We start from the raw sequence: 55,668 nt of genomic DNA, 5'->3' as shown, positions 1-55,668 counted from the left end.
CTCCGCCCCGTCGGCGGGCCCGTCGCCCGTCCCCGTACCCGCCCCCGCCGGCGCGCCGGCCTCCGGCCACCGCGGGCTCACCGGCCTGCGCGAACGGGTCCGGCTGATCGGCGGAACCCTGCACGCCGCGCCCCGCCGGGGCGGCTTCGAGGTGCTCGCCACCCTGCCGGACCAGGTGGCCCCCCGGCGGCCGGGAACCGCCGAAGAGCTCTTGGAGGAGACCGGTACCGGTTCGGAATCGGGGCGCCGCCTCGCCGCCGCCCGGCGCAGCACCCGGCGCCGGTTCGCCGTCGCCGTCGCGGCTCCGGCCGGACTCGGTCTGCTCCTCCTCGGCTCCGCCGCCTACCTGGCCCACCAGCTGACCGCCTGCGTGCTGCGCCCCGCGGACTTCGCGGCCCTCCGTACCGGCCAGGAGCGGACCGAGCTCGCGCCCCTCCTCCCGGACCGCGATTTCCGGTACGTACCGGACGCCGTGAAGGCGCTGCCCGCACCCCCCGGCACGGTGTGCGCGTACTACCGCTCGAGCGGCAGCCTCCTGGACCAGGCCGACGTCTACCGGCTCTGCTACTCGGGTTCCCGCCTGACGGCCAAGGACGTGCTCCCGAGCCGACCGCTCACCACCTCGGGCGATGAGGCATGATCGGGGGATGTCTGATCGCATCATTGCCGCCTGTGACGGAGCGGCGAAAGGTAATCCCGGGCCGGCCGGCTGGGGCTGGGTCATCGCCGACTCCCAGGGACGCCCCGAGCGTTGGGAGGCCGGGCCGCTGGGCCGGGCCACCAACAACATCGGCGAGCTGACCGCCCTCCAGCGGCTGCTCGAGGCGCTCGCCCCCGGGACGTCCGTCGAGGTGCGGATGGACTCCCAGTACGCGATGAAGGCCGTGACGCAGTGGCTGCCGGGCTGGAAGCGCAACGGCTGGAAGACCGCCTCGGGCCAGCCGGTCGCCAACCGCGGACTCGTCGAGCAGATCGACCTGCTGCTCGCCGATCGTGACGTGACGTTCGTCTACGTTCCGGCGCACCGCGAGGACGGCGACCTCCTGAACGCGATCGCCGACCAGGCCGCCAGCGACGCGGCCCGCACGCAGGAAGCCGCCGGCACCGCCCTCGGACACCCGGACCTGCCGGTACCGGCCCCGGCCGCGCCCGCGCGCCAGAAGGCGGGCACGGCGAGGAAGCGGACGGCCGAAGGAGCCGCGCCGGGCCGCACGCCCCGGGCCATCAAGGCGAAGTTCCCGGGCAGCTGCCCCTGCGGGAAGCCCTACGCCGTCGGCGACATGATCGCCAAGAACGGGAGCCGCTGGGGCCACGAGAGCTGCGCAGCCCCCGCCCCGGCCTCCGCCTCCTAGGGGCGGTGGACGCGCAGGTAGGCGACCTCGTACGACATCTCGGACACGTCCGCGTCGGGCGCCGGGTGGTAGCGCCCGGCGCAGACGGAGAGGTTGACGATGAGGTACGCCCTCCAGTTGCGCCCCACCCCCCGCCGGTCGGCGTACACCCGCGTGCCGTTGACCCACCACACGACCGAGCGCGCCCCGAACTCGACCTTCAGGTCCACCCAGCCGCCGGGGGCGACCGCGGCGTCCCGGTGGTAGCGCGATCCGCCCTTGACGTGGTTGGAGAGCTCCAGCAGGTCGGGGTTGTCCGGGTGGTACTCGAAGACGTCGACCTCGTTGCCGCCGTCCCGCCAGGTCCAGATCGCCGGCCAGGCGCCGGCCTCGACGGGCAGCCGGACCCGGGACTCCAGCACGTCCCCGGCCCGCACCATGAACCCCTCGTCACTGCCCTCGGTGGTCAGCAGGCCCGCGTTCCAGTCGCCGTCCGGGCGGCGGACGGCCCGGAAGGTACCGGTGCGGCTGTAGGACGGGTCCTCCACCAGGTGGTCGAGCTTGTTGTCCCCGGGATTGGTGGGTCCGCCGTCCGGATAGGCCCAGGAGCGGCCGGCGACCCACTGGGCGGCGGACCCGAAATCGGCGGTGAAGAGCGGGGCCGCGCCTCTCGCCGGGCCGGTGCCACGGGCCGTGGTGCCGGTGAAACGTTCCAGGAGCCGTCGGAGCCAAGCGAGGACGTGAGTGAGCACAGCGCTCCTTCCGTGGACGGACGCTCCGGGATCCTGCCCAGCTCGAGCCTCACCCATACCGGTCCACCGGTTTGTGTTCCACTCGCCCCCTGCATGTAATAATCACTATGGAATAGTGCCTATTACGAGCGGGAGTTGCAGCGGTATGTGGAGCTGTGAGCGAGTCGTCGGCGCGGACCTGGACGTCGAGGAGGTCATCGGCCTCTACCGGGCCTCCACCCTCGCCGAGCGCCGTCCCGTCGCCGATGTGGAGCGGTTCGCCCGGATGCTGGCCGGCGCCAACCTCGTCGTCGTCGCCCGCGCCGACGGCGGCGGCCTCATCGGCATCGCCCGCTCGATCACCGACGGCGCGTACGCGACCTACCTCAGCGACCTGGCCGTCGACGTCGCCTACCAGGGCAAGGGCGTCGGCCGCGACCTCATCCGCGTCACCCAGGAGGCGGCGCCCGAGGCGGAGGTTATCCTGCTCTCCGCCCCGGACGCGGTCGGCTACTACCCGCACATCGGTTTCACCCGCCACGAGTCCGCCTGGACCCTCGGCACCCGGCGCTGAGCCGGTCAGCAGAAGCACCCCCCAACACCGCTTTTCCATAGGCCAGTCGCGCGCGGCCACGGCGGGGTACGATCCGTGCCGTGGGGGGACCGGAGACACGCAGAAGGCGCTCCGCGCTGCACGCCTACGGGTGTGCGGCAGCGGGCTTGTTCCTGCTCGTCGGTTGTACGGCCGACGGCACGGCGAAGGACGGTGCGGCGACGAGTGACGCGGCGGGCCGCACCCCGGCCGCGTCGTCGCCCGCCACGGGCGGCCCGGCCCCGGGCGGCTCCGGCGCGAGCACGCCGGCCGCCTCGCCCAGCAGTTCCGGGTTCCCCCTCGTGCCTCCGCTGGACGAGTCGAAACAGCCGAGGACGGTCGCCGAGGCCCGCGACCTGCTCGGCCGGATCGTCATCACCGAGGCGGCCTTCGGCCCCGAAGTCGTGCGCAGCGCCCCGTTCGAGAGCCCTCCGGGCCGCTGGCCCGTCCTCGACCAGGACTGCGTCTGGCAGACCGCGGGCCTGCCGGACGACGTACTCGCCACGAGCACCCGCTACTTCCACATTCCGGCCAAGGACGGCCGCGGCCGCCTGCAGCTCAACGCCACGGTCACCATCCACCACAACCGCCAGGAATCCGGCTGGGAGACCGCCCGCGCCATGGAAGAGGTCCTGCGCTGCCCGGCCCAGAAGCTGCGGGAGGGCGAGGAGCTCAAGAACCTGTGGGGCGGCTCCCTCTACCTCGGTGAACAAATGAACGGCTGGACCGAGGACGCATTCAGCGAGGACGGCAAGTACGTCAGCACGGAGCACGGCGGGCCCCATCCGTACCGATGGCACCAGGCCCAGTTCGGACCGGTCACCGTGGCCGTTTCGGGCAAGGCCGCGGCGGGCTACACCGACGAGGACATGATCGCGCTCGTCGTCCAGGGCACCAGCCGGCTGATGATTCAGGCCAAGCAGGAGCTCGGAAAGGCGGAGGGCTGATGGAGCGGCTCCATCCCTCGGACCCCTCCCGGATCGCCGGGTACCGCCTCCTCGGCCGGCTCGGCGCCGGCGGCATGGGCGTGGTCTACCTCGGCCGCACCGACGACGGGGCGCTCGCCGCGGTCAAGGTGATCCGCGCGGAGTACGCCGACGAGGCGGACTTCCGGGCCCGCTTCCGCCGCGAAGCCGAGATCGCCGCGGAGGTCGACAGCCCGTGGGCCGTACGGATCACCGGCGCCGACCCGGACGCGCCCGAACCGTGGCTGGCCACCGCCTTCGTCGCCGGCCCCTCCCTGGCCGAGGCCGTCACGGCCCACGGCCCGCTCCCGCTCCGCGCCGTACGGATCCTCGGCAAGGCCTTGGCCAAGGCCCTCGGGGGGATGCACGCCCAGGGCCTCGTGCACCGGGACGTCAAGCCCGGCAACGTGCTGCTCGGCATGGACCGGCCCCGGCTCATCGACTTCGGGATCGCGCGCGGCGGCGAGCACACCGCCCTGACCTCCGCCGACGCGGTCCTCGGCACTCCCGGCTTCCTCCCGCCCGAGCAGGCCGAGGGCCGCCCCGCCGAACCGGCCGGCGACGTGTTCTCGCTCGGCTGCCTCCTCGCGTACGCCGCCACCGGCCGCCTGCCCTTCGGCACCGGATCCGCTGACGCGGTGCTCTACCGGACCGTCCACGACGAGCCCGAGTTCGGTCCGGAGGTCCTCGCCGACCCCGAACTCGCCGCGCTCCTGCGGACCTGCGTCGCCAAGCACCCCGACATCCGCCCCACCGCGGACGAGGTGGACGCTGCGCTGACCGAGGACACCCCGGGGGAGGGCACCGACTGGCTGCCCGACCCGGTCGTCGCCACCATCGCCGAGCGCGCCGCCGCGCTGCTCGCCCTGCCCGGCATCGACGAGACCGTCGCCGACCCGGACGCCGCCCCCGCGCCCGGCACGGCCGCCCCCTCCCGCAGGCGTTTCCTCGCCCTCGCCTCCGGTGGCGCCGTGCTCGCGGCCGGCGGCGGCCTGGCCGCCTGGCTGGCGCTGCGCGAGCGGGACAAGCCCGAGCCACCGGCCGCGGACGCTCCGCGGCCTTGGGTGATCGGTCTGCACGCCGACCTCTCCGGGCCGCAGAAGGCCGCCGGACAGGCCCAGGAACGCGGGGTGCGGCTGGCCGTCGACGCGTTCAACTCCCGCAAGGACAAGCCGTTCACGCTCGCCGTCGCCACCGCCGACGACGCCGGAAGGGCCGACCGCTCGGCGGCCGCCGCCAGCGGACTCATCGCCAACCGCGACCTGTTCGCGGTGATCGGCCCCACCGGCAACGACTCCGTGATCCCCTGTCTCGAACTCTACGGAGAGAGCTCCGTACCCCTGGTGACCGTGTCCGCCCTGGCGACCACCTTCAGCGTCACCGACCGGCGCAGCTTCTTCCAGAGCTGCCCGATCTCCTCGGGCCAAGCCGCAGCGGTCAACCTTCAACTGGCGGGAAAGCAGGGCGTCCGGAAGATGGGCATCCTCAGCGACCGCGACGGCGACATGGACACCTGGCAGGCGGCCCTGCTGGTGGGCCGCACCATCGCCTACCGCGCGCCCGAGGCCACCTTCTACGTACGCGTCGTCCCGCGCGGCACCCCGGACCTGGCCCCCGTGGTCACCGACATGCTCGCCCACGGCGTCGACGGCTTCTTCTACACGGGCACCCCGGCCGGTGGGGCCAAGGCGGCCGCACTGCTGGCGGCCGCCGGCTTCAAGGGGCCCCGCGCCGCCGACTACACCATCGCCGGCCCGGAGTTCCTCGCGGCCGCAGGGCAGGCGGCCGAGGGCTGGCAGTTCTGCACGCCGTACACCGGTCCCGAAGCCCCCGAGGTCGCGGAGGTGGCCCGCGCGCACCAGGCGGCGTACCGGTCGGCCCCCGCGATCTGGACCGCGGAGGCCTTCGACGCGACCCGCCTGGTCATCGAACGGCTCGTCACCGCCGCGGCGGGCGGCAGCCGTCCGAACCGCGCCGACCTGCTGACCGCGCTCGCCCAGGGCACCTTCCGCGGTCTGACCAAGGAGTTCACCTTCGACGATCGCCGGCAGGTCAAGGGCAACGTCTACTTCCTGCACAAGGTGGAGGGCGGCCGCATCCGCTACGTGGGCCCGGCCGTGGAGCCCGCGCCCACCGCGTCCCCGGCGGGATAGCGGCGGATGCGCCCCCTCATCCCGGCCGATCCGGCCGTGATCGGCGGCAACCGGCTGCTGGGACGCCTCGGGTCGGGCGGCATGGGCACGGTGTACCTCGCCCGCTCCGCCACGGGCACCCTGGTGGCGGTCAAGGTCATCCGCGCCGACCACACCTCCAACCCGGACTTCCGCCTCCGCTTCCGTCGCGAGGTGGAGGCCGCCGGACAGCTGACCGGGCGCTGGGTGGTCCCGGTGGTCGCCGCCGACGCGGAGGCGCGCGAGCCGTGGCTCGCCACCCCGTTCGTCCCCGGGCCCGCCCTGTCCGAGGCGGTGGGAGGGTACGGTCCGCTGCCCGTCCGGGCCGTACGGACCCTGGGCGCGCGGCTCGCCGAGGCGCTCGCCCAGGTGCACGCCGCCGGGCTGGTCCACCGCGACGTCAAACCGGGCAACATCCTCCTCGCCCCGGACGGGCCCCGCCTGATCGACTTCGGGATCGCGCGCGCCGAGGGGGCCGCCACGCTGACGGCCGTGGACGCCGTCATCGGCACGCCCGGGTACCTGGCCCCGGAACAGGCCCGCGCGGGCGGACCCACGGCGGGTGCCCCGAGCGACGTGTTCTCCCTCGGCTGCGTCCTGGCGTACGCCGCGACCGGACACGGCCCGTTCGGCGGCGGGCACGCGGCAGCCGTGGTCTACCGTACGGTCCACGACGAGCCCGAACTCACTGGTCTCCCACCGGAGTTGCTCGAACCAGTGCTGGCTTGCCTGGCGAAGGACCCGGCCGCCCGGCCGACCCCGGCCGAGCTCAGCGCCGTACTCGGCGACGACCCCTCCGGCGCGGACGCCGAGGAGTGGCTGCCGCCCCCGCTGTCCCGCCTCATAGCCGAACGCTCCACCAGGGCCCTGGACCTGCCCGCCCCGGAGCCCACCCGCATCGACGCGCCGCGTGCCTCCGGGGGCCTCACGCGCAGGCGGCTGCTCGCGGCCGGCGCGGGCCTGGCCGCCGTCGGCGCACCCACCGCCTGGTTCACCACCCGCGGGCGGGGCCGCGGCACGACGACGACGCCCGCCCGCGAACTCGCCACCCTCACCCTCGCTCTTCAGGCCGACCTGACCGGGCCCGGGAAGGAGACCGGCCAGGCCCACGAGCGCGGCATGAAACTGGCCGTGGAGCGGCACAACAGCCGCAAGGACGCCGCGTTCCGGCTGGCCCTGCGCGTCGCCGACGACGGAGGGGACGCAACGCGCGCCGCGCAAGTGGTCAAGGAGCTGGCCGCCGACCCCGCGGTGGTCGCACTCACCGGCCCCACCTGGGACGCGGCCGTGCCCGAGATGGTCACCGCCTGCGGCACGGCCGATCTCGCCCTGCTGCTGGTGTCGGTGGACAGCCCCGAGGCCGCCCTGTCCCGGCTGGAGTGGCGCACGGTGTGCGCCACCCGCCCGGCCGGGGACCAGTTCGCCCTCCCGGTGATCGACTACCTCAGCCGCGTACGGCCCGTCCGCCGCACGGGCCTGGTGGAGGACGTCGAAGGCGGCGAACCCACGTGGCCGCTCGTGCGTACCCTGCAGCAGTCCCCGCCCTCGACGGGCACGGTCAGCGTCCACCGGATTCCGGTGGGCAGCTCCGACTTCGCGGGCGCCGCACGCGCGCTGACCGAGGCGGGGGCCGAGGCCGTCGTCTTCGCCGGTATCTCACCGCAGCGCGCCGCCGGGATGGCCCGCGCCTTGGCCGACGCCGGGTTCCAGGGCCCGCGGATGGGCATCCAGCACATCATGGAACCCGCCTTCCTCGCGGCCGCCGGTCCGGCGGCCGAGGGCTGGCTGTTCGGCACCTTCTTCACCGACCCCCAGGCCGTGCCCGCCGCCGCCGAGTTCGTCGCCGCCCACCGCGCCGCGTACGGGCAGCCGCCCGCCCGATGGGCCACCGAGGCGTACGACGCCGTGGGCCTGCTGGCCGCGGCCCTGACCGGCCTGGGCGAGGAGGGGCGGGACCGTGCGGGCGTGACCCGCCGGATCTTCCGGACGACCCACGAGGGCCTGGCCAAGCAGCTGGCCTTCGACTCCAACACACACGTGCTGAACCGGGGCCGCGCCGCCCACCTCTACCAGGTCGAATCCGGCGCGTACCGGTACCTGGGCCTCCACGCGGACGTGCGCCCCTCCTCGTGAGCGCCCGGCCCCGGCAGGGCTACTCGAACCGTGCCGTGTCGCCGGCGCCCCGCCGCACGATCTCGGCCTCGCCGCTGGAGAAGTCGATGACCGTGGTCGGCTCGGTGCCGCAGTCGCCCGAGTCGAGCACGGCGTCCACCTCGTGGTCGAGCCGCTCCTTGATCTCCCAGCCCTGCGTCATCGGCTCGTCCTCGTCGGGCAGCAGCAGGGTGCTGGAGAGCAGCGGCTCGCCGAGCTCGTCGAGCAGGGCCTGCGTGACGACGTGGTCGGGAATCCGGACTCCGACCGTCTTCTTCTTCGGGTGCAGCAGCTGGCGCGGCACCTCCGACGTCGCGGGGAGGATGAAGGTGTAACTGCCGGGTGTCGCCGCCTTGATCGCGCGGAACACGTCGTTGTCGATCTGGACGAACCGGCCCATCTGTGCGAAATTCTGGCACACCAGGGTGAAGTGGTGACGGTCGTCGAGGTTCCGGATCGACCGGATCCGGCTGATGCCGTCACGGTTGCCGAGCTGGCAGCCCAGCGCGAAGCAGGAGTCTGTCGGGTACGCGACGAGCGCGCCGGAGCGGATGATGTCGGCCACGTTGCCGATCGTGCGACGCTGAGGATTCTCGGGGTGCACGTCGAAGTATTTCGCCATCCGCCGAGCCTACGTGGTCCCGGCGCCGGCGCCCCGGCCGCGGTGAATCGCAGATGCGCGCGCTGAGTGAACCGGTCCGGGCCGATGACCACCACCCGGCCGGGAGGGCGCTCCGGACGCTGCCGGGAGGGTTCCGGGGCACGATGAGAGGTAGCCGTGCGCCCCGGGCCGCCGCTGGGCGGGTGGGCGCCGGGCCGAGGGTGCCGGAAGGGAGCGTCCCCGATGGGTTCGATCGACGGGTTGGGGGCCGGTGGGGCCGGGCGGGCCGAGGTCGGGCTCGCCCCGCCCAGCGGGCTGCTCGACGTCCTGAACGTGGCGGCGGTCGTCCTCGACGCCGAAGGACGGGTCGCCCTGTGGAGCCCCCAGGCCGAGCAGCTGTTCGGCTGGTCGGCCGAGGAGGCGCTCGGCCGCCCCGCCGCCCAGCTGCTGGCCTCCAAGGAGCACGTCGGGCTGGTCACCGAGCTCTTCGCCCGCGTCATGGGCGGTGCGGGGGACTGGGCGGGTGCCTTCCCGGTGCACCACAAGGACGGCAGGACGCGCCTGGTGGAATTCCGCAACATGCGGTTGCTCGACGAGCACGGCGAGCTGTACGCCCTCGGCATCGCCACGGACCGTACACGGCTGCGGCAGCTGGAGCGGGACCTCGCCCTCTCCGCACGCCTGGTGGCCCAGTCCCCGATCGGGCTCGCGGTCCTGGACACGGAGCTGCGCTACGTCCTGGTCAACCCGACCCTGGAGCGGATCAACGGGCTGCCCGCCGCCCAGCACATCGGCCGGGGCGTCCGCGAGGCCCTGTCCTTCCTCGACGACGCGGAGGCCGCGGAGTCGGCCATGCGCCAGGTCCTGGCCACCGGTACCCCGCTGCTCGAACAGTTCACGGCCGGCGGGACCCACGGCGGGGAGCGCACCGAACACGCCTGGTCGGTGTCCTACTACCGGCTGGAGGACGCCACCGGACGGGTCCTCGGCCTGGCCACCTCCGTGGTGGACGTCACGCAGAGTCACCAGGCGGCCCTGGAGATCGCCCGCAGCCGCCGCCGCCTCGCCCTGATCGCGGACGCCACCGTCCGCATCGGCACCACCCTCGACCTGGACCAGACCGCCCGCGAGCTCGCCGACGTCGTCGTACCGGAGCTCGCCGACATCGCCGCCGTCGACATCCTCGACTCCGTCCTCGAAGGCCGGCCGACCCTGCGGTCGTCCTCCCACGAGTCCGCCGTGTTCCGTGCCCTGGCCGTCGCGTCCGCCTTCCCCAGCGAGGCCGTCCGCGCCGCGGACCCGCCGGGCGACATCGCCGCGTACGCCGCGGACCGGCTGGTCACCCAGTCCGTGACGACCGGCCACCCGGTACTGGTGGCCCACGTGCACGCCCACGACATCTCGCGCATCGCCCGCGACAGCACCGCCGCCACCCTCCTGACCCGCGCCGGCCTGCGCTCGTACCTGGCCGTGCCGCTCATCGCCCGCGGCGAGGTCCTCGGCGCCCTCGACCTCAAGCGCACCCGCAACCCGCTGCCCTTCAACGACGACGACATCGTGCTGGCCGGCGAACTGGCGGCCCGCGCCGCCGTGTGCATCGACAACGCCCGCTGGTACCGCAACGCACACCACACCGCGCTCGCCCTCCAGCACCACCTCCTCCCGCACCACCCGCCGCCCACCCCCGGCCTGGAAGTCGCCTCCCGCTACCGGCCCGCCGCGGCCAGCAGCGAGATCGGCGGCGACTGGTTCGACGCCATCGCCGGCCCGGACGACACCACCGTCCTCGTGATCGGCGACGTCATGGGCAGCGGCATCAACGCCGCGGCCAGCATGGGACAACTGCGCACCGCGACCCGCACCCTCGCCGAACTCGCCCTCGACCCGCCCCAGGTGCTCCAACAGCTCGACCGCACCACCGCCGCCCTCGAAGAGACCATCGCCACCTGCGTCTACGTCGTCTACGACCCGCACCGCGCCCAGTGCCGGGTGGCCGTCGCCGGACACCTGCCGCCCGTCCTCATCCGCGCCGGCCGCACCCCGGAACTCCTCGACCTGCCCACCGGCGCACCGCTCGGCGTGGGCGGCATCCCCTTCGAGGCCACCACCGTGGCCATGGAGCCCGGCGACCAACTCGTCCTCTACACCGACGGCCTGGTCGAAACCCGCGACCAGCCCATCGACGAACGCCTCGACCTGCTCCTGTCCCTGCTCGCCGACACCGGCCGCCCGCTGGAGGAGACCTGCGACCGCCTCCTGGACTCCCTGCGCCGGCCGGACGACCACGACGACGTCGCCCTGGTCATCGCCCGCGCGCGGCCCCTGCCGTAGAGGTCCCCGCGGTAGCGGACCGCTCGCCTCGCGGGCCGGCCAGCACGAGCCTAGGCTGATCGTGATCGCTGTGCCTTGACCCCGTACGGCAGGAGGCATGTGGTGACTCCGACGCACATACGGTTCCGCCGGGCCTGTGTGGCCGCCGCCGCAGCGGGTCTGCTCGTCGCCCCGGCCGTCGCGGGTTCCGCGTACGGCACGCCCGCTCCGGTGCGGTCCGTCCCCGCCGCCCCCACTCCGGACGGCGACGGCGACTTCCCGGTGCTCACGCCCGCCGTCGCGGCCCAACTCGACGCCGCCGTACGCAAGGTCATGGACGAGGCGCAGGTGCCGGGCGTGATCGTGGGGCTGTGGGCACCCGGCAAGGGCAGCTACGTGAAGGCCTTCGGCGTGGCCGACAAGGCGACCGGCGCACCCATGCGGACCGACTTCAACACCCGCATCGGCAGCCAGACCAAGACGTTCACGGTCACCGCCCTCCTCCAGCTGGTCGACCAGGGCAAGGTCGGGCTGGACGACCCGATCGGCGACTACATCGACGGCGTACCGAACGGGGACCGCATCACGCTGCGCGAGCTGGCCGGCATGCGCAGCGGGCTGTTCAACTACAGCGAGGACCCGGACTTCGACAAGGCGTTCACCACCGACCCCGATCGCCCCTTCTCGCCCCAGCAGTTGCTGGACTACTCCTTCAAGCACCCGGTCCAGTTCGAGCCGAACGCACAGTTCCAGTACTCCAACACCAACCTGATCCTGCTCGGTCTGCTGATCGAGAAGGTCACCGGCAGGCCGCTCGAGGAGGTCATCGACCGGGACGTCGTGGGACCGGCCGGACTGCGCCGCACGCTCTTCCCGACCGGCGCGGAGTTCCCCGAACCGCACGCGCAGGGCTACACGGACCAGACGGCCTCCGGCAAGATCGAGGACGCCGCCGACTGGAACCCGTCCTGGGCCTGGGCCGCGGGCGCGATGATCTCCGACCTCGAGGACCTGCGCAGCTGGGCACGGACCCTCGCCACGGGCACGCTGCTGACGCCCCCGACACAGGCCCAGCGCCTGAAGACCACCTCGGTCGGCATTCCCGGCGCCGGCTACGGGCTGGGCCTCTTCAACGTCCAGGGCTGGATCGGGCACAACGGCTCGCTCCCGGGCTACGAGAGCCTGGGCGTCTACCTGCCTCAGGAGCAGGCGACCCTGGTCGTCATCCTCAACACCGACGTCCTGCACGACGGCCAGGAGCCCAGCACCCTCTTCGGCGAGGCGATCACCAGCATCGTGACGCCGGACCACGTGTACCCCGGCCACAAGCCGTCGGAACCCAAGCCGTCGGCACCCGCATCGCCGGCATCGACACAGCCCGCACCCGAGTCCGGCTGAGGTCCGCCCCCGCCGGCACCGGACCGGGTCGGATGATCCGACTGTTATGGTCCGAGGTATGCCAGAGCTCATCAGCCCCACCCCGCGCCTGCACAGCTCCTGGCTCGCCGCGCAGCTGGAAGCGGGCCCCGACGCCCACATGGACGGCGCCGGGCTCGGCTCCGACGACGACGTGGACAGCCCGGAGGGCTTCGCTGCCTGGGTGGACCGGCTCCAGCGGTACGGGGACCGCACGCTGCCGGTCGAGCACGGCCGCGTGCACGCCACGTACTGGTGGATCGCCGAGGGCGACACCTATCTCGGCGCCATAGACCTGCGCCACTACCTGAACGGCTTCCTGCTCGACGCGGGCGGCCACATCGGCTACAGCGTCCGCCCCTCGGCCCGCCGCCGCGGACTGGCCACCTGGGCCCTCGCGGCCGTCCAGCACGAGGCCCGTCTGCTGGGGATGGACCGGGTACTGCTGACCTGCGACCCCGGCAACGAGGCGTCGATCCGCACGATCGAGGCCAACGGCGGTGTGCTGGAAGACGTCCGCGAAACCCTGATCGGCCCCAAACGGCGCTACTGGATCAACCTCTAGCGGTCGTGTCGTAACAGTGCCGCGCGGCCGTACTGGGTCGATAGTGGGGCTGTGAGCGACTGGTCGGAGGGACCCGGGCAGAGCGGCGCCGCAGAAGGCGCAGCCTGGTCCGGACGTGACGGCGCGCGGGCATTCGCGGCGGTGGAGGCGGCCACGGACTGGCTGCTCGGGTACCCGTTCGTCTTCCGGGCCCTGTCCGGCCGGATCGGCCCCGGCGCGGTCCTGGTGGACTACGGATGCGGACCGGGCCAGGTGTCCGACCGCGCGGCCCGGCAGCTGGGGGCGCGGGTCATCGGGGTGGACACCTCCCCGGAGATGCTGGCGCTCGCCCGCGCCTCGGCGACCGCGGTGGCGGAGTACCACCTCGTGGAGAACGGCCGGGTGACCGGCCTCGCGGACGGCTGCGCGGACGCGGTCATGTGCAACCACGTGCTCGCGTCGCTGCCGACCGAGGAGGCGGTGCTCGACGTGTTCACCGAGATCCGGCGCCTGCTGCGGCCGGACGCCCCCTTCGTGCTGCTGGCCACCGACCCCGCCTGCAACGGCACGGAGTACGCCTCGCTGCGGATCGGTGAACCCGGCGAGGTGTACGGGCCGGGCGACGAGCTGACGGTACGGCTACGGCGCACGGACGGATCCTGGCAGGAGATGCGCAACCACGCGTGGCCCGTCGCCTACTACCCGGGCCTGCTGGAGCGCGCCGGCTTCCGGGACGTCGTCCAGCACCGGCCCACCGTGGACGAGGCGCCCGCCGTCGCCGACCCGGACCTCGCAGCGAGCCGCGCGTGGCAGGCGGAGCGGGAGAGGCCGCCCCTGGTGATCACCAGGGCGCTGGCGGCCTGACCGGACGGACGGCCCGTGGACGAGTGGCGCCCCGGAAAGCGGAGCGATGTCCGCCGCCCGCACGGGTGTTACTGTCGCGCCATGTCCAAGGCCGAGATAGACATGGTGACCGCCGAGTTCTTCGGCGCCTTCGACAACCGCGGTGGCAAGGCCGCCGACGTGGGGCGGATCCGCCGGCTGATGCTGCCGGGCGGAGTGATCGTGAAGACCGGCCCGGACCTCACGTCCTACACCGTGGACGAGTTCATCGAGCCGCGCCGGCTGCTGCTCTCCGGCGGACGGCTGGCCGAGTTCTCCGAGTGGGAGACCTCGGAACGGACCGAGATCGCGGGCGACATCGCGTCGAGGTTCGGCGAGTACCGCAAGTCCGGGATCCTGGACGGCGAGCCGTTCGAGGGCGGCGGGACCAAGACCATCCAGTTCGTCCGGACCCCGGAGGGCTGGCGGATCGCCGCCTTCGCCTGGTTCGACCGGCCCTGACCGCGCGGCCGACGGCGTCGCATCGCGCCGACCTCAGTGGGTGTCCTCGGGGGCGGCGCAGCAGCCGTCCCGGAGCATCTGGTGCAGGACGGCGCGCCAGTCCCCGGGGGCCGCGTCCGGCGTAGCGCCGGACCGGGTGGAGGCGTGCTCCAGGGCGGGGAGTTCCCGCAGGACACCGCCCCGGACGGTCGCCCGTACACGGACCAGGTCCGCGAAGTCGGTGAAGGGATCGCCGTCGACGAGGGTGAGGTCGGCGATCCTGCCCGGCTCGACCGTGCCGAGCCGGTCCGCGACGCCGAAGACCCGGGCCGGGGTCCGGGTCACGGTGGTCAGGGCCTCCGCCGGCGACATCCCGTACCGGTGCAGCGCGCGCAGGGCGAGGTGCAGGTGGAGCCCGACAGGGGTGAGCGGCGCGTCGGTGCCCAGCACGAGCCGGCCGCCCCCCTCGACGACGCGCCGGTAGACGCCCACCTCCCGCTCCAGGGCGGCGCTCTGCTCCGCGCTCGGCGGACTCGCCGCCGCGGCCCGGACGGCCTCCACGTCCCAGGGCGGCATCAGGGCCGTCACCCGGGGATCGGCGGCGAGCGCCGGATCGGCGCCGAGCAGCGGCAGCGCGGTGAAGGGGGTGGCGATGAGGTCGAAACCGCCGCGCGCGTACACCTCCACGGTGTCCTGGTACGTGTGGCCCCGCGGGGTCGCCCCGTGGCCGTACTCCGCGCGCTCGGTCGCCACCAGGTGCGTGGTCAGGTCCTGGCCGGCCTGGATGCCGGGGGCGCACAGGTGGGAGCCGGCCAGGACGCCGAGCCGGTCGTGGGCGAAGCGGGCCGCGTCGGCCATCAGCTCGTAGGGGGCGCGTACGTAGGTCTTGACGAAGTCCCAGTCCAGCGCCTCGGCCCGGGCCAGCGAGCGGGCGAATCCCGCACGCGTGCGATGCGCGCGCCCCATGCTGTAGGCGACCCGCGAGCCGTCGAGGAGCTCCCCGCCGGCCAGCAGCCGCGGTGCGGCGAGCAGCCCGGCCCGGATGTCCTCGCGCAGCCGGGCCTGCTCGTAGGCCGAACCGCCCAGCGAGACCACGGTGGTGACGCCGTACGCGAGGTGCAGCGCACCCTGGCGCGCCCCGTACGTGTAGGGGTACGGATGGACGTGCGAGTCCCACAGGCCCGGCAGGACCGTGCCGCCGGAGGCGTCGACGGTGCGGGCGGCGCGGCGGCCCGGCCGGTGCGGCTCGACGGCGGTGATCCGGCCGCCGCTGACGAGGACGTCGACGTCGCTCCGGGGCGGGGAGCCGGTGGCGTCCCACAGCAGCCCCGCGTGCACGACGGTGTCGACGGGTGCGGGGCGCCGGTAGGTGAGGGAGACGGGCACGGTGCGGGCGGGCCCGGCGGGCGCGCCGGAGCCGTCCAGCGCGAGCAGCCGCAGCCGGGCGCAGGACTGGTAGAGCAGGGTGCGCGAATCCGCGGACCAGGAAGGGTGGTCGGCGGGCTCGTCGGTCAGGCGGCGGGCGGGGCCGTCGGGCGTGCCGTCGGGCCCGACGGGCAGCAGCCACAGGGCCGACTCGCTGACGCAGGCCAGGAAGCGGCCGTCGGGGGACCAGACGGGTCCGGAGGCGTAGCGGTCCGCGAGTGAGACGTGCGGGGCGAGCGCGTGCAGACGGGCGGCGCCGGTGGCGGTGTCGACGATGCGGATGAGGTTGTAGCCCTCGCGGAAGCGCAGGCTGAGCCGGTTGCGGTCGCACAGGGCGAGGTGACGGCCGTCGGGCGACCAGCTGGGCGGGCCGGGCAGCCCGCCGCCCCCCAGGGCCGGGACCAGCGGGGTCTCCGTCCCGGTCGCGAGATCGCGTACGAGGAGCCGCCCGGCCAGGTCCAGCGCGGCGAGCCGCTTCCCGTCCGGGGAGAGCGCCCCGTAGACCCGCCCGGCCGGCGCGAGCACGCTCTCCCGGCCGCCGTCGAGCTCCCGGCTGCGGACCGTGTTCAGCCCGTCGCGGTCATCGGTGTAGACCAGGGCCCGGCCGTCCGGGGTCCACACCGGCCCCTGGACGTAGGCCGTGGCCGGGGCCTGGACCACCTTGCGCGGCGCCCCGCCGGCGACGGGTGCGATCCACAGGGCGTTCAGCGCGGCGAACGCCACGCTGCGGCCGTCGGGGGACAGGGCGGGCAGGTGGATGCCCCGGACCGGGCGGCTCCGTTCGGCCTCCAGGACGTACTCCTTGATCCGGTAGCGGGGGCGCGTGACGTCGAGGGTGGCGTCGAGGGGAATCTCCTGGCCGTTGCCGCCGTCACGGTGCGGGCGGATCACCCGGAACCGTCCGTCGAGGGTGATCAGCAGCCGGTCGTCGCCGATCCAGCGCGGGGGAGCGGGCGCTAGGTCGCCGTCGAGGGGGACCTGACGGCCGTCGGCGAACAGGGTCAGGTTCTCGGCCTTGCGGGGGCCGGGGGTCGCGGACAGCCAGGCGGTGCGGCCGGCCGGGGAGAGCGCGGGGGCCATCAGCCGGCCGTCGGTGACGGTGTGTTCGATCCGTACGGTCCCGGGGCCGTCGCCGGGGTCGGCGGCGACGGAGGCGATGGTCCGGGCGGTCAGCGTGTCCCCGGCCGGCGTGCCGGCGGTCGAGGTGGCGCGGACGAACAGCACGCGGGAGCCGTCCGGCGACCAGACGGGGTCGAAGTCCTCCCACTCCCCGTCCTGGCCGGGACCGTCCTGCCCGGGCAGGCCCGTCAGCTTGCGCGGGCGGCCGCCGGTGACCGGGACGGCCCAGATCCGGTACGGGCTGCCGGTCACTGGATCGCCGCCGCGTTCGGAACAGCAGGCGAGGGTGCGGCCGTCGGGCGACCAGGCCGGTGCGCGGTGGTCGAAGGGACCGTCGGTGAGCCGGCGCAGACCGGAGCCGTCCGCGTTCATCACCCAGAGGTGGAAGGCGCCCCCGCGGTAGGCGCTCATCGCCACCTGCCGACCGTCGGGGGAGAACACGGGACGCCCGGGCTCCAGATCGGGCGGGGTGAGCGGCGTCGCGGGCCCGCCGTCCGGGGGCAGCGACCACAGGACGTTCTGCACCTCGGCGACGACCCGGTCCCCGCCGGCCGTGGCGGTCGCGGCCCCGTTGGTCGCACGGGTGAACCGCAGCGCGACCGGCGCCGCCCCGGCCGCGGAGTCCCGGGCAACGGTCGCGGCGTCCTGTGCACCGGCTGCGGCGTCCTGGGCGCCGGCCGCTGGGGAACGGCCGAGCAGCGCCGCCGCTGCTCCCGCCGAAGCCGCCTGCAGCACGGTCCTGCGCGCAACTCGCATTACGACCACTCGCCTCACGTGTCGACGTACCTGCCGATGACCGCCCCGGACATCCCGTCAGCAAACCGAACGATCAAGACCCCCTCCGGGCAACGGCGCCACCGTCCGGGATAAATCGTTTGATCCCGGCGGCCCCCGGCGGTCGGATGGCGGACGTGAGCACAGGACAGATGCATCCCGGTCAGCACGCCGTCGACGACGACCTCGTACGGCGGCTGGTCGCCGGGCGGTTCCCGCAGTGGGCGGGGATCCCGGTGGAGAGGTTTCCCTCCGGCGGCACGGTCAACGCCATGTACCGGCTGGGTGAGGACATGGTCGTACGGCTGCCGCTGCGCGAGGGGGGAGCCGAGGACGTCTCCACGGAACGGGAATGGCTGCCGCGCCTCGCACCCCGGCTGCCCACGGCCGTTCCCGAGGTGCTCGGGGCCGGGGAGCCCGCCGAGGGGTATCCGTGGCGGTGGTCGGTGTACCGGTGGCTGGCGGGGGAGAACCCGGAGGCGGGCGCGCTGGGCGAACCCGCGGCGCTGGCCCGGGACCTGGCCGGGTTCGTGACGGCGATGCGGGGCATCACCCTGCCGGGGGCGCCGCGGGCCTACCGCGGCGGGCCGGTCGCCTCGCTCGACGGGTCCACCCGGGCGGCGATCGAGGAACTGCGCGGGATCCCGCAGGAGGGCGTCGACTGCGATGCGGCGACCGCCGTATGGGAGGACGCGCTGCGGGCCCCGGACTGGAACGCGCCGCCGGTGTGGCTGCACGCCGATCTGATGCCGGGCAATCTGCTCGTGCACGGGGGCAGGCTGACCTCGGTGATCGACTTCGGGTGCATGGGGGTGGGAGATCCGGCGTGCGACCTGTTCCCGGCGTGGAACCTGCTGCCGTCCGATGCGCGGGAGCTCTTCCGCGAGGCGCTCGGCGTGGACGACGCGACCTGGAGGCGAGGCCGGGGCCGGACGCTCTCCCAGGCGCTGATCGCGCTGCCGTACTACCGGACGACCAACCGGGCGATGGCGCACAACGCCCGGCACGTGATCCGGGAGGTGCTGGCGGAAGGGCCGGGCGCGGGCTGAGGCCTTCGGCCGCCGCCCCCGCCCGGCCCGCCGTGCGCCGCTCAGGAGCTGGCCGCCGAGGTGCAGGCCGAGCTGCCCCCGCAGAAGGTGACGTCCCAGTGGTTGCTTTCCCGCGCGTAGACGTTGCCCGCGGCGGACCGGTAGCGGGCAGCGCCGTCGCCGCGGTTGGCGATGCGCGTGAAGCTGCCCGTGACGTAGTTGCTGACACAGCTGGTCGGGCTGAAGTCGATCTTGTAGCCGTTCCAGTGGCTGTAGGTGCCGGACGCGTGCCCCACCTCGGTGCCGCCGGTGATCGTGAGGGCGCATCCGCTCGCCTTGCGCAGGGTGATGACGTCGCTGATGCTCGCGGCGTTGACCTGCTCCAGGGAGGTGCAGGTGCCGTTGTTCCGGTTGCTGCAGCCGCCGCTCGAGGACAGGCCTATTCCGCCGGTCGCGTTCAGCTTGCTCACCGCCGACGCGTGGCTGAGCTTGGCCGGGGCGGCGTGGGCCGTGCCGGGCACGAGCAGGGCGATGAGGGCGGCGGTCGTGCCGACGAGGCTGGTGGCGGCGGTGCTGCGGACTCGGCTGCGCATGAGGCTCTTCCCCTTGTTCGAATCGGTGTCACGGTGTCCGGGGCCGCTCGCGGCGGTCCGCGGCACGGCCTGACGGTCGGTGACACCAGTTCAGCACCGGGGGCCGGACTTGCCCAGGCCAACAGGACGGTTGACCGGTGCAGGACGGCTGACCGGTACCGGACAGGGGAAGGGTGGCCCGGAACCGGCGGCGGGCCGGCTCCGGACCGTGGAGACGCTCAGGGGCCGGCGGGCAGCCAGCCGATCCTGATCGCGGCCAGCGCCAGGGTGAACCGGTTGCTCGCGCCGGACCGCTGGGCCAGGGCCTCCACCTGGCGGCGTACGGAGCGTTCGCTCAGGTTCAGCCGGCGGGCGATCGTCCCGTCCTTGGCCCCGCCGGCCATGAGCACCAGCACCTGGCGTTGGACGGTAGACAGCGGCGGCGGGCTGCCGCAGGGGGAGTGGGGGCCGGCCGCGGTCGACCGCGCACAGAGCAGGTCGATCTGTGCCAGCAGGGCGTTCTGCTCGGCCAGCAGACGGTGGTGGGCCTTCATCAGGCGTTCCCGGTCCGCCAGCAGCTCGTGGTACAGGCGCAGTGCCGGCGGCACCTGCCCACCGGTCGTCGTGGTCGTGGTCGGGGTCGTCGTGGTCATCGTGCTCCTCCGCGGCTCGGTCCCGGGCGGCGCCGCTCCGCTCCCAGGCGATCACTCCGTCGCAGTTGGCCCCGGTGAACTGCCGGGCCAGCGAGCCGTCACCGGCCCGGGCCCCGGCGGCGGCCTCCCGGGCGAAGCGCCGGCCGTCCGGGTTCTGGGGCCCGTAGGCGGGCAGGACCTCCTCCAGCACCTTGAGCGCCTCGCCGGCGGAAGCGGTGTCCGCCCGGCCCCGTGCGTCGGCCCAGGAGCGGTACCAGGCACATGAGTTGGCTATCTCCAAGATGACCGTCTCACTTCCGGCAAGGGCCCTGTCCGTGCCGGCCGGTGCGCTGTTCCTGACGAGCTGGTCGAGGTCGGGCCGGTAGTCGGCGGGCCAGCGGTAGGCCCGGGAGCCCTGCCGGAGCGCGGTGTCGAACGCCTGCCGGTCCAGCAGCACCAGCGCCGTACCGGGTGCCTCGGACCCGGCCCGGGGCGGGCTCGCACAGCCCGCCAGTACGGCGGAGAGGCCGGCGACCGCAACGCCTGCGGCGATGAGGGACCTCGCACGGGGGTTCACGGAAATCATCACGGTGCTGCCTTTCCCATCGGGCCCGCCGGACAATTGGTCGATGGTTCCAGCCGGTTCAGTCCCAGATCACGGGATCACCTCAATTCTGACGTCTGGAATTACCCGGGCTTCGGGGCATTTCCCTTTCGACTGCTCGCCGTGTTCCTGGTGAACAGCTTTCCGCCCGGCGGGGACCGGTGGAAGGGGCGACGCGTGAGAGCAAGTACTCCGGAGAGCTTGGTGTCACCGCTCGGAACCGGCCAATTGCCCTGCCCACCCGGCAATGTGCCGAGACCCGCCTGTGGGTTCCGCCCGGGCTGATGCATCCTGGTGGCCGTCCGGACCGTAGGCGCCCTATACGGGGGGGTAGGCATGGTCTTGATCGTTCGCGCCCCGGAGCCCGCTGCCGGAGGTGCCGAGAGCGTCAGGTCGCGACCTGCGGCGGCCCTGCGGGGGCAGATCATCGCGTACCACGGCTACCGGCTGCCGGAAGGCAGGGCCCGGACGCGGCTCGAAGTCCCCGACGGCGTGGTGACGGTGGTCATCGCCCTCGCGGGCGGCCTGAGCCTCACCGCCGGCGGACCCCCACAGGGCGCCTCGTCCTTCGTCTCCGGGCTGCGCACCACCGCGACGCGCGGCCCGTCCTCCTCCATGCGGCCGGGGCCATGACCGCGCTGTCGACGCTCTTCGAGCAGGTGTGGGCGGTGGCGCTGCCGCTCGGCGCGCAGCAGGCCAGGGACGAGGGCACCGGGCTCACCGCACAGGAACGGGAACTGCTCACCCTGCTGGCCAAGGGGCTCACCGACGAGTCGGCCGCCGGGCGGCTGGGCGTGTCCCTGAGCACCGTCCGCCGCAGCATGGCATCGATCATGGAACGGCTCGGTGCGCGCAGCCGTTTCGAGGCCGGGCTGAGGGCGGCGCAGGCCGGCTGGCTGTGAGCGGGAGCCACACGGCGCGGGGCACGGGGACGGTGCCTCACCCCGGCGAACAGCGTCGCCGCGGTGGGGCACCGTCGGTCGGTCCCGGCCTCAGGAGGAGACGTTCCAGCTGAGGGTGCCGGACCAGGAGATCTTGTGCGGGCTGACGACGTCCGCCGCCGCGCCCAGGCAGAAGACCGTACCGGCCTTGAAGCCGGAGCCGAGGCGCTGGCGGGTCCCCGAACCGACCTCCCGGTCCGCGCCGCGGGTGGTGCGGTCGCTGCACTTGTACCAGAAGGCCTTCATCGCGATCCCGCCGCTGTCGGCCGTTGGTCGTGTACTTCTTGCCCTGGCTGTTCTTGATCTCTATGCGGGAGCCGGACGGTGCGTTGATCTTGAACCGGCCCCAGGCGGCCCGGCAGGACGGGCTGTAGCGCAGCTCCATGGCGCCCATCGGGTCGCTGGACTCCGCGACCGTGCGGGCGTCGTTCTGGCAGGAGGTGCTCGCCGGGTTCCTGCCGTTGCACGCCGATCCGACGCAGGTCGGAGCGGCCGCGGCGGCCGACGCGGTGGGCGCGGTCAGCACGCCGGCGGCCAGGAGCGCTCCGGCGCCGAGCGAGACGGCGATGATTCGGGTCCTCATGACATGCCTTTCCGAGGGGGGTGGACGCAGGGAAGCATCCGCGCGGCAGGGGCGCCCGAGGAAGGTCCGGCGGCTGAGAGCAAGCGCTCCTGAACGCTTGCTCTCAGCCGCCGGACCGAGTTCGCACAGGTGGCCGACGCCCCGGCCCCGCCCGTGCGATGCTGGGTCCATGACCCTGGAGGACCTGGTACGCCTGCGTCGCGCGCGGGACACGATGGACCGCGACTACGCGCAGCCGCTGGACGTTCCGGCGCTGGCCAATGTCGCCCTCATGTCGCCCGGGCACTTCTCCCGCAGCTTCCGCGCCGCCTTCGGGGAGACCCCGTACAGCTACCTCATGACCCGCCGCGTCGAGCGGGCGAAGGCGCTGCTCCGGCGGGGTGACCTCAGCGTCACGGAGGTCTGCTTCGAGGTCGGATGCACCTCGCTCGGGTCGTTCAGCTCGCGCTTCACCGAGCTCGTCGGCGAGAGCCCGAGCGCGTACCGGGCCCGCCGCCACGAGGCCGGCGCGGCGATCCCGGCGTGCATCGCGAAGATTCATACGCGGCCGATCAGAAACGGAGAAGCGAAATCGGCCGCCGCCTCGTAGCGTCGGAGGCATGACCATCAAGCTCTCGCAGTGCTTCATCGCAGTCGACGATCACGACAAGGCGCTCGCGTTCTACCGCGACGTCCTCGGCATGGAGGTGCGCAACGACGTCGGGTTCGAGGGGATGCGCTGGGTGACCGTCGGCTCGCCCGAGCAGCCCGACGTGGAGATCGTCCTCGAACCTCCGCTCGCCAACCCCAACGCCTCCCCGACGGACAAGCAGCAGATGGCAGAGCTGCTCGCCAAGGGCATGCTGCGCGGGGTGATCTTCTCCACCGACGACGTCGACGCGACCTTCGAGCGCATCCAGGCCGCCGGCGGGGAGGTGTTGCAGGAGCCGATCGACCAGCCGTACGGCGTCCGCGACTGCGCCTTCCGCGACCCGGCCGGCAACATGCTCCGCTTCAACCAGCCGAAGCGGTAGAGACAGCCCGCAACAGAGTCCGGACCAGCGAAACCGACGGGGACCGCGCACGCGGTCCCCGCCCGAACGACGGAGACACGATGAGCAAGGCCACGGGGACGGGGACGGGGGCGCGGTCGTCCGCGCCGCACGGTGCCGACAGCCACGACGTGATCCGCGTGCACGGCGCGCGCGAGAACAACCTCAAGGACGTCAGCATCGAGATCCCGAAGCGCCGGCTGACGGTGTTCACCGGGGTCTCCGGCTCGGGCAAGAGCTCGCTCGTGTTCAACACGATCGCCGCGGAGTCCCAGCGGCTGATCAACGAGACGTACAGCAGCTTCGTCCAGGGCTTCATGCCGACGCTCGCCCGCCCCGAGGTCGACGTCCTCGACGGGCTGACGACCGTGATCACCGTCGACCAGCAGCGGATGGGCGCCGATCCCCGCTCCACGGTCGGCACCGCCACCGATGCCAACGCGATGCTGCGCATCCTCTTCAGCCGGCTCGGGAAGCCGCACATCGGCCCGCCCAGCGCGTACTCCTTCAACACCGCCACGGTCCGGGCGAGCGGGGGGATCACCGTCGAACGCGGCGCCGCGAAGACCAAGACGGTGAAGGCGACCTACAACCGCACCGGCGGCATGTGCACGCACTGCGAGGGCCGCGGCAAGGTCTCGGACATCGACCTCACCCAGCTCTACGACGACTCCAAGTCCATCGCCGAGGGCGCGTTCACCATCCCCGGCTGGAAGTCGGACAACGTGTGGACCGTGGGGATCTACGCCGAGTCGGGGTTCCTCGACCCGAACAAGCCGATCCGCCGGTACACCAAGAAGGAGATGCAGGACTTCCTCTATCGCGAGCCGACCAAGGTGAAGGTCAACGGCGTCAACCTCACCTACGAGGGGCTGATTCCGAAGATCCAGAAGTCCTTCCTGTCCAAGGACAAGGAGGCGATGCAGCCGCACATCCGGGCGTTCGTGGAGCGGGCGGTCACCTTCACCACCTGCCCCGAGTGCGACGGCACCCGGCTCAGCGAGGGGGCCCGGTCGTCGAAGATCAAGCGGATCAGCATCGCCGACGCCTGCGCGATGGAGATCAGGGACCTCGCCGAATGGGTCCGCGGCCTCAAGGAGCCCTCGGTGGCACCGCTGCTCGCGGCCCTGCAGCAGTCCCTCGACTCCTTCGTCGAGATCGGCCTCGGTTACCTCGCCCTCGACCGGCCCGCGGGGTCGCTGTCGGGAGGCGAGGCGCAGCGCGTCAAGATGATCCGCCACCTCGGCTCCGCTCTCACCGACGTCACCTACGTCTTCGACGAGCCGACCATCGGCCTGCACCCCCATGACATCCAGCGGATGAACGACCTGTTGCTGCGGCTGCGCGACAAGGGCAACACGGTCCTCGTGGTGGAGCACAAGCCGGAGGCGATCGCGATCGCCGACCACGTCGTCGACCTCGGCCCCGGCGCCGGGACCGCGGGCGGCACCGTCTGCTTCGAGGGCACCGTCGAGGGCCTGCGGGCCGGCGACACGATCACCGGCCGCCATCTCGACGACCGGGCCACCCTCAAGGAGACGGTGCGCGAGCCCTCCGGGGCCCTGGAGATCCGCGGCGCGACGGCGAACAACCTGCGGGACGTCGACGTCGACATCCCGCTCGGGGCGCTGGTCGTCATCACGGGAGTAGCCGGCTCCGGCAAGAGTTCCCTCGTCCACGGCTCGATTCCGGCGCGCGAGCAGGTGGTGTCGGTCGACCAGACGCCGATCCGCGGCTCCAGGCGCAGCAACCCGGCGACCTACACCGGACTGCTCGACCCGATCCGCAAGGCGTTCGCCAAGGTCAACGGCGTGAAGCCGGCCCTGTTCAGCGCCAACTCCGAGGGCGCCTGCCCCACGTGCAACGGCGCCGGGGTCATCTACACCGACCTGGCGATGATGGCGGGCGTCGCCACCCCCTGTGAGGACTGCGAGGGGAAGCGGTTCCAGGCGGAGGTGCTGGAGTACAAGCTCGGCGGCCGCGACATCAGCGAGGTCCTCGCGATGTCCGTCGACGAGGCCGAGGAGTTCTTCGGCACGGGCGAGGCGCACACGCCGGCCGCGCACAAGATCCTGGACCGGCTCGCCGACGTGGGCCTCGGGTACCTCACCCTCGGCCAGCCGCTCACCACGCTGTCCGGCGGCGAGCGGCAGCGGCTCAAGCTGGCCACCCACATGTCGGAGAAGGGCGGCGTCTACGTCCTCGACGAGCCGACGACCGGCCTCCACCTCGCCGACGTGGAAAACCTGCTCGGCCTGCTCGACCGGCTCGTCGACTCGGGCAAGTCGGTCATCGTGATCGAGCACCACCAGGCGGTCATGGCACACGCCGACTGGATCATCGACCTCGGCCCCGGCGCCGGCCACGACGGCGGCAAGGTCGTCTTCGAGGGCACTCCCGCCGACCTCGTGGCCAAGCGCTCCACGCTCACCGGCGAGCACCTCGCGGCCTACGTCGGCGCCTGATCGCCAGGGCTCGCAGGCGGGCCGCCACGGGGACTGCCCCGGCCGGATGTTCCGGCCGGGGCAGTCGTCGTACGCGTGCACGCGCCTGGTGGGTTACCAGAGCACGGGCAGGCGCTCCGGCAGGCGCTTCATGAAGCGGGTCCGCCAGACCAACTGGTCGACGGGGACGGCGAGCTGGAGGTTGGGCATCTTCTCCAGCAGGACCTCGATGGCGATCTCGGTGTGCCGCTTGCCGAGGGCGGTGGCGGGGCAGTAGTGCTGCCCGCCGCCGAAGGAGAGGTGCGTGCCGGCGTTCGCCCGGTCGATGTCGACGACGTGCGGGTCCGGGTACACGGCCGGGTCGGTGTTGGCGGCCTCGACCAGGACGAGCATCAGCTCGCCCTTCTTCACCTCGACGTCGCCGAGGGTGACGTCCTCCAGGGCGAGGCGGGGCAGCCCGTCGGCGATGGAGAGGTTGATGCGCAGGAGTTCGTCCACGGCGGCGGGGATCTTCTCCGGCGCCTCGCGCAACTGCTCCCACACCTCGGGGTGCTGGATGAGGGAGACGAGCGCCATCGTCAGGAAGCCCATGGTGGAGATGACACCGGCACCGAACAGCGTGACGCCGACGGTGGCCAGCATCTCGTCCGTCAGGTGGGCGTAGTCCGGGTCGTCGCGCAGGGCGGCGAGTTCGGAGATGAGCCCGGTGGTGGCTGGGTCGTCCAGGCGCTCGACCATGTAGGCCATGTCCCGGTCCCAGTTGAGCTTGGCACCGGTGACGGGGCAGGCCGAGTTCATGAAGGCGATGTCGAGGCTCGCGGCCAGGCGCGGGGCGTCGGCCTCCGGGATGCCGAGGATCCGGCAGTGGAGCCGCTCGGCGTACGGGTTGGCGAACTGGCCGCGCAGGTCGACCGGCGCCCCGTAGGTCAGCAGGCTGTCGACGAGGGCATTGGCCTCGGCGCGCATCCAGTCGACGAGGCCGTCGGTCTTGGGGTTGATCGCCTTGAGCACGGCCTTGCGCAGGCCGGCTCCGGTGATGTTGCCCATGTTGTTGACGACCTCGGGCGGGATCGTCAGGGCGTACTGGCGGGGCACGCCGGGAGCCGACGTGTCCTTCAGGCTGAACCGGGGGTCCTCCAGGACCAGCTTGCACAGTTCATAGGAGGAGACGAGCCAGGCTTCGTCGCCGGCGATCGTGCGGACCCGCTTCACGGGCTCGTTGCGGAGCTCCTCGATCTCACGGGGGAGCTGGTCGCCGCGCGCGGAGAACGGGAAGTCGAGCAGGGTGTCAGTGGGCATCGGGGTGTCCTTCGGCGGGCGTGATGATGGCGTGGCCCTGGTTGCGCGAGGCGCGCAGACCCGAACCGCGGGAGTAGAGCAGTTCCGCCATCGGCAGGAGCTGGTGGTAGCAGTTGAGCGAAGACGGCACGCCGAGGATGGCCGGCGTGTCGAGGAAGAGCGGCGCCTCGGCGCAGACGTACTCGAGGCACACCTCGCGCTGCCGGGTGGTGGCGGACTTCCCGTCCAGGACCTTGGAGGAGAGGAATACGTCGACCAGGGAGTTGCAGGTCTTGCGGAACTCCGGGTCGTGGTCGAGCAGGCTGTTCAGGTGGCTGTGCAGAGCACGGTAGGCCGGGATGTCGGTGAGGGAGGACATGGGCCGGGCGCGCAGGCGGGTGCCGGTGGGGTCGGCTTCTGCGGCGGCGTTGTTCACCTTGGCGCGAACGCCGCGCAGATTCTTGACCGCCTTGCGTCGGGCCTCGTCCTCGCCGTAGCCGAGGGCCTCGTACATCTCTGCCACGTGCAGGTCGGTGTAAATGAGGTCGACCTGCTCGAAGTTGCGCATCCCCCATTGGGCGAGGTCGAGAACGCGCTGGGCGGAGAAATAGCTGTTCCCCGGCGAGATGCCGATGACGGCATGGTCGCCTTCGGTGCTAATTACCTGGCAGTGCGGGGTGTACGGCCGGACTGTGAAGACTTCGGTCGCTGTCGTCAACAGGTGTCGGGTCCTTTGCGCCGCAAGTCCCATGGGGCCCTGTGCCCCGGGTGTGGCGGCGACGTCAGGAAGGTACCGCAACTCTGTGCGACGTTCCATCACTTCCTGTTGGTAACTCACCTGTCGGACAACACGGTTGTCTGGGGCATCTTTTGAGTGGACCGCGCGGTGGGAAGAGTTGATGTCGAGTTCGCGCTGAGTTGGCGAATTCCGGGGTGCCGATGTGGCCGGGGGCGGGGCCGCCCGGACGGGCGGCCGGCCCCTGTCCTCGGGCTTCGTGGACTCGTCGTCCCGTTCGGTCAGAAGGTTTCCGCCCAGTCGGCCACCGGCATGGTCTCGAAGGCCGAGACGGACGTGGCCGCGGTCTCCCCGTTGTGGGAGCCGCGATGACGGACATCTCGCTGGGGCGGCCGGTGAACCGGCCCTGGCGCAGAAGAGCCGGCTCGCCGGCGCCGATGCGGCCGTGGCGGCGCAGGTAGGCGGCGGCGCAGCCCGCGCCGCTGCCCGTGGCGACGTCTTCAAGGACTCCGTCGTTGTTCCAGTGCCGCCCCTCCAGGGCCGCGGCGTCCAGGAGGTAGGCGAACTGGGCACCGATGCGGGCCAGGGGCCCGTCGAGGGGCACGGTGACGCGGGCGCGGGCCAGCGCGTCGCCGCGTACGGGGAGCACCAGGTAGCGCAGGCCCGTGGAGACGACCTCCGGCGGCAGGCCGGGGTCCAGGTCGCCCGGTTCGAGCGCGAACAGGGCGGTGAGGCCGTGCGGGTCGGGGCGGCCGAGGAAGGCGGCGGCGCCCTGGTCGAGGAGGCTCGCGTACCGGCCCGGACCGCGGCGCTCGGTAATGACCTCCACCGTCCTGGCCGGCACCCGCAGGGTCCAGGCCTCGCGGTCGGCGGCGCCGTGGAGGGCGTGCAGCACGGCGGCGGCGCCGATGAGCGGGTGGCCGGCGAAGTCCAGTTCCCCGGTGAGGTCGAAGACCCGGGCCCGCGCCCGCCGGGGGTGCGCGGGCGCGCCGTCGCGGAGCAGGAAGACGGACTCGAAGTGGCGCAGTTCGCGGGTGACGGCCTGCATCTGCCGGCCGGTCAGCGCATCCGCCTCGGGGAACACCGCGAGGCTGTTGCCGCTGTAAGGGTGGCCGGTGAAGACGTCGACGTGGTGGTAGTGCATCGGGACGCGGGCCGTCAGTGGGCGAAGGGCGGTTCGAAGCAGCCGCTCTCCATGTACGGGCCGTTCGTCTTCACCTGGTAGTTGGTCTTCTGCACGAACGCCGTCACACAGGCGTCGTCGTGGACCCGCAGCCCGACGCGGGTGCCCTCGGGCGCGACGTAGTGGTCGGCCTGGAAGCGCGGCTCCATCTCCCGCACGCCGAGCGTCCCGCCGAGCCGTTCGCCCTTCGGCCCGGTCTTCTCCTCCTCGTATCCGAGAGGCCGCAGGGCCGACCGCACGCTCTGGGGGTCCCACTTCCCCTCCTCCCAGAGCCGCTTGAGCACGGGCTCGATCCGGTCGGCCTCCTTCCGGGCGTCCTGCGCACTGGCGGGAGACATCTCGCCGGAGCGGCGGTGGGCGTTGTTGTCCCCGTAGTGCGGGGCGCCGTCGCCCGCTCCGGGCTCCACGTAGGGGGAGGCGCCGGGGGCACTGGGACTCGCACCGAGCGGCGCACTCGCGGTCGTGGCCGGGAGCGCGTCCGGGGCGGCGGGTGCCGCGTCCGTGCCGCGGCGCTCGCCGCAGGCGGTGAGGGACAGGACGGCGCTCAGGAGAAGAGCGGCCGCGGCGGAGCAACGGCGCGGCCCGCGTATCGAAATGACCATGGGAGGACTCTGCCATGCCGGGCTGCGGAGCCGCCCTTCGCCACCACGGCGACACCCGCCTCCCAGCGGTAGCTGGGGGAGGGCCACGGGCCCGCGAAGATCGCCCGGACAGGGCCTAGGCTTGGCTGATGACCAGCGCAGAGCCCAGCCGCCGACGGGTGATGGCCGCCGGGCTCGGCGCCCTCGCCGGCGCGCTGGCCGGATGCTCGGGCGAGGCCGGCCCGGTACGCCGGCTGCGGCTCGCGACGGGCCCGGAGGGCGGGCCGTACAACGCCTTCGGGAAGGCCCTCGCCCAGGCCGTCGCCGCGAGCGGCCGGCCGCTCGAGATCGTGCCCGTCGGCACCGCGGCGAGCGTGGACAACCTGAGCCGGCTGGACGACGGCTCCGTGGAACTGGCGCTGGCCATGGCGGACGTGGCCGAGGACGCGGTACTCGGGCGCGAGTCGTTCTCCCGGCCCGCAGCGGTGACGGCACTGGCCCGGGTGTACGTGAACTACACGCACCTCCTCGTCCCGGCGGACGGGCCGGTGCGCGCGGTCCAGGACCTCGCCGGGCGTGCGGTCGCGGCCGGCGCGGAGGGCTCGGGCGTACAGGTGGTGGCGGAACGGGTCCTGCGGGCGGCCGGGCTGAGCGAGGGCCCCGCGCCGGCCCGCGCACGGCGACTGGGCCTCGCCGACTCGGTCGAGGCGCTGCGCGAGGGCGCGGTCGACGCGCTGTTCTGGTCCGGGGGCGTCCCCACACCGGCGCTGTCGGGGCTGGCGCGCGAGCTGCCGCTGCGCTTCCTGCCCCTCGACGGCTACGTGGGCGCGCTGCGGGAGCGGTACGCCCCCGCCTACTCGGCGGTCACCCTGCCGGCCGGGGCGTACGGGCTCGCGGAGCCGGTCGCGACCATCGGGGTCGGCAACTACCTCCTGGCCCGTGCGGACGTGGGGGAGGGCGCCGCGCGCGGGCTGCTCCACGTCGTGTTCGAGCAATGGCGTGACCTGCTGCGCGAGGTCACGGCGGGGGCGCGGCTGGAGCCCCGGTTCGCCATCTCGACCGGGGAGGTGCCGCTCCACCCGGGGGCGGTCGCCTACTACCGGTCGGTGTACGGCTAGGCCGTCACGGGGCCGGGAGGCGGAGCTCGACGACCAGGCCGTGCGGCACGTTCCCGCGGACGTCCAGCCCGCCGCCGCTGCCGCGGGCGAGCTCGTCGGCGATGGCCAGTCCCAGGCCGCTGCCGCGCACGTTCTGGTGCTCGGGGGAACGTACGAAACGCCTGAGCAGCAGCGCCAGTTGGTCCTCCGGTGCGCCCGGGCCGTCGTCGGCGACCCGGACCACCGCGCTCCCGTCGGCCGCGCGTGTGGCGAACACCTCGACCCGGCCGTCACGCGGCACGAACTTGACGGCGTTGTCGAGGAGCGCGTCCAGGATCCGGCCCGCCGCGTCGGGCAGGGCCCGCGCCCGCAGTTCCTCCGGCAGGCCGGCGGCCGTCAGGTGCAGGCCCGCGGCGCGGAATACCGGGGTCCAGGCCGTCACCCGGTCCCGTACCGCCTGGGCCACGTCCTGGTCGCTCGGCTCCGCCGTGCCGGACTCCAGCCGTGCCAGGGACAGCAGGCCGTCGAGGAGTTCCTCCAGGCGCTCCGCCTCGTCCAGGGCGCGGGTGTGCTCGGTGAGGCCGGGACCGGGAGCGATGTGCGGTTCCACGTTCTCCAGCTGCAGCACCAGGGTGGCCAGCGGGTTGCGCAGCTGGTGGGAGGCGTCGGCGACGAAGTCGCGCTGGCGGCCGATGGAGTCGGCCATGGCCTCCGCCATGGCGTTGAAGTGCTGCCGCAGATGGCGCAGTTCCGGGGGCCCGGTGTCGGAGACGGCCCGTGCCTGGAGGCTGCCTGCGGTCAGCCGTTCCACCGCCCGGTCCAGATCGAGGAGCGGGCGCATCAGCCAGCGCGCGATCCCCGCCGCGACCAGGGCCGCCGCCGCGAAGGCGGCGACGGCCCCGGCGCCGATGAGCGACCAGCGGACCGCCACGTCCCGGCGGGCGGCGGCGGTGGGGACGGCCAGCAGGACCGCCCCGCTGACCCGTTCGTCCCGGCCCACCGGTTCGGCGAGCACGACGGTCCTCGGACCCCAGGGGCGCAGGGTGGGCAGCCGGTCGGTGGAGCGGCCGGTGAGGGCGCGGCGACGGGCCTCCGCCGCGGCGGAAGGGGCTCTCGGGGCGGCGCCGGTGCTGGTGCCGGCGCCGCCCGTGTCCGTACCCGTTCCGGTATCGGTGGAGGCGTCCGTGGCCGCCTGCGACGCGGGCCCCGTCCCGGCGCGCGCGATCGTCTCTCCCGCCGTGTCGACCACCACCACCCCGGCTCCGTACAGCTCGGCGTAGCGGCCGATCTCGGCCGAGAGCTCCGCCCGGTCGGCGGCGGTGCGCATCCGGTCGGCGAGATCGGCGAACCGCACGGCCTCCGAACGCCGTTGCAGCAGCAGGTGCTCGGTGCGGCCGCGCGCGTAGGCGTCGGCCAGGGGGACGCAGAGCAGCAGGGCCGCGGCCCCCATGAGCACCATCAGCACGGCGAGGAGCCTGCGCCTCATCGCACGCCGTCCCCGTCCGCGGGTGCGGTGGGGGAGCCGAGCTGGTAGCCGAAACCGCGGACGGTGCGCACCAGGTGGGAGCGGCCGGTCTTGGCGCGGATCCCCGCCACGTGCACGTCCAGGGAGCGGGAGGCGGCGAGGAAGGCGTCCCCCCAGATCCGGTCCAGGATCACCTCGCGGGAATGCACCTCGTCCGGGCGGGCGGCGAGGAAGGCGAGGACGTCGAACTCGCGCCGGGTCAGCCGTACTTCGGCGCCCGCCACGGTGACCGTACGGCCCGCCAGGTCTACCTCGACGTCCCCGGTGCGGACCGGCCGCCCACCGGCGCCGGCGGCGTCGGCGGGGTGGGCGCCCGCCCGGCCGGAGTGGCTGTCCGTCCGCCTGCGCACCGTGTCGATACGGGCCATCAGCTCGGCCATCCGGAACGGCTTGACGACGTAGTCGTCGGCGCCCGCCCGCAGCCCCTGCACGATGTCGCGCTCCTCGCAGCGCGCGGTCACCACGATCAGGGGCGCGTCGCAGACGGTCCGCAGCCGCCGTAGCAGTTCGAGGCCGTCGAGGTCGGGAAGGCCGAGGTCCAGCAGGACGAACTCGGCCTCGTGCACGTGCCGCAGGGCGTCCAGGGCCCGGCCCACCCGGCGCACCGTGTGCCCCCGCTGGGCGAGAGCGGTGCCGAGGGCCCGGGCCATCCGGTCGTCGTCCTCGACGAGCAGCGCGTGCATAGACAGTCCCTCGCGACCTGTGACCCGGTCGGCTCAGCTTACGGGAGCCGCCGCCGGACGTCCCGGGGCTTCACCGGCACCGGCTCCGGCACCGGCACCGGCACCGGCACCTGTACCTGTACCTGTCCCGGAGTCGGCCTCGGCCTCTGCGCGGCTCAGCGCGGCGTTGCGGGTGTCCGGCATCAGGACGTACGTCACGAGGGAGACCAGGGCGCACCCGGAGACGTACCAGAAGAACATCTTCTCGTGGCCGCTGTTCTTGAACCACAGCGCCACGTACTCCGCCGTGCCGCCGAAGAGCGCGTTGGCGATCGCGTAGGGCAGCGCCACGCCCAGGGCGCGCACCCGGGTCGGGAACAGCTCCGCCTTCACCGCCGCGTTGATCGACGTGTAGCCGGTGATGACGACCAGGGCCATTAGGGACAGGCCGAGCGCGGACCAGTACGAGGACGCCGACCCGAGGGCGGTCATGATCGGGTACGTGCCGACGGTGCAGCCCACCGCGAAGGTGATGAGCAGCGGTCGGCGGCCGATCCGGTCGGACAGCATCCCGGCGAAGGGCTGCAGCACCGCGAAGAGGGTGAGAGCCGTGAAGCTGACCAGGGTGGCGGTGGTCTTCGGCATCCCCGCACTGCCGACGAGGTACTTGGTGAGGTAGGTGGTGTAGGTGTAGTAGGCCACCGTGCCGCCGAGGGTGAGCGCCATGACGAGGCCCGCCTGCCGCCGGTAGAGCCACAGGGCCTTCAGCGTGCCGCGCGTGCTGTCGTCGTGGGCGTCCTCGCCCGACGACTCCTCCTTGAACGCGTCGGTCTCCTGGAGCCGGCGCCGCAGCCAGAAGACGACCACCGCGAACAACGCCCCGAGGACGAACGGGATCCGCCAGCCCCAGCTCTCCAACTGGGCGGTGGTGAGGGTGTGCTGCATCGTGATCAGGATGCCCAGGCCGAGCAGCTGGCCGCAGGTCATCGACACGTACTGGAAGGAGGAGCCGAGGCCGCGCCGGTTGCGGGCCGACGCCTCGGTCAGGTAGGTGGCGCTGGCCGCGTACTCACCGCCGATGCTCATGCCCTGGAGCAGGCGGGCGAGCAGCAGCACCAGCGCGCCGAAGTAGCCGGCCTGGCCGTAGGTCGGGGCCACGGCGATCAGCAGGGCGGCCACCGACATCATGGTGACGGTGAGGGTGAGGGCGCTCTTGCGGCCGTGCCGGTCGGCGGCGCGGCCGAGGATCCACCCGCCGACGGGGCGCATCAGGAAGCCGACGGCGAAGATGCCCGCCGTGTTCATCAGCTGCGTGGTCGGATTGTCGCCGGGGAAGAAGGAGTCGGCGAAGTAGATCGCGAAGCTGGCGTAGACGAACCAGTCGTACCACTCGACCAGGTTGCCGAGCGACCCGCCGATCAGGGCGAGACGGCGCTTCTTGCGCTCGTCCCCGGGCGGTGAAGCGGGCATGACGGCGGACGCGGACATGGCGGCTCCTGACGGAAGTCCCCGAGGGGAGAGGGAGAAATGCCCCGGTGGCGGGGAAGTGTCCCGAGCATGCGTCGGCCGTCGTACCCGGACAAGCTCCGGCACGCAGATCTAACGTTCCGCTAAGAAAGCCGCTCGGCTGCGGGGATTTCACGGCTCGGTCATGCGCACGTCATGTCTGCTCCATGGCGGCCACCCGCGGGTGGCCCACGGTGGTGGCGCCGGCCCAGGAGCGCCCCCAGGGGATCGAGGCGGGGCCAGGCCCCCACCCGATACGATGAGCAGGAGGCAGGATGAGCGTGATCAGGAGAAGGCGGACGCCGGTCGTGGCAGTGGCGACCCTCGTGGCCCTGGGAGTGGTCGCCGGACCGGCGCACGCCCGTGGTGACCACGGCGCGGTGGCGGCGCTGCCGCAGGTGCAGGCCTCCCTGGAGACGCCCTCCCTCTTCGACGACGAGGCCGGCGGCAACGCGAACGCCGACGACCCCGCGATCTGGCGCAACGACAAGGACCCGGACCGCAGTCTGGTGATCGCCACCGCGAAGGAGGGCGGCCTGCGCGTGTACGACCTGGACGGGCGCCAGGTGCAGTCCCTGCCGGCCCCGCCGCCGCCGGGGGACGGCGACGCGCCCGGGCGCTTCAACAACGTCGACCTGATCACCGGGCTCCGCTTCCCCGGCGGCGCCCGCCACGACGTGGCCGTCGTCTCCGACCGGGGCCGCGACCAGCTGCGCGTCTACCGGATCGACCCCCGCCGGCCCTCCGCCCCCCTGGTCGACGTCACCGACGAGTCGGCGGCCCCGCAGGTCTTCTCCGCGGATCAGGACGAGGTCAACGACCAGCGGACGGTCTACGGGCTGGCCGCGTACACCGACCGGCGCAGCGGCCGTTCCTTCGCGGTCACCAGCCGGCGCCACGCCACCGCCCTCGCACTCGCCGAACTCGTGCCCGACGCCCGGGGGAAGGTCGGCTACCGCACGGTCCGCACCACCTCGCTGCCCTCCACCTTCACCCTGCCCGACGGGAAGGCGTGGACCCCGTGCGGTGAACCGGGCGAACTCCCGCAGGTCGAGGGCATGGTCATCGATCCCGACACCGGCGACCTCTACGCGGGCCAGGAGGACGTCGGCATCTGGAAGCTGGACGCCGACCTGCGTTCCCCCGCGCGGCTGATCGAGAAGGTCCGCTCCTTCGGAGTGCCCGGAACCTGGAACCCCGGGACCGAGGAATGCGACGCGGGCGCCGACCCCGGCTTCGGCGGCCGGCACGTGTCCGCCGACGTGGAGGGACTGACCATCTGGCGCGACCCGGAGCACCCCGGGCACGGCGGCTACCTGCTCGCCTCCAGCCAGGGCGACGACACCTTCGCCGTCTTCGAGCGGGAGCGCGGCAACGCGTACGTCCGGAGCTTCCGCATCGCGGCCGGCACCAGGCCTGGTGCCCCCGACGGGTCGCAGGAGTGCGACGGCGCCGCCGTCACCAGCGCACCGCTGGGCAAGAAGTTCCCCAACGGCCTGCTGGTCGTCCAGGACGGCGCCAACACCCCCGAGACCGCCGGTCCCGACGGGGAGGCCCGCACCGACACCGACTTCAAGTTCGTGGACCTGGGCCGCCTCGAACGCGCCGCGCGCCTCTGACCCCGGGCCTGACCGGGCCCGGCCTGCCCGGGCCCGGCGGGACTGGACGGCGCCGCGTTCGCGCGGCTCGGTAGGATCGCGACCGCATACGACGGAAGGCGATCATGGCGGACAGTCCCCTCAGGCCCAGCTCGTTGATCAACACGGTCTACGGGGCGTTCCTGCGACGCCTCGGAGGCTGGATCTCCGTAGCCGACCTGGTCACCCTGATGTCCGAACTGGACGTCGACGGCCCGGCCGCGCGCTCGGCCATCTCCCGGCTCAAGAAGAAGGGCGTCCTCGAACCGGAGCGCCGCGGCGCCACCGGGTACCGGCTCAGCCCGGGCGCCCAGCCCGTCTTCGACGAGGGTGACCGGCGCATCTTCGGCAGCCTCGAACCGGCGAAGCTGAGCGACGGCTGGGCGATGGCCGTCTTCTCCGTGCCGGAGTCCGAGCGGTCGTACCGCTACCAGCTGCGCACCCGGCTGACCTGGCTCGGCTTCGGCAACATCGCCCCGGGCGTGTGGCTGGCGCCGGGCCGCCTCCTCGGCGACGCCCGCGACATGCTCGTCCGCCTCGGGCTCAGCGACTACGTGCACCTGTTCGCCGCCGACTACGCTGCCTTCAGCGAGCTGCCCGAGACCGTCAGCTCCTGGTGGGACTTCCCGGCGATCGAGGAGCAGTACGCGGGCTTCACCCAGGCCTACGGGCCCCTCGCCGCACAGCTGGCCGAGCAGCGCGACATCGACGGCGCGGAGGCCTTCCGCGCCTACGTCCCGATGCTCACCCAGTGGCGCCGGCTGCCCTACCTCGACCCGGGCCTGCCCGCCGAACTGCTCCCCGCCGACTGGAACGCGGTCGCCGCACGGCAGATCTTCCAGCAGCTGAACGAGGTACTCGCCGCGCCCGGCCTGCGCCACGTACAGGAGGTCACGGGCCTGGCGGAGGAGCCGCCAAGGCCCGAGACTGCCTAGGTGTGTCGACGGCCGGGGGCTGCGCGGGCGGCGCGAAGGCGGGAGGCGCCGCCGTTGGCGAGGAGGACGACGATGACATCGGCGCCCCAGCCGTCCGCGATGACCGTCCACCGGTCGGGGACGTCGGCCTCCCACTGCTGCATCGCCCCGACGGGACTTCGGGCGCCACGGGGGAGTGCGGCCTCCCGGCCGGGTCCTGCTCCGGGAGGGCCGCTTGCCGGGCTCGTGCCTCTCAGCGCCCCGCCGACTGGTGCAGGCGCCGCCAGTACCCGGAGAGGTCGTCGACGGCGGAGGTGACCGAGTCCAGCCGCATGGTTGTGCGGGAACCGCGCTCGTAGCGGCCCCAGTTCGGCATGGGGCCGTGGTTGGGGTCGCCGGTGCGGACGAAGGAGATCCAGGACGCGTGCATGGTCGAGGCCAGGCCGTCACGGACCCGGGGGTTCAGCCCCGCCAGGAACGGCGCCTGCGACCACTTGTCGAAGTTGTTGAACGCGAACGGCAGCTCCAGGCAGTGCGTCGCCCCCAATTGGCCGTCGAGAGCGGGCGTCGGGAGGTCGAACTGGTACGCCCAGACCGGCCGCCCGCGGGCGGCCCGCCGCTCCGCCAGCGACACGGCCGGCATGCGGAACAGGTCGTCGCCGACCAGGTCCATGAGCACGTCGAGCGGGCGGGCGCCCGGCCGGGCCTCCTCGTACGCGGTGTAGGCCTCGCCCGCCCGCGCTCCGAAGGTGTCCCGCACCCGCGCGAGCACCTGGTCCTTGGTCGCACCGGTGTATGCCGGGTTGAGCGCGAAGGCGAGGTTGGCCTCCTCCCGGGTCCAGCCGATGAGGACGTCGATGTCCGCCCCGGGGCCGCTGAGCAGAAGGTCGGCCGGGTTGCGGTCCAGCGTCACCTCGTCGATCACCGGAAGGTAGGGGGTCGACCAGTACCCGTACTGGTTGGTGTGGCCGAACATCCCCGCGGTGGCGGCGACCAGCTGGGGCCAGGGGACGGTCCTCAGCGCGGCCACGTCCGGCACTCCGACGATCTTGAGATAGGCGGCGCTGCGCTGCAGCGACTCCGCGCGGGTGGGGATCTTCAGCCCGAGCGGCGGGCTCTGCAGGATGGCCCGCCGGAACAGCGGGCGGCCGGCGGGCCGGGCGCCGGCGAGCGCCGCCACCGAGAAGGCGCCGCCGGACTGTCCCGCGAGCGTGATGTTCTCGGGGTCGCCGCCGAACCTGGCGATGTTGTCCCGTACCCAGCGCAGCGCGGCGAGCTGGTCGGTGAACCAGAAGTTCCCGCCGGCGCCGTCCTCGCCGAAGTAGAGGTATCCCAGCGGGCCCAGGCGGTAGTTGAGGGTCACGGCGACGATGTCGCCGTTGCGCGCGAAGGTCGCGCCGGAGTAGTTGGGCAGCGAACCGGAACCGGAGATGAACCCGCCGCCGTGGATCCAGACCATCACGGGTCGCTTGCCGGCATCGGCCGCGGGGGTCCAGACGTTGAGCGTGAGGCAGTCCTCGCTGAACGGGGGCGCGCCGTGGTTGCCCAGCGGCCCGCCGCCCCCTTCGGGCTGCGGTGCGCTCGGGCCGAAGGCGGTCGCCTCGCGCGTCCCCTGCCATCCGGGGTGCGGCTGGGCGGGCCGCCATCTGAGGGCGCCGACCGGGGGCGCCGCGTAGGGCACGCCCTTGAACACGGCGAGCCCTCCCTCGACGACTCCGCGCAGCCGGCCCGCGGGCAGCTCCACGACGGGCGAGGGCTCGTTCGCCCGGGGGGCGGCCTGCGCCGCATGAGCGCCCGGGAGGCCGCCCGGAAGCCCGGTGAGGAATGCGGCGCCGGCCAGCACGCCGCTGTTCTTGAGGATTCTGCGCCGCGATGGATCGTCGGTCATGGTGCTTCACTCCCTGACGGATCGGGGGCCCGCTGCCGTAGCGGCATAGCGTGAATTTGACGAGGGTCAGTGCTACGGCATACGCGAGACCCGGGTCAAGGGGTGGGGCGCATCCGCCGCACATATCTAGTGAACTATTGACGAGCGTCGCTGTCGCGCGATAGACACGTGTCACCTCCCCCACTCCCGCACTCCCCTTCCGCACCCCATCGGCACCATCCGGTCCGCCCGGGCCGGGTCACAACGTACGGAGTCCCCATGGCAGGTCGGTTTCGCCCCGCAGGTCTGATCACCGCAGTCACCGGCCTCTTGCTGGCCACGGCATGCGGTGGTGCCAGCCTCGGCAACGGCGACGGCAGCAAGCAGAGCGGGCCCGTGAAGATCGGGCTCCTGGTCCCGCAGTCCGGGACCTACAAGGCGCTCGGCGACGACATGAAGCAGGGCTTCGAGCTCTACCTCGCACAGCACGGCGGCAGGCTCGGCGGCCGCGAGGTCCAGATCGTGGTCGCGGACGAGGGGGAGACCGCCGACTCGGGCAAGGCGGCGGCCGAAAAGCTGGTCAAGCAGGACCGGGTCCTGGCGGTCAGCGGGGTGGTCAGCTCGGCCACGATCAACGGGGTCAAGGACCTCTTCGAGACCAGCAAGGTCCCGCTCGTCGGCTCCAACGCCTCACCCACGACCCTGACCGGGACCAAGTACGTCTGGCGCACCTCCTACGTCAACGACGAGCCGGGCAAGGCCCTGGGCGCGCACGTCGCCCAGAAGGCCGGCGGCCCGGTCTTCCTCATCGCCGCCGGCTACCAGGCGGGCAAGGACGAGATCGAGGGCTTCAAGTCCACCTTCCTCCCCGCGGGCGGCAAGATCGCGGGGGAGGAGGTCTACACCCCGTTCCCGGCCACCAAGAACTTCCAGCCCTACCTCGCGCAGATCGAGAACTCCGGTGCCAAGGCCGTCTTCTGCTTCTACGCCGGCGGAGCGGCCGTCGACTTCGTCAAGCAGTACCGGGACTTCGGACTGGCCGGCAAGATCCCGCTCTACGCGCCCGGCTTCCTCACCGAGGGCGGCGTACTGAAGGGGCAGGGAGAGGCGGCCACCGGCATCCTCACCGCGCTCAACTACAGCGCCGACCTGGACAACGCCGCCAACAAGCAGTTCGCACCGGCCTACCGCACCGCCTACGGCGCCGACCCGACCACCTACGCGATGGCCTCCTGGGACGCGGCGCAGGTGCTCGACAAGGCGATCAAGGCGGCCGGCGGCGCCGTGACCCCGGAGTCGGTCAACGCCGCCATCGCCACGGTGGGGGACATCGACAGCCCGCGCGGCACCTGGCGGTTCAACAGCGGCGGCACGCCCGTGCAGCCCTGGTACCTGCGGGAGGTCCGGCAGGGAGCCAACACCGTCGCCGGCGACCTCGGCCGGCTGGGCGGCTGAGATGGGCGGATGGCTGGACGGCAACGTCGTCAGCGTCGTCGACGGAGTCGCCTTCGGGCTGCTGCTGTTCACGATCGCGGTGGGCCTCTCCCTGGTCTTCGGCATGATGGACGTCCTCAACCTGGCGCACGGCACGCTCTACCTCGCGGGTGCCTACACCGCCTACGCACTCTCCGACGGGACCCTGCCGGGCCTCCTCCTCGCCCTGGCGGCCGGAGCCCTGGTGGGCGCCCTCGGGGGAGTGGCGCTGACGGCGCTCACCCAGCCGCTGGCCCGGCGCGGGCACCTGGACCAGGCCGTGCTCACGCTCGGCATCACCTTCATCGTCGCCGACCTCCTCGCCGCCGCCTTCGGCGGCGAGGTGCTCCCCACCGACCCGCCCACCTCGCTGCGCGGGACGGTGGACCTCCTCGGCCACACGTATCCGGTGTACCGGCTGGTGTTCATCGCCGTCGCCGCCGGCCTCGCCACCGTGGTGTACCTCGTCTTCGAACGCAGCTCGCTCGGAGCCCTGGTACGGGCCACGGTCGCGGACCGCGACATGGTCCGCGCCCAGGGGGTCGACATCCGCAAGGTGCTCTACGGGGTCTTCGCCGCCGGCGCGGCCCTGGCAGCGGTCGGCGGGGTCCTCGGCGCGCCGATCCTGGGTCCGGGGCCCGGCGTCGACGAGAGCGTGCTCGTCCTCTCGCTCGTCGTCGTGGTCGTCGGCGGCCTCGGCTCCGTGCGCGGCGCACTCGCCGGGGCCCTGCTCATCGGCCAGGTCCAGACGCTCGGTGTGGCCCTGCTCCCCGAGTACGCGCCCTTCCTCCTCTTCGGCACCATGCTGCTGGTGCTCGTGGTCCGCCCGCACGGCCTCGTCGCATCGGCGGTGCGCACATGACCCACTGCGCACCGTCCGGTTCGACGAGGCCGGGCTCCGCGACCCGGCGGCTGCTGGTCACCGCCGTGGTCACCGGACTGGCCCTGGCCCCCTTCCTCCTCGGCTCGTACGCCATCGGCACCCTCTCCAGGGTCCTCGTCTTCGCCCTGCTCGCCCTGAGCGTGAACCTGCTCACCGGCCTGACCGGACTGCCGACCCTCGGCCAGTCCGCGTACTTCGGCGTCGGCGCCTACACGGCGGCGATCGTCGCGACCCGGCTCACCGACCTCGGCCCACTCCAACTCCTCATCGCCGCGGGCGTGTCCGCGCTCGTGGCCGTACCGACCGGGTGGCTCGCCGTCCGGGCCCGCGGCGTGGTCTTCCTGATGCTGACGCTGGCCATCGGCGAGATCGCGTACAGCGCCGCGGTCAACTGGAAGACACTGACCAACGGCAGCGACGGCATGTCCGGCATCCCGCCCGTCGTACCGCTGCCCGGCATGCCCGCGCTGGAGCTCGACGGACTGGTCTACTTCTACGTACTGGCCGTGTTCCTCCTGCTCTTCGCGGCCGTCAGCCGCCTCGGCACCACCCCCTTCGCCCTCGCCCTGCGCGGAATCCGCGACAACGAGGCCCGCATGAAGGCCATCGGCTACCCCACCCGGCGGTACGCCCTGACCGTCTACTGCGGCGCCGCGGCGCTGGCCGGCGCCGCCGGGTCGCTGTGGGTCTCCGTACAGCGGTTCGTCTCGCCCGGCGACGCCGGATTCGAGATCGCCGCCCTGGTGCTGCTGGCCGTCGTCATCGGCGGCCCGGGCTCGATGTGGGGGGCTTGCGCCGCGGCCGCGCTGATCTGGACCACCCGCGACCACCTCGGGAACCTCGAGGCCGTCGCCGGACGAGGGCCGCTGCTGCTCGGGCTGCTCTTCGTCATCGCCGTCTACACACTGCCCCGCGGACTGGCCGGCGTACGGCTCCCGTCGAGGCCGACCAGGAAGAGGACGGCGTGACCGATCCCGCAACCGATCTACTGGAACTGCGCGGAGTCTCGAAGCACTTCGGGTCCTTCCGAGCCGTGGACGGGGTCAGTTTCACCGTGCGCCCCGGCGCGCGCCACGCGGTCATCGGCCCGAACGGGGCCGGCAAGTCCACCCTGTTCGGCCTCGTTTCCGGAACCCTGCCCGCCACCGCCGGATCCCTGCTCCTCGACGGGCAGGACGTGACCCGGCTGCCCGTGCACCGACGGGTCGGGCTCGGCATCGCCGCGACCTTCCAGCACTCCAGCCTCTTCCTGCCGGAGACCGTGCTGGAGAACGTCCTGCTCGCGGCGCTGCGCCGGGCCGGAGCCGGCACCGGAAGGGGGACGGCCGGGCGGCGGAGGGCCGGTGCCCGGGCCGCCGCGACCGCCCGGGCGCGCAGGCTGCTGGAACGCGTCGGCCTGCCCACCCGGCACGACCTGCCCGCGGCGGAGCTCTCCCACGGTGAACGGCGACAGCTGGAGGTCGCCGTGGCACTCGCCACCGAACCGAGGCTGCTGCTCCTGGACGAACCCGCCGCCGGCATGTCCCCGGCGGAGACGGAGCGGCTGACGAAGCTGATCGCCGCTCTGCCCGACGAGGTGACCGTCCTCCTCATCGAACACGACCTCGACATGGTCTTCGAACTCGCCGACACCGTGACCGTCATGCACCTCGGCAACCACCTCACCACCGGCTCCCCGGACGAAGTACGGGCCTCCGCCGAGGTCCAGAGCGCCTACCTGGGCACCACGGAGGTCTCCTCGTGAAACCGTTCTTCAGCGTCCGCGGCCTGCGCTCCGGCTACGCCGGCGGCGTCGTGCTGGGCGGCGTCGACCTCGATCTCGAGGCGGGCGGGACCCTCGCCGTCCTCGGGCGCAACGGGGTCGGGAAGACCACCCTCATCTCGACCGTCATGGGATTCGTCCGGCCCTACGAGGGCAGCGTCGAGCTCGACGGCCGGGAGATCGGCGGAGCCCGCGTCGACGTGATCGCCCGGGCCGGAGTGGGCGTCGTCCCGCAGGGGCGCCGGGTGTTCGCACCGCTGACCGTGGCGGAACACCTCGCGATCGCCGTACCGCGGCGCCGCGCGCGGGGGCCGTGGACCCGCGCGCGCATCCTCGACCTGCTGCCGCGCCTGGGGGAGCGGCTGGGGCATCGCGGCGACCAGCTCTCCGGAGGAGAGCAGCAGATGCTCGCGATCGCCCGGGCCCTGCTGGGCAATCCGCGGCTGCTGCTCCTCGACGAACCGTCCGACGGCCTCGCCCCGGCGATCGTCGCGCAGGTGGGCGAGGTGATCCGCGAGGTGAGCGCGCAGGGCATGACGGTCGTCCTCGTCGAGCAGAACCTGGGGCTGGCCCTGTCCGCCGCCCAGCAGGTGGCCGTCATGCAGAAGGGCCGCATCGTGCACCGGGCGGACGCGGCCGAATTCGCGTCCCGCCCCGACGACCGGCGGCGTCTGCTGGGCGTCGACTGACACCGGAAGGACGCACCCGACACCGGAAGGACTCACCCATGGCCCCCTCTCCCGACCGCGAACCCCCGTTCACCGCCCTCGGCCGCACGGTGGTGCTCGTCGCGGACGCCGAAGCCGCCCTGGCCTTCTACCGGGACGTCCTGGGCTTCGTCGTGCTGCACGACCGGACGGCCGACGGCTACCGCTACCTGCACATCGGCCTGCCCGGCCCGACCGGACGGCCGTCGGTCGGCCTCTGGCTGATGCCCGCGGCCACGGCCCGGGAGCGCGACCTGATCGGCCGTCAGTGCGGGGGCCAGCCGATGCTCGTCCTCTACACGGACGACGTGCGCCGGACCGGCGCGCACTTGCGTGCCCTTGGCGTGCGGGTGTGGAACGAACGGGTGGGGGACGCGGGCCGTTCCCTGCACTTCGCCGACCTGTACGGCAACGTCATCGTGGCGGCGCAGCTACCGGGCTCCTGAGCTCCCGGGCGAGGTGGCGGGCGGTGTCGCGGGTACGGCGCGGTACGCGGCGGCCGGCTTCGACGAGCACGGCGGCCCGGCCCATCACCCGCAGCGCCCGCACGGACCCCACGGCGGGCACGGCGTCCATCAGGGTCCCCATGGCCATCTCGGTCTCGCGCCAGTCGCCCGCCCGGGCCAGGACCCGGGCGAGCTCCGCGGCGAACAGCACACGGTAGGCCGGGCCGTCACCGCCGGCGTGCGCGGCGCCGTGGAGCAGGGCGGCCGCCCTGTCCAGGTCCCCCAGCGCGGCCCGCGCCAGGCCCTGGTGGCCTTCGAGCTCGGGGCGGTCGAACCACCAGGCCCAGGGCGGGTCCCGGTCCGTCGGCGGATCGGCGAGCAACTCGGCAGCCGTGCGCAGGGCCCGCCCGGCCTCGGGTCCGCGCCCCAGCCGGGCCAGGGCCCGCCCCGCACGCACCTGGAAGATCGCCGCGACGCGCCCGGGAAGGTCCTCGCGGGCCAGCACGGACGAGGCGATCCGCAGAGAGCTCCCGGGCCGCCCCAGATGCTCCTCCTGCATCGCCAGCACCGCGAGGATCAGAGGTTCCACGGGGGCCGGTCCGGCCCCGCGGCCGCCCCGGGCCAGCTCCAGGGCCCGTAGGTGGAGCCGCCGCGACACGCCGTGCCGTTCGGCGTCGAAGGCGATCCACGCGGCGACCTGGAACAGCTCGGCGCACGCGGCCCGCCCCGCGTCGTCCCGCACGGGGCTGCCGAGCCTGACCGTACGGACCGCCTCCAGGGCCGCGCCCACCGCCCACCGGGCCCCGGCCGCGACATCGAGCGCGACGAGCTCCTCCGTCAAGGCCTTCACCTCGGCCACCGACATCTCGGGCACCTCCGGTCCCCCTTCCACCGGCTACTGCGCCGGGTCGGCGTCGGGCAGGACAAGCGTGGCCACGGTCCCGCCGTCCGGGGCGTTCGAGAAGGCCAAATCCGCGCCGACCACCTTGGCCTGGCCCAGCGCGATCGTCAGGCCCAGGCCGCGCCCCCGCCCGCGCTCGGCCGCGCCGGTACGGAACCGCTGCGGCCCCTCGGCCAGCAGCGCGTCCGGAAATCCCGGCCCGTGGTCCCGTACGGTGACCGAGTCCGGGCCGACGGCGACGACCGCGGGCCCGGCCCCGTGCCGGTGGGCGTTGGCGACGAGGTCCGCGAGGATGCGGTCCACCCGGCGCGGGTCCGTGTGCACCAGGGCACCGCCCGCCGCCCCGGCCCGCAACTCCACCTCCAGCCCCCTCCGGTGCACGCAGTCGGCGACGAGCGACCCGAGCGGGCGGGGCACGAGATCGGCCTGCTCCACTCCGGCGTCGAGCCGCGACACCTCCAGCAGGTCCTCCACGAGCCCGCCCAACACCCTGACCCGGTCCCGGACGCAATCCACCGCCAGCTCCTGCGAGAGCAGTTCGGCGGAGGTGGCCAGGCCCATCAGCGGGGTCCGCAGCTCGTGCGCGCCATCGGTGGTGAACCGCCGCGGACGGTCTCGCGGATCACCTCGTCGTCCTCGACGAGCAGCAGGCGGTGTACCGGCCGTCCAGTACCTCGGTCACGAATCCCCCGGAGCGTGTGCGGGGACGGATCGCGCCCCCTGTGATCATCGTAGGCGGCCCGGTCGGCTGACCGACACGGCCGCGGCTGCACGGCTGCGGGGAGCCAGGGCGTGAGGATGGGGCCATGGCCGACACCTTCGCTTCGCGCACCATCGACGTGACGACCGGGGACCGGGAGACGGTCCACGACCTGACCGCCGCCTGCGCCGCCTTCCTCGGGGAGGTGGCACGGGGCCAGTGCGGACTGCTGAACGTCTTCACGCCCCACGCGACCGCCGGCCTCGCCGTCATCGAGACGGGAGCGGGCAGCGACGACGACCTCCTGACCGCCCTGCGGTCCCTCCTGCCCGCCGACGAGAGCTGGCGGCACCGGCACGGATCCCCCGGCCACGGTCGGGACCACGTCCTGCCCGCGATCGTCCCGCCCCACGCGACGCTGCCCGTGATCGACGGAACGCTCGCGCTGGGCACCTGGCAGTCCGTCACCCTGGTGGACACCAACCGGGACAACCCCCGGCGCCAGGTCCGCCTGTCCTTCCTCGGCTGCTGAAGGCGCGTCAGAGAGGGGGCGCAGGGGTGAAGACGTCACCATCATGACAGGTCAGACGGCGTTTTCGTAGGACCAAGGGCACAGGCGGATTGTCTTGTTCAGGCCCCTGTGCGGCTTTGAGAATCACCGTCATGACTCACACAGCGCACCCCAGCCACGACATGGTCCTCCGAGCCCGGGTGGCCCTCCTCGGATCACAGGCGCTGCCGGTCCGTCAGGAGGTCGCTGCCTACCGCGTGCTCGCCCAGGTGAGCCCGCTGGCGTATCTGCCCCTGCTGACCGTCGCGCTGTACGAATACAGCCGCCAGGAGTTCGCCGACGAGCCCGGGACGGCCCTGGCCCTGCGCGCGGAGGCCGTCGCCGCGGCGCGCCGCATGCACGCGATGGAGCCCGATCGGGCAGACCTGCTCGTCGCCGCGCTGATCCGCTACAAGGAGCAGCTGACGGTGATGGGCCGTCAGGCGGAACTCGACGCCGTGGACCGGGAGATGGCCGGGGTCGTGTGACTCCTGTCGGCCGCGTCCGCGCGAGCTCGAGGACCGCCGTGCGGCGCGGGGTCCGTCACCAGCGCCAGGTGAGGGCTTCGCCCTCCGCGACCTCGGACCAGCGCTGCGCCGCGCGGTCGAGCGCGGCCGAGGCCAGGGCGGTCTCCCGGTCGTCGAGGAGTCTGCGGCCCAGCCCACGCCCGTCCGTGGGCAGCCCGGACCAGACGCGGTAGGCCCAGTTGACGCGGAGCTCGGCCCGCATGACCGCCTCGCCCTTGCGCCGCAGGACCTTCAGTCCCGACCGGCGGTGACGGGTCGGCCCGACCGGTTCGAATCCATCGAAGGTGGCGCCCTCCGCCGTGGCACCCCAGAACCCGTCGGTGATCCCGAGCGCGCTCTCGACCGCCGCGTGCACGAGGTCGTGGGGCATGGTCGGGCCGGTCGGCCGGGCCGCCAGCCGGACGTCCGGGCCCCGCCGGTCCCGTACTTCGAGCTCGTGGCGCTGGTCCGGAAGCTTCCGGAAGATCATTTCCAAAGTTCCGCCTCCTGGGGCGTCCGGGCCGGCCGGCCGAAGTGGACCGGCCGGCCCGGACGTCGGGGTCACACGAGGTCGAACCGGTCCAGGTTCATCACCTTGTCCCACGCGGCGACGAAGTCCTTCACGAACTTCCCCTTCGCGTCATCGCTCGCGTAGACCTCCGCGAGCGCCCGCAGCTCCGAGTTCGACCCGAAGACCAGGTCGGCACGGGTGCCGGTCCACTTGACGGCGCCCGTGGCGGCGTCACGGCCCTCGAAGGTGCTCTCGTCGCCGGCCGTCGCCTTCCACGTCGTCCCCAGGTCGAGCAGGTTGACGAAGAAGTCGTTGGTCAGGGACCCGGGGGAGGTGGTGAAGACGCCGTGCGAGGACTGCTGGTGGTTCGCGCCGAGCACGCGCAGGCCACCGACCAGGACGGTCAGCTCGGGCGCGCTCAGGTTCAGCAGGTTCGCCCGGTCGAGCAGCAGGTACTCGGCCGGCAGCCGGTTGCCCTTCCCGAGGTAGTTGCGGAAGCCGTCGGCGGTCGGCTCCAGCGCGGCGAACGCCTCCACGTCCGTCTGCTCCTGCGCCGCGTCCGCACGGCCCGGCGTGAAGGGCACCGTGACGTCGAAGCCGGCGTCCTTGGCGGCCTGTTCGACGGCGGCCGCACCGGCGAGCACGATCAGGTCGGCCAGCGAGATCCGCTTGCCGCCGGACTGGGCGGCGTTGAAGGACTCCTGGATCCCCGTCAGCGTGCGCAGCACCGTCGCCAGCTGGGCGGGCTCGTTGACCTCCCACCCGCTCTGCGGCTGGAGCCGGATGCGCGCGCCGTTGGCGCCGCCGCGCTTGTCGCTGCCGCGGAACGACGAGGCCGAGGCCCACGCCGTGGACACGAGCTGGGACACCGTCAGGTCCGAGGCGAGGACCTGCTCCTTGAGGGAGGCGATGTCGCCCGCGCCGACGAGCTCGTGCGTCACCGGCGGGATCGGGTCCTGCCACAGCAGCGTCTCGGCGGGGACCTCCGGGCCGAGGTAGCGCACGACCGGGCCCATGTCGCGGTGGGTCAGCTTGAACCACGCGCGGGCGAAGGCATCCGCGAACTCGGCGGGGTTCTCCAGGAAGCGCCGGGAGATCTGCTCGTAGGCCGGGTCGATGCGCAGCGAGAGGTCGGTCGTCAGCATCGTGGGAGCGTGGCTCTTGGACGCGTCGTGGGCATCGGGCACGGTGCCCGCGCCGGCCCCCTCCTTCGGGCGCCACTGGTGGGCGCCGGCGGGGCTCTTGAACAGCTCCCACTCATAACCGAAGAGGATCTCGAAGAAGCTGTTGTCCCAGGTGATCGGAGTGTTCGTCCAGATGCCCTCGAGACCGCTGGTGATCGCGTCGGCGCCCTTGCCGGTACCGAAGGAGTTCGCCCAGCCGAGGCCCTGCTGCTCGATCGAGGCGGCCTCGGGGTCGGCGCCGACGCTCTCCGCCGGGCCCGCGCCGTGGGTCTTGCCGAAGGTGTGGCCGCCCGCGATCAGGGCGACCGTCTCCTCGTCGTTCATCGCCATCCGGCGGAACGTCTCGCGGATGTCGCGCGCGGCGGCCAGCGGGTCCGGAGTGCCGTTCGGGCCCTCCGGGTTGACGTAGATGAGGCCCATCTGGACCGCGCCGAGCGGGTTCTCCAGCTCGCGGTCGCCGGTGTAGCGCTCGTCGTCGAGCCAGGTCGTCTCGGGACCCCAGTAGACGTCCTCGTCGGGCTCCCAGACGTCCGCGCGGCCGCCGCCGAAGCCGAAGGTCTCGAAGCCCATCTGCTCCAGGGCCACGTTGCCAGTCAGGATCATCAGGTCGGCCCACGACAGGCTCTGGCCGTACTTCTTCTTGACCGGCCACAGGAGCCGGCGGGCCTTGTCGAGGTTCCCGTTGTCCGGCCAGCTGTTGAGCGGTGCGAAACGCTGCTGGCCGGCGCCGGCGCCACCGCGGCCGTCGCTGATCCGGTAGGTGCCGGCGCTGTGCCAGGCCATCCGGATCATGAAGGGGCCGTAGTGGCCGAAGTCGGCGGGCCACCAGTCCTGGGAGGTGGTCAGCACCTGCGCGATGTCCCGTTTCACCGCCGGGAGATCGAGGGTCTTGAAGGCCTCGGCGTAGTCGAACTCCTCGCCCAGCGGATTGGCCACGGCGGGGTTCTTGGCGAGGATCTTGAGGTTGAGCCGTTCCGGCCACCACTGACGGTTTCCGCCGCCCTGGGTCGGATGAGGGGCGCGCTCGTGTGCGACCGGGCAGCCACCGCCCTCCGACTTGGCGTCTACGACTATCGCCTCATGGTTCTCGGCATGGTTCTCGGACATGGGAATCCTTCCGTACCAGGCGGATCACGGTGTTCAGGAACTGAATGCGAGCAAACTGTCGGGCAAGGGCCCCGTGCACGGCCTCGGCCTCGTCGGTCGGCCCGACGCCGAGGCGGTCACCGTCCCGGACGGTGTCACCTGCCGCTCTGGAGTCTTCCTGTCTCTCGGCTGTCTACCTGTCCCTTGGCTATCTACGAAACCGATCCTACGATGGACGGAATCCAAGTCAAGAAGCACACCAAGCCCATATCCGATCGGATCCCGGACGTCCGCCGATGAACTCCGGGTACCCGTCGAACCTGAAACAGGTGAGCCGATATGAGTGACCTGCTGCAGCGGCTGCGAGGGCGCGGCTGGCGGATGACGTCCCAGCGGCGCGTGGTCGCGGAGGTCCTCGACGGCGACCACGTGCACCTCACGGCCGACGAGGTGCTCGCCCGCGCGGCCGAGCGGCTGCCCGAGATCTCGCGGGCCACCGTCTACAACGCCCTCGGCGAACTGGTCGCCCTCGGCGAGGTCATGGAGGTCACCACCGACGGCCGGGCCAAGCGCTACGACCCCAACGCGCACCACCCGCACCAGCACCTGGTGTGCTCCGGCTGTGGCCTGATCCGCGACGTCCATCCGACCGGAAACCCGCTGACCGGCCTCCCGGCGGAGGAACGCTTCGGCTTCACGGTGTCCGCGGTCGAGGTCACCTACCGGGGCCTGTGCCCGGCCTGCGCTCAGGGGGTGCGGGAGGGGCCCGGGAATGAGCGGGGGCGGAGGGGGTAGGCGCCGCTCACCGGATTACGAGCAAGGAGTTGCCATGCCCCCCAGGCCGTTGACCCGTGGAGGCGCCATGTCGCAGGCCCCCGACGACGGAAGAAGCGAGAGCGAGGAAGAACGCGCGGACCGGCAGTGGCAGGAGCTGATCCAGGAGATACGCGTCGCCCAGACGGGCGTGCAGATCCTCTTCGGCTTCCTGTTGACGGTCGTGTTCACCCCCCTCTTCCACACACTTCCGCAGACCGACAAGACCATCTACATCGTCACCGTCGTGCTCGGCTCCCTGGCGACCGGCGCGCTCATCGGGCCCGTCGCCTTCCACCGCATCGTCTCGGGCCGGCGCATCAAGCCCGAGGCGGTGGCATGGGCCTCGCGCCTCACCTTCACAGGGCTCGTCCTGCTGCTGGCCACCTGCACCGCGGCCCTCTTCCTGGTCCTGAGGGTGGCCACCCACGACGCCCTCGTGCCCTGGCTCGTGGCCGGAGTGCTGGCCTGGTACCTCCTTTGCTGGTTCGTCCTCCCGCTGTGGGCGCGCATCCGGTACACCGCCGAGCACTGAACGGACCGTTCACGACCTGTTCACCACGGTGCGGCGCCATCGTTCCTTCCCGGCCACACGTCAGGCTTCAACAAGAAAATCCTTGATGCCGCACTAGACTGGTGGGTTGTTTGGCGCTGGAACGGAACAACCCGGGCAGACCTGGGCTCCGCCGGCGACCCGGACGGTTCCGGGAACGAGACGCGAGGGCCGATGGCTGCAACACCTGAGCACGGTGAACTCACTCTGCTCGACGGCGGGGACGCGTACGGGGCCGAGTGCGGGGAGTCCGGCAAATCCGCCCGGTTCTCCGCCGGTCCCGCCGCCCCGCCGCGCACCCTCGTCGACATCTTCGAAGCCTCCGCACGGGCGTACCCCGACGAGCTCGCCCTGGACGACGGCACCACCCGGTTGACCTACCGGGCGCTGGCCGCGGAGGTCGAGCGCCGCCGACGGGCCCTCGCGGCCGCCGGGGTCGGCCTCGGCGACCGGGTCGGGGTACGCGTACCGTCCGGCACCAACGAGTTGTACGCCGGCATCCTCGCCGTGCTCGCCGCGGGCGCCGCCTACGTGCCGGTCGACGCCGAGGACCCGGACGAGCGCGCCGAGCTCGTCTTCGGCGAGGCCGGGGTACGGGCGGTGCTGGGCGCCGGAGCGCGCATCGACGTCACCGACCCCGCCGACTCCGGAGCGGGCGCCGCCCGGCCCGGCCCCGAGCACGACGCGTGGATCATCTTCACCTCCGGCTCCACCGGCAAGCCCAAGGGCGTCGCCGTCAGCCACCGCAGCGCCGCCGCTTTCGTGGACGCCGAGGCCGCGCTGTTCCTCACCGAGGAGCCGATCGGCCCGGGCGACCGCGTCATGGCCGGGCTGTCCGTCGCCTTCGACGCCTCCTGCGAGGAAATGTGGCTCGCCTGGCGCTACGGCGCCTGCCTCGTGCCCGTCCCGCGCTCCCAGGTCCGCAGCGGCGCCGACCTGGGCCCCTGGCTGGCGGACCAGGAGATCACCGTGGTCTCCACCGTGCCGACCCTGGCCGCGCTCTGGGAGCCCGAGACCCTCAACGAGGTCCGGCTGCTGATCTTCGGCGGCGAGGCCTGCCCGCCCGAGCTCACCCAGCGCCTGGTCACCGAGGGCCGCGAGGTCTGGAACACCTACGGCCCCACCGAGGCCACCGTCGTCGCCTGCGCCGCGCTCCTCACCGGCGAGGAACCGATCCGGATCGGCCTGCCGCTCAGCGGCTGGGAACTGGCCGTGGTCGACGAATCCGGCGAGCCCGTCCCGATGGGCGGCAGCGGCCAGCTCGTCATCGGCGGCGTCGGCCTCGCCCGCTACCTCGACCCCGAGAAGGACGCCGAGAAGTACGCCCCGCTGGAATCCCTCGGCTGGCAGCGCGCCTACCGCAGCGGCGACCTCGTCCGCGCCGAACCGGAAGGCCTGGTCTTCCTCGGCCGCGCCGACGAGCAGATCAAGCTCGGCGGCCGGCGGATCGAGCTGGGCGAGGTGGACGCCGCACTGCAGGCCCTGCCCGGCGTGGCCGGCGCGGCCGCGGCCGTACGCACCGCCCGCAGCGGCAACCAGCTGCTCGTCGGCTACCTCGTCACCCAGGAGGGCTGGGACCACGCGGCGGCGGTCGAGCGGCTGCGCGCCGAGCTGCCCGCCGCCCTCGTACCGCTGCTCGCACCGGTCCAGGACCTGCCGACCCGCACCTCCGGCAAGGTGGACCGGAACGCGCTGCCCTGGCCCCTGCCCGAACTGGAGACCACCGGTCCCGCCGAGCAGCTCTACGGCACCGAGGCCTGGCTCGCCGAGCAGTGGAGCGAGACCCTCGGCGTGGCCGTCACCGGCGCCGCCGACGACTTCTTCGCGATCGGCGGCAGCAGCCTCGCCGCCGCCCAGCTCACCACCCGGCTGCGCACCCGCTACCCGAGCGCCGCCGTACTCGACATCTACCAGCAGCCCACCCTGCGCAAGCTGGCCCGGCGGCTGGAGAAGTCCGTCCAGGACGACGGCACGGCCCGGACCGTCGCCCCCGTACCGCTCCGCTCCAAGGTGGCGCAGTCGCTCCTGCTGCTCCCGCTCTTCACCCTGATCGGCCTGCGCTGGACGGTGGCGCTGCTCGCCCTGGGCAACGTCCTGCACTGGTTCGGGCCCTACCCGTGGGCGCCGACCGCGTCCTGGTGGCTCGTCGCCGCCGGAGCCGCGCTGCTCTTCAGCCCGCCCGGTCGCCTCGCGATCGCGGCCGGCGGCGCCCGGCTGCTGCTGCGCGGGGTGAAGGCGGGCCGTTACCCGCGCGGCGGAAGCGTGCACCTGAGGCTGTGGACGGCCGAGCGGCTGGCTGAATACGTCGGCGCGACCTCACTCACCGGCTCCTGGCTGGAACGCTACGGGCGGGCCCTCGGCGCCAAGATCGGCCCCGAGGTGGACCTGCACTCCCTGCCCCCGGTCACGGGCATGCTCAAACTCGGCCGCGGCTGCGCCGTGGAGTCCGAGGTCGACCTCTCCGGGCACTGGCTGGACGGGGACCGGCTGGAGATCGGCACGGTCAAGGTCGGCGCCGGCGCGGTGGTCGGCACCCGCAGCATCCTCTTCCCCGGCGCCCGCGTTGGCAAGCGCGCCGAGGTGGCCCCCGGCTCGGCCGTGGTCGGCCAGATCCCCACCGGCCAGCGCTGGGCCGGAGCGCCCGCCGGCAAGCTCGGCAAGGCCAAGCGCAACTGGCCCAAGGAACGCCCGCCGCGTTCGGTCCACTGGCGGGCCATGTACGGAGCCACCGGCTTCTGCCTCACCGCCCTGCCCGTACTGGCCACCGTGCCCGCCCTGCTCGTGGTGAGCCGGTTCGTACCCGCCGACGCCGGCCTCGTCCAGGCCCTGCGCGGAGCACTGATCGCCGTCGTCCCGGGGGCGCTCGCCTTCGGGTTCGCCTACGCGCTGCTCCTGCTGGTCTCCGTACGGCTGCTCAGCCTCGGACTGCGCACGGGCAACCATCCGACGCACAGCAGGGTCGGCTGGCAGGCCTGGACGGTCACCCAGCTGATGGACCTGTCCCGGGAGACGCTCTTCCCGCTCTACGCCGGGCTGATCACCCCCGTGTGGCTGCGGCTGCTCGGCATGAAGATCGGCCGGGGAGCGGAAGTGTCCACCGTCCTCGCGCTGCCGAGCCTCACGACCGTGGGCGAAGGCGCGTTCCTCGCCGACGACACCCTGACCGCCCCCTACGAACTGGGCGGCGGCTGGGTGCGGATCGGACACTCCGAGATCGGCCGCCGGGCCTTCCTCGGCAACTCCGGAATGACCGCCCCCGGCCGTACCGTGCCGGACGACGGGCTGGTCGGCGTCCTGTCCGCCACCCCGAAGAAGGCCAAGAAGGGCAGCTCGTACCTGGGCCTGCCGCCCGTCCGGCTGCCGCGGTCCACCGCCGACGCCGACCAGAGCCGGACGTACGACCCGCCCGCGCACCTGCTGTGGGCGCGCGGCCTGGTGGAGCTGTGCCGACTCGTCCCCGTCTTCTGCTCGGCCGCGCTGGCCGTCCTGACCGTGGCGGCGCTCTGTGCGCTGATCACGGCGACCGGGCTGGGGGTCTGGGGAGCCGCGCTGCTGTCCGGAGCGGTCCTGCTGGCCGCGGGTCTGGCCGCCTGCGCGGTGGCGGTGACCGCGAAGTGGCTGCTGGTGGGCCGGCACCGGGTGGGCGAGCACCCGCTGTGGAGCGCCTTCGTATGGCGCAACGAGCTGGCCGACACCTTCGTCGAGGTACTGGCCGTGCCGTGGCTGGTCGGATCCGTGCCCGGCACCCCACTGGTGGCCCTGTGGCTGCGGGCGCTGGGAGCCCGGATCGGCCGCGGCGTGTGGTGCGAGAGCTACTGGCTGCCCGAAACGGACCTGGTGGAGCTGGGCGACGCGGTCAGCGTGAACCGCGGCTGTGTGTTGCAGACACACCTCTTCCACGACCGGATCTTGAGGACGGATACTGTGGTCCTCCGCGAGGGCGCCACGCTGGGCCCGGGCGGAATCGTCCTGCCCGGCAGCACGGTCGGGGCCCGCAGCACACTGGGTCCCGCCTCTCTCGTGATGGCCGGGGAATCCGTCCCCGCCGACACCCGCTGGCTGGGCAATCCGATCGAGGCGTGGCGGTCCTGAAAGGGCCGCCCCTGCGGTGGTCGGGCGCGGCAGTGGCGGCAGCAGGACACCAGCACGTCGTACGAGCACAGCGCAGGGAGCGGAAGCGGCAGTGAGCGGCCAGAAGACAGAGGCATCGGACCCGTACTTTCCGGCCAACGGCGACTCCCGTTACCGAGTGCACCGGTACGAACTCGCTCTGGATTACCGTCCCGGCCCCAACCGGCTGGCCGCGACGGCCCGGCTCAGCGCCATCGCCGGGCGGGCACCGCTCGCGGAGTTCCACCTCAACCTGGCCGAGTTCAAAATAGGACGCGTCCTGGTCAACGGCCGGGCGCCCCACTACACCCACCGCGGTGGCAAGCTCCGCATCCGGCCGGCCAAGCCGCTGCCGGCCGGCGCCGCCTTCACCGTGGAGGTGCACTGGGCGGGCAACCCCAAGCCGGTGCGCAGTCCATGGGGCGGCCTGGGCTGGGAGGAACTGACCGACGGCGCGCTCGTGGCCAGCCAGCCGGTCGGCGCCCCCTCCTGGTACCCGTGCAACGACCGGCCCGCCGACAAGGCCTCGTACCACATCTCCGTCAACACGCCCTCCGCCTACACGGTCGTGGCCGGCGGCCGGCTGCTCACCCGGACCACCAGAGCCAGCACCACCACCTGGGTGTACGAGCAGTCCGCGCCCACCTCCAGCTACCTCGTCGGCCTTTCCATCGGCATGCACCAGACGGTGCTGCTCGGCGACCCCGGGCTCGGCGGCGTTCCGCAGAGCGCCCACGTGCCCGCGCACCTGCTGCCGCAGTTCTCCCGCGACTTCGCCCGGCAGCCCGCGATGATGCAGCTGTTCGAGGAACTCTTCGGCCCCTATCCCTTCGGCGAGTACACGGTCGTCGTCGCCGACGAGGAACTGGACGTACCGGTCGAGGCCCAGGGCCTCTCCCTGTTCGGCACCAACCACGTGGACGGCGCGCGCGGTTCGGAACGCCTCATCGCCCACGAGCTCGCGCACCAGTGGTTCGGCAACAGCGTGACCATCGCCGACTGGCGGCACATCTGGCTGAACGAGGGCTTCGCGAAGTACGCCGAATGGCTCTGGGCGGAGCGCTCCGGCGGGCGCACCGCGCAGGAGCTGGCGGCCGCCGCACACCGGCTGCTGGCCACGCAGCCGCAGGACCTGCGGCTGGCCGACCCGGGCCGCAAGCTGATGTTCGACGACCGCCTGTACCAGCGCGGGGGCCTCGCCGTGCACGC

The 55,668-nt window shown here is 73.0% G+C and carries 49 protein-coding genes and 3 pseudogenes (2 of these 52 running past the window's edge); 32 read left to right on the top strand and 20 right to left on the bottom strand.

Annotated features, from left to right (window positions below):
• On the top strand, nt 1-640 hold the final stretch of the coding sequence (locus RIU97_RS01120) for a sensor histidine kinase (protein WP_404952825.1). It extends 1,037 nt beyond the left edge of the window; 640 of the gene's 1,677 nt are visible here — the last part of the coding sequence; its start codon lies off the left edge, out of view; the stop codon is at nt 638-640.
• A gap of 7 nt (nt 641-647) precedes the next feature.
• Nucleotides 648-1,352, top strand: a complete 705-nt coding sequence (locus RIU97_RS01115) for a ribonuclease H (RefSeq protein WP_404952824.1) — start codon at nt 648-650, stop codon at nt 1,350-1,352.
• On the opposite strand, the gene RIU97_RS01110 is transcribed toward RIU97_RS01115, so the two are convergent.
• Nucleotides 1,349-2,047 carry a beta-glucanase gene (locus tag RIU97_RS01110; RefSeq protein ID WP_404962719.1) on the bottom strand — a complete coding sequence of 233 codons (699 nt, stop codon included), beginning with the start codon at nt 2,045-2,047 and terminating at the stop codon, nt 1,349-1,351. The genes RIU97_RS01115 and RIU97_RS01110 overlap by 4 nt on opposite strands.
• 181 nt (nt 2,048-2,228) lie before the next feature.
• Between RIU97_RS01110 and RIU97_RS01105 the strand changes: the two genes are divergently transcribed.
• The 4 genes from RIU97_RS01105 (at nt 2,229) to RIU97_RS01090 (ending at nt 7,923) form a co-directional block, all read left to right on the top strand.
• A complete protein-coding gene (locus RIU97_RS01105) occupies nt 2,229-2,636 on the top strand; it encodes a GNAT family N-acetyltransferase (RefSeq protein WP_404952823.1) in 408 nt (135 codons plus the stop codon).
• Between the two features lie 80 nt (nt 2,637-2,716).
• On the top strand, nt 2,717-3,601 hold the full coding sequence (locus RIU97_RS01100) for a hypothetical protein (protein ID WP_404952822.1): 885 nt from the start codon (nt 2,717-2,719) through the stop codon (nt 3,599-3,601).
• On the top strand, nt 3,601-5,772 hold the full coding sequence (locus tag RIU97_RS01095) for a bifunctional serine/threonine-protein kinase/ABC transporter substrate-binding protein (RefSeq protein WP_404952821.1): 2,172 nt from the start codon (nt 3,601-3,603) through the stop codon (nt 5,770-5,772). Before RIU97_RS01100 ends, RIU97_RS01095 begins: the two co-directional genes overlap by 1 nt.
• A 6-nt stretch (nt 5,773-5,778) precedes the next feature.
• Nucleotides 5,779-7,923 carry a bifunctional serine/threonine-protein kinase/ABC transporter substrate-binding protein gene (locus RIU97_RS01090; protein ID WP_404952820.1) on the top strand — a complete coding sequence of 715 codons (2,145 nt, stop codon included), beginning with the start codon at nt 5,779-5,781 and terminating at the stop codon, nt 7,921-7,923.
• A 19-nt stretch (nt 7,924-7,942) separates the two neighbouring features.
• Here the strand turns inward: RIU97_RS01090 and RIU97_RS01085 are convergent, their stop codons facing one another.
• The gene (locus RIU97_RS01085; protein ID WP_404952819.1) at nt 7,943-8,563 is read right to left on the bottom strand and encodes an L-threonylcarbamoyladenylate synthase; all 621 of its coding nucleotides are present in this window, start codon (nt 8,561-8,563) and stop codon (nt 7,943-7,945) included.
• Between the two features lie 222 nt (nt 8,564-8,785).
• Between RIU97_RS01085 and RIU97_RS01080 the strand changes: the two genes are divergently transcribed.
• The 5 genes from RIU97_RS01080 (at nt 8,786) to RIU97_RS01060 (ending at nt 14,156) form a co-directional block, all read left to right on the top strand.
• Entirely contained in the window at nt 8,786-10,873 is a 2,088-nt protein-coding gene (locus tag RIU97_RS01080; protein ID WP_404952818.1) for a SpoIIE family protein phosphatase, read from the top strand.
• A 102-nt stretch (nt 10,874-10,975) separates the two neighbouring features.
• Nucleotides 10,976-12,250 carry a serine hydrolase domain-containing protein gene (locus RIU97_RS01075; RefSeq protein WP_404952817.1) on the top strand — a complete coding sequence of 425 codons (1,275 nt, stop codon included), beginning with the start codon at nt 10,976-10,978 and terminating at the stop codon, nt 12,248-12,250.
• A 58-nt stretch (nt 12,251-12,308) separates the two neighbouring features.
• On the top strand, nt 12,309-12,833 hold the full coding sequence (locus RIU97_RS01070) for a GNAT family N-acetyltransferase (RefSeq protein ID WP_404952816.1): 525 nt from the start codon (nt 12,309-12,311) through the stop codon (nt 12,831-12,833).
• A gap of 51 nt (nt 12,834-12,884) precedes the next feature.
• Nucleotides 12,885-13,676, top strand: a complete 792-nt coding sequence (locus RIU97_RS01065; protein WP_404952815.1) for a class I SAM-dependent methyltransferase — start codon at nt 12,885-12,887, stop codon at nt 13,674-13,676.
• 81 nt (nt 13,677-13,757) lie between these two features.
• Nucleotides 13,758-14,156 carry a DUF4440 domain-containing protein gene (locus RIU97_RS01060; protein ID WP_404952814.1) on the top strand — a complete coding sequence of 133 codons (399 nt, stop codon included), beginning with the start codon at nt 13,758-13,760 and terminating at the stop codon, nt 14,154-14,156.
• Between the two features lie 33 nt (nt 14,157-14,189).
• On the opposite strand, the gene RIU97_RS01055 is transcribed toward RIU97_RS01060, so the two are convergent.
• Entirely contained in the window at nt 14,190-17,435 is a 3,246-nt protein-coding gene (locus RIU97_RS01055) for an amidohydrolase family protein (protein ID WP_404952813.1), read from the bottom strand.
• A 170-nt stretch (nt 17,436-17,605) separates the two neighbouring features.
• Between RIU97_RS01055 and RIU97_RS01050 the strand changes: the two genes are divergently transcribed.
• Nucleotides 17,606-18,502: an aminoglycoside phosphotransferase family protein gene (locus RIU97_RS01050; RefSeq protein WP_404962718.1), complete on the top strand. Its 897-nt coding sequence runs from the start codon at nt 17,606-17,608 to the stop codon at nt 18,500-18,502.
• 41 nt (nt 18,503-18,543) lie between these two features.
• Here the strand turns inward: RIU97_RS01050 and RIU97_RS01045 are convergent, their stop codons facing one another.
• Both RIU97_RS01045 and RIU97_RS01040 read right to left on the bottom strand, forming a co-directional pair.
• Entirely contained in the window at nt 18,544-19,074 is a 531-nt protein-coding gene (locus RIU97_RS01045) for a hypothetical protein (RefSeq protein WP_404952812.1), read from the bottom strand.
• A gap of 218 nt (nt 19,075-19,292) precedes the next feature.
• Entirely contained in the window at nt 19,293-19,706 is a 414-nt protein-coding gene (locus RIU97_RS01040; protein WP_404952811.1) for a LuxR C-terminal-related transcriptional regulator, read from the bottom strand.
• Nucleotides 19,707-20,625: 919 nt separating this feature from the next.
• On the opposite strand from RIU97_RS01040, the gene RIU97_RS01035 reads away from it, so the two are divergent.
• Nucleotides 20,626-20,922 (top strand): hypothetical protein, encoded by a 297-nt coding sequence (locus RIU97_RS01035; RefSeq protein WP_404952810.1) that lies wholly within the window; start codon nt 20,626-20,628, stop codon nt 20,920-20,922.
• Nucleotides 20,919-21,191 (top strand): response regulator transcription factor, encoded by a 273-nt coding sequence (locus RIU97_RS01030; RefSeq protein ID WP_404952809.1) that lies wholly within the window; start codon nt 20,919-20,921, stop codon nt 21,189-21,191. The genes RIU97_RS01035 and RIU97_RS01030 overlap by 4 nt, the downstream gene beginning before the upstream one ends.
• A gap of 90 nt (nt 21,192-21,281) precedes the next feature.
• On the opposite strand, the gene RIU97_RS01025 is transcribed toward RIU97_RS01030, so the two are convergent.
• Nucleotides 21,282-21,476, bottom strand: a complete 195-nt coding sequence (locus RIU97_RS01025) for a hypothetical protein (RefSeq protein ID WP_404963114.1) — start codon at nt 21,474-21,476, stop codon at nt 21,282-21,284.
• 16 nt (nt 21,477-21,492) lie between these two features.
• A pseudogene (locus RIU97_RS01020) lies at nt 21,493-21,813 on the bottom strand (DUF2690 domain-containing protein); the annotation flags it as partial.
• Between the two features lie 169 nt (nt 21,814-21,982).
• On the opposite strand from RIU97_RS01020, the gene RIU97_RS01015 reads away from it, so the two are divergent.
• The 3 genes from RIU97_RS01015 to RIU97_RS01005 all read left to right on the top strand — a co-directional run bounded on the left by RIU97_RS01015 (nt 21,983) and on the right by RIU97_RS01005 (nt 25,309).
• A complete protein-coding gene (locus RIU97_RS01015) occupies nt 21,983-22,402 on the top strand; it encodes a helix-turn-helix domain-containing protein (RefSeq protein ID WP_404952808.1) in 420 nt (139 codons plus the stop codon).
• A 10-nt stretch (nt 22,403-22,412) separates the two neighbouring features.
• Entirely contained in the window at nt 22,413-22,826 is a 414-nt protein-coding gene (locus tag RIU97_RS01010; RefSeq protein ID WP_030711955.1) for a VOC family protein, read from the top strand.
• Nucleotides 22,827-22,906: 80 nt separating this feature from the next.
• Nucleotides 22,907-25,309, top strand: coding sequence for an ATP-binding cassette domain-containing protein (locus tag RIU97_RS01005; RefSeq protein ID WP_404952807.1), 2,403 nt, complete (start codon nt 22,907-22,909; stop codon nt 25,307-25,309).
• Nucleotides 25,310-25,402: 93 nt separating this feature from the next.
• Here RIU97_RS01005 and RIU97_RS01000 read toward each other — a convergent pair whose 3' ends face one another.
• From RIU97_RS01000 to RIU97_RS00985, 4 genes are all read right to left on the bottom strand, one after another.
• Nucleotides 25,403-26,587: a cytochrome P450 gene (locus tag RIU97_RS01000; RefSeq protein WP_404952806.1), complete on the bottom strand. Its 1,185-nt coding sequence runs from the start codon at nt 26,585-26,587 to the stop codon at nt 25,403-25,405.
• Nucleotides 26,577-27,284, bottom strand: a complete 708-nt coding sequence (locus RIU97_RS00995) for a tRNA-dependent cyclodipeptide synthase (protein ID WP_404952805.1) — start codon at nt 27,282-27,284, stop codon at nt 26,577-26,579. The genes RIU97_RS01000 and RIU97_RS00995 overlap by 11 nt, the downstream gene beginning before the upstream one ends.
• Before the next feature lie 64 nt (nt 27,285-27,348).
• Nucleotides 27,349-28,446 (bottom strand): PhzF family phenazine biosynthesis protein, encoded by a 1,098-nt coding sequence (locus RIU97_RS00990; RefSeq protein WP_404952804.1) that lies wholly within the window; start codon nt 28,444-28,446, stop codon nt 27,349-27,351.
• 14 nt (nt 28,447-28,460) lie between these two features.
• On the bottom strand, nt 28,461-29,087 hold the full coding sequence (locus tag RIU97_RS00985; RefSeq protein ID WP_404952803.1) for a hypothetical protein: 627 nt from the start codon (nt 29,085-29,087) through the stop codon (nt 28,461-28,463).
• 128 nt (nt 29,088-29,215) lie between these two features.
• Between RIU97_RS00985 and RIU97_RS00980 the strand changes: the two genes are divergently transcribed.
• On the top strand, nt 29,216-30,184 hold the full coding sequence (locus RIU97_RS00980) for a TAXI family TRAP transporter solute-binding subunit (protein WP_404952802.1): 969 nt from the start codon (nt 29,216-29,218) through the stop codon (nt 30,182-30,184).
• Between the two features lie 4 nt (nt 30,185-30,188).
• Here RIU97_RS00980 and RIU97_RS00975 read toward each other — a convergent pair whose 3' ends face one another.
• The 3 genes from RIU97_RS00975 to RIU97_RS00965 are packed head-to-tail and all read right to left on the bottom strand — an operon-like array spanning nt 30,189 to nt 33,820.
• A complete protein-coding gene (locus tag RIU97_RS00975) occupies nt 30,189-31,649 on the bottom strand; it encodes an ATP-binding protein (RefSeq protein WP_404952801.1) in 1,461 nt (486 codons plus the stop codon).
• Entirely contained in the window at nt 31,646-32,371 is a 726-nt protein-coding gene (locus RIU97_RS00970) for a response regulator transcription factor (protein WP_404952800.1), read from the bottom strand. The genes RIU97_RS00975 and RIU97_RS00970 overlap by 4 nt, the downstream gene beginning before the upstream one ends.
• Nucleotides 32,372-32,404: 33 nt before the next feature.
• On the bottom strand, nt 32,405-33,820 hold the full coding sequence (locus RIU97_RS00965) for an MFS transporter (protein WP_404962717.1): 1,416 nt from the start codon (nt 33,818-33,820) through the stop codon (nt 32,405-32,407).
• Nucleotides 33,821-34,131: 311 nt separating this feature from the next.
• On the opposite strand from RIU97_RS00965, the gene RIU97_RS00960 reads away from it, so the two are divergent.
• Nucleotides 34,132-35,475, top strand: coding sequence for a phytase (locus RIU97_RS00960; protein WP_404952799.1), 1,344 nt, complete (start codon nt 34,132-34,134; stop codon nt 35,473-35,475).
• Nucleotides 35,476-35,579: 104 nt separating this feature from the next.
• Nucleotides 35,580-36,428, top strand: a complete 849-nt coding sequence (locus tag RIU97_RS00955; RefSeq protein WP_404952798.1) for a PaaX family transcriptional regulator C-terminal domain-containing protein — start codon at nt 35,580-35,582, stop codon at nt 36,426-36,428.
• Here the strand turns inward: RIU97_RS00955 and RIU97_RS00950 are convergent.
• Both RIU97_RS00950 and RIU97_RS00945 read right to left on the bottom strand, forming a co-directional pair.
• A complete protein-coding gene (locus RIU97_RS00950; RefSeq protein WP_404952797.1) occupies nt 36,425-36,571 on the bottom strand; it encodes a hypothetical protein in 147 nt (48 codons plus the stop codon). The genes RIU97_RS00955 and RIU97_RS00950 overlap by 4 nt on opposite strands.
• An 89-nt stretch (nt 36,572-36,660) precedes the next feature.
• Nucleotides 36,661-38,295, bottom strand: a complete 1,635-nt coding sequence (locus RIU97_RS00945; RefSeq protein ID WP_404952796.1) for a carboxylesterase/lipase family protein — start codon at nt 38,293-38,295, stop codon at nt 36,661-36,663.
• A 258-nt stretch (nt 38,296-38,553) separates the two neighbouring features.
• Between RIU97_RS00945 and RIU97_RS00940 the strand changes: the two genes are divergently transcribed.
• The 6 genes and pseudogenes from RIU97_RS00940 (at nt 38,554) to RIU97_RS00915 (ending at nt 43,545) form a co-directional block, all read left to right on the top strand.
• Nucleotides 38,554-39,729 carry an ABC transporter substrate-binding protein gene (locus tag RIU97_RS00940; RefSeq protein ID WP_404952795.1) on the top strand — a complete coding sequence of 392 codons (1,176 nt, stop codon included), beginning with the start codon at nt 38,554-38,556 and terminating at the stop codon, nt 39,727-39,729.
• 1 nt (nt 39,730) lies between these two features.
• Nucleotides 39,731-40,609, top strand: coding sequence for a branched-chain amino acid ABC transporter permease (locus RIU97_RS00935; RefSeq protein ID WP_404952794.1), 879 nt, complete (start codon nt 39,731-39,733; stop codon nt 40,607-40,609).
• Nucleotides 40,606-41,598 (top strand): branched-chain amino acid ABC transporter permease, encoded by a 993-nt coding sequence (locus RIU97_RS00930; RefSeq protein WP_404952793.1) that lies wholly within the window; start codon nt 40,606-40,608, stop codon nt 41,596-41,598. The genes RIU97_RS00935 and RIU97_RS00930 overlap by 4 nt, the downstream gene beginning before the upstream one ends.
• A gap of 62 nt (nt 41,599-41,660) precedes the next feature.
• Nucleotides 41,661-42,374: pseudogene (locus tag RIU97_RS00925) on the top strand (ABC transporter ATP-binding protein); the annotation flags it as partial.
• Nucleotides 42,371-43,081 (top strand): ABC transporter ATP-binding protein, encoded by a 711-nt coding sequence (locus tag RIU97_RS00920; protein WP_404952792.1) that lies wholly within the window; start codon nt 42,371-42,373, stop codon nt 43,079-43,081. The pseudogene RIU97_RS00925 and the gene RIU97_RS00920, both read left to right, overlap by 4 nt.
• A gap of 38 nt (nt 43,082-43,119) precedes the next feature.
• Nucleotides 43,120-43,545 (top strand): VOC family protein, encoded by a 426-nt coding sequence (locus tag RIU97_RS00915; protein WP_404952791.1) that lies wholly within the window; start codon nt 43,120-43,122, stop codon nt 43,543-43,545.
• On the opposite strand, the gene RIU97_RS00910 is transcribed toward RIU97_RS00915, so the two are convergent.
• Nucleotides 43,514-44,419 carry a hypothetical protein gene (locus RIU97_RS00910; protein WP_404952790.1) on the bottom strand — a complete coding sequence of 302 codons (906 nt, stop codon included), beginning with the start codon at nt 44,417-44,419 and terminating at the stop codon, nt 43,514-43,516. The genes RIU97_RS00915 and RIU97_RS00910 overlap by 32 nt on opposite strands.
• A gap of 21 nt (nt 44,420-44,440) precedes the next feature.
• Nucleotides 44,441-45,052 (bottom strand): annotated as a pseudogene (locus RIU97_RS00905) (sensor histidine kinase); the annotation flags it as partial.
• A 200-nt stretch (nt 45,053-45,252) separates the two neighbouring features.
• Here RIU97_RS00905 and RIU97_RS00900 point away from each other — a divergent pair.
• Both RIU97_RS00900 and RIU97_RS00895 read left to right on the top strand, forming a co-directional pair.
• Entirely contained in the window at nt 45,253-45,678 is a 426-nt protein-coding gene (locus RIU97_RS00900; protein WP_404952789.1) for a YjbQ family protein, read from the top strand.
• A 131-nt stretch (nt 45,679-45,809) separates the two neighbouring features.
• Nucleotides 45,810-46,184, top strand: a complete 375-nt coding sequence (locus RIU97_RS00895; RefSeq protein ID WP_404952788.1) for a hypothetical protein — start codon at nt 45,810-45,812, stop codon at nt 46,182-46,184.
• Between the two features lie 55 nt (nt 46,185-46,239).
• Here the strand turns inward: RIU97_RS00895 and RIU97_RS00890 are convergent, their stop codons facing one another.
• Together RIU97_RS00890 and katG are read right to left on the bottom strand one after the other, a co-directional pair.
• Nucleotides 46,240-46,692: a hypothetical protein gene (locus tag RIU97_RS00890; RefSeq protein WP_404952787.1), complete on the bottom strand. Its 453-nt coding sequence runs from the start codon at nt 46,690-46,692 to the stop codon at nt 46,240-46,242.
• Nucleotides 46,693-46,763: 71 nt separating this feature from the next.
• Nucleotides 46,764-49,004 (bottom strand): catalase/peroxidase HPI, encoded by a 2,241-nt coding sequence (katG, locus tag RIU97_RS00885; protein ID WP_404952786.1) that lies wholly within the window; start codon nt 49,002-49,004, stop codon nt 46,764-46,766.
• A gap of 318 nt (nt 49,005-49,322) precedes the next feature.
• On the opposite strand from katG, the gene RIU97_RS00880 reads away from it, so the two are divergent.
• The 4 genes from RIU97_RS00880 to RIU97_RS00865 form a co-directional block, all read left to right on the top strand.
• Nucleotides 49,323-49,778: a Fur family transcriptional regulator gene (locus RIU97_RS00880; protein ID WP_404952785.1), complete on the top strand. Its 456-nt coding sequence runs from the start codon at nt 49,323-49,325 to the stop codon at nt 49,776-49,778.
• Between the two features lie 67 nt (nt 49,779-49,845).
• Nucleotides 49,846-50,331, top strand: a complete 486-nt coding sequence (locus RIU97_RS00875; protein WP_404952784.1) for a DUF6328 family protein — start codon at nt 49,846-49,848, stop codon at nt 50,329-50,331.
• 192 nt (nt 50,332-50,523) lie between these two features.
• A complete protein-coding gene (locus RIU97_RS00870) occupies nt 50,524-54,441 on the top strand; it encodes a Pls/PosA family non-ribosomal peptide synthetase (protein WP_404952783.1) in 3,918 nt (1,305 codons plus the stop codon).
• Nucleotides 54,442-54,532: 91 nt separating this feature from the next.
• Nucleotides 54,533-55,668, top strand: partial view of a M1 family metallopeptidase gene (locus RIU97_RS00865; RefSeq protein ID WP_404952782.1) — the 5' portion only. It continues 280 nt past the right edge of the window; the window shows 1,136 of its 1,416 coding nt (coding positions 1-1,136); the start codon lies at nt 54,533-54,535; its stop codon lies beyond the right edge, outside the window.

The organism is Streptomyces sp. 147326, assembly GCF_045000215.1.
In the GTDB taxonomy this organism is placed as follows: domain Bacteria; phylum Actinomycetota; class Actinomycetes; order Streptomycetales; family Streptomycetaceae; genus Streptomyces.
Note: the sequence above shows the minus strand (reverse complement) of the source record. Positions and strands in the feature narration are given on the sequence as shown.

Excerpts from the sequence above, each read along its gene's own strand:
- RIU97_RS01115 (WP_404952824.1), top strand. The coding sequence starts at position 648 with ATGTCTGATCGCATCATTGCCGCCTGTGACGGAGCGGCGAAAGGTAAT.
- RIU97_RS01105 (WP_404952823.1), top strand. The coding sequence starts at position 2,229 with ATGTGGAGCTGTGAGCGAGTCGTCGGCGCGGACCTGGACGTCGAGGAG.
- RIU97_RS01095 (WP_404952821.1), top strand. The coding sequence starts at position 3,601 with ATGGAGCGGCTCCATCCCTCGGACCCCTCCCGGATCGCCGGGTACCGC.
- RIU97_RS01090 (WP_404952820.1), top strand. The coding sequence starts at position 5,779 with ATGCGCCCCCTCATCCCGGCCGATCCGGCCGTGATCGGCGGCAACCGG.
- RIU97_RS01085 (WP_404952819.1), bottom strand. The coding sequence starts at position 8,563 with ATGGCGAAATACTTCGACGTGCACCCCGAGAATCCTCAGCGTCGCACG.
- RIU97_RS01080 (WP_404952818.1), top strand. The coding sequence starts at position 8,786 with ATGGGTTCGATCGACGGGTTGGGGGCCGGTGGGGCCGGGCGGGCCGAG.
- RIU97_RS01070 (WP_404952816.1), top strand. The coding sequence starts at position 12,309 with ATGCCAGAGCTCATCAGCCCCACCCCGCGCCTGCACAGCTCCTGGCTC.
- RIU97_RS01060 (WP_404952814.1), top strand. The coding sequence starts at position 13,758 with ATGTCCAAGGCCGAGATAGACATGGTGACCGCCGAGTTCTTCGGCGCC.
- RIU97_RS01055 (WP_404952813.1), bottom strand. The coding sequence starts at position 17,435 with ATGCGAGTTGCGCGCAGGACCGTGCTGCAGGCGGCTTCGGCGGGAGCA.
- RIU97_RS01050 (WP_404962718.1), top strand. The coding sequence starts at position 17,606 with ATGCATCCCGGTCAGCACGCCGTCGACGACGACCTCGTACGGCGGCTG.
- RIU97_RS01045 (WP_404952812.1), bottom strand. The coding sequence starts at position 19,074 with ATGCGCAGCCGAGTCCGCAGCACCGCCGCCACCAGCCTCGTCGGCACG.
- RIU97_RS01040 (WP_404952811.1), bottom strand. The coding sequence starts at position 19,706 with ATGACCACGACGACCCCGACCACGACCACGACGACCGGTGGGCAGGTG.
- RIU97_RS01035 (WP_404952810.1), top strand. The coding sequence starts at position 20,626 with ATGGTCTTGATCGTTCGCGCCCCGGAGCCCGCTGCCGGAGGTGCCGAG.
- RIU97_RS01030 (WP_404952809.1), top strand. The coding sequence starts at position 20,919 with ATGACCGCGCTGTCGACGCTCTTCGAGCAGGTGTGGGCGGTGGCGCTG.
- RIU97_RS01025 (WP_404963114.1), bottom strand. The coding sequence starts at position 21,476 with ATGAAGGCCTTCTGGTACAAGTGCAGCGACCGCACCACCCGCGGCGCG.
- RIU97_RS01015 (WP_404952808.1), top strand. The coding sequence starts at position 21,983 with ATGACCCTGGAGGACCTGGTACGCCTGCGTCGCGCGCGGGACACGATG.
- RIU97_RS01010 (WP_030711955.1), top strand. The coding sequence starts at position 22,413 with ATGACCATCAAGCTCTCGCAGTGCTTCATCGCAGTCGACGATCACGAC.
- RIU97_RS01005 (WP_404952807.1), top strand. The coding sequence starts at position 22,907 with ATGAGCAAGGCCACGGGGACGGGGACGGGGGCGCGGTCGTCCGCGCCG.
- RIU97_RS01000 (WP_404952806.1), bottom strand. The coding sequence starts at position 26,587 with ATGCCCACTGACACCCTGCTCGACTTCCCGTTCTCCGCGCGCGGCGAC.
- RIU97_RS00990 (WP_404952804.1), bottom strand. The coding sequence starts at position 28,446 with ATGCACTACCACCACGTCGACGTCTTCACCGGCCACCCTTACAGCGGC.
- RIU97_RS00985 (WP_404952803.1), bottom strand. The coding sequence starts at position 29,087 with ATGGTCATTTCGATACGCGGGCCGCGCCGTTGCTCCGCCGCGGCCGCT.
- RIU97_RS00980 (WP_404952802.1), top strand. The coding sequence starts at position 29,216 with ATGACCAGCGCAGAGCCCAGCCGCCGACGGGTGATGGCCGCCGGGCTC.
- RIU97_RS00975 (WP_404952801.1), bottom strand. The coding sequence starts at position 31,649 with ATGAGGCGCAGGCTCCTCGCCGTGCTGATGGTGCTCATGGGGGCCGCG.
- RIU97_RS00970 (WP_404952800.1), bottom strand. The coding sequence starts at position 32,371 with ATGCACGCGCTGCTCGTCGAGGACGACGACCGGATGGCCCGGGCCCTC.
- RIU97_RS00965 (WP_404962717.1), bottom strand. The coding sequence starts at position 33,820 with ATGCCCGCTTCACCGCCCGGGGACGAGCGCAAGAAGCGCCGTCTCGCC.
- RIU97_RS00960 (WP_404952799.1), top strand. The coding sequence starts at position 34,132 with ATGAGCGTGATCAGGAGAAGGCGGACGCCGGTCGTGGCAGTGGCGACC.
- RIU97_RS00955 (WP_404952798.1), top strand. The coding sequence starts at position 35,580 with ATGGCGGACAGTCCCCTCAGGCCCAGCTCGTTGATCAACACGGTCTAC.
- RIU97_RS00950 (WP_404952797.1), bottom strand. The coding sequence starts at position 36,571 with ATGCAGCAGTGGGAGGCCGACGTCCCCGACCGGTGGACGGTCATCGCG.
- RIU97_RS00945 (WP_404952796.1), bottom strand. The coding sequence starts at position 38,295 with ATGACCGACGATCCATCGCGGCGCAGAATCCTCAAGAACAGCGGCGTG.
- RIU97_RS00940 (WP_404952795.1), top strand. The coding sequence starts at position 38,554 with ATGGCAGGTCGGTTTCGCCCCGCAGGTCTGATCACCGCAGTCACCGGC.
- RIU97_RS00935 (WP_404952794.1), top strand. The coding sequence starts at position 39,731 with ATGGGCGGATGGCTGGACGGCAACGTCGTCAGCGTCGTCGACGGAGTC.
- RIU97_RS00930 (WP_404952793.1), top strand. The coding sequence starts at position 40,606 with ATGACCCACTGCGCACCGTCCGGTTCGACGAGGCCGGGCTCCGCGACC.
- RIU97_RS00915 (WP_404952791.1), top strand. The coding sequence starts at position 43,120 with ATGGCCCCCTCTCCCGACCGCGAACCCCCGTTCACCGCCCTCGGCCGC.
- RIU97_RS00900 (WP_404952789.1), top strand. The coding sequence starts at position 45,253 with ATGGCCGACACCTTCGCTTCGCGCACCATCGACGTGACGACCGGGGAC.
- RIU97_RS00895 (WP_404952788.1), top strand. The coding sequence starts at position 45,810 with ATGACTCACACAGCGCACCCCAGCCACGACATGGTCCTCCGAGCCCGG.
- RIU97_RS00890 (WP_404952787.1), bottom strand. The coding sequence starts at position 46,692 with ATGATCTTCCGGAAGCTTCCGGACCAGCGCCACGAGCTCGAAGTACGG.
- katG (WP_404952786.1), bottom strand. The coding sequence starts at position 49,004 with ATGTCCGAGAACCATGCCGAGAACCATGAGGCGATAGTCGTAGACGCC.
- RIU97_RS00880 (WP_404952785.1), top strand. The coding sequence starts at position 49,323 with ATGAGTGACCTGCTGCAGCGGCTGCGAGGGCGCGGCTGGCGGATGACG.
- RIU97_RS00875 (WP_404952784.1), top strand. The coding sequence starts at position 49,846 with ATGTCGCAGGCCCCCGACGACGGAAGAAGCGAGAGCGAGGAAGAACGC.
- RIU97_RS00870 (WP_404952783.1), top strand. The coding sequence starts at position 50,524 with ATGGCTGCAACACCTGAGCACGGTGAACTCACTCTGCTCGACGGCGGG.